65 protein-coding genes and 1 pseudogene (1 of these 66 cut by a window edge) are annotated in these 50294 nt (G+C 67.1%); 54 read left to right on the top strand and 12 right to left on the bottom strand.

Features of this window, described 5'->3' with window-relative positions; genetic code table 11:
- Nucleotides 1-213: 213 nt before the first annotated feature.
- Nucleotides 214-378 (bottom strand): hypothetical protein, encoded by a 165-nt coding sequence (locus BJP32_RS17520; protein ID WP_198935284.1) that lies wholly within the window; start codon nucleotides 376-378, stop codon nucleotides 214-216.
- 149 nt (nucleotides 379-527) lie between these two features.
- On the opposite strand from BJP32_RS17520, the gene BJP32_RS11175 reads away from it, so the two are divergent.
- The 3 genes from BJP32_RS11175 (at nucleotide 528) to BJP32_RS11165 (ending at nucleotide 3625) form a co-directional block, all read left to right on the top strand.
- Complete coding sequence (locus BJP32_RS11175; protein WP_046653764.1) at nucleotides 528-1685, top strand: GNAT family N-acetyltransferase; 1158 nt, start codon at nucleotides 528-530, stop codon at nucleotides 1683-1685.
- 13 nt (nucleotides 1686-1698) lie between these two features.
- Nucleotides 1699-2628 (top strand): cupin-like domain-containing protein, encoded by a 930-nt coding sequence (locus BJP32_RS11170; protein ID WP_046653763.1) that lies wholly within the window; start codon nucleotides 1699-1701, stop codon nucleotides 2626-2628.
- A gap of 100 nt (nucleotides 2629-2728) precedes the next feature.
- The gene (locus BJP32_RS11165; RefSeq protein ID WP_046653761.1) at nucleotides 2729-3625 is read left to right on the top strand and encodes a GIN domain-containing protein; all 897 of its coding nucleotides are present in this window, start codon (nucleotides 2729-2731) and stop codon (nucleotides 3623-3625) included.
- A gap of 155 nt (nucleotides 3626-3780) precedes the next feature.
- On the opposite strand, the gene BJP32_RS11160 is transcribed toward BJP32_RS11165, so the two are convergent.
- Nucleotides 3781-4539 (bottom strand): outer membrane protein, encoded by a 759-nt coding sequence (locus BJP32_RS11160; RefSeq protein WP_076224067.1) that lies wholly within the window; start codon nucleotides 4537-4539, stop codon nucleotides 3781-3783.
- A 584-nt stretch (nucleotides 4540-5123) separates the two neighbouring features.
- On the opposite strand from BJP32_RS11160, the gene rpsJ reads away from it, so the two are divergent.
- From rpsJ to BJP32_RS11015, 29 genes and pseudogenes are all read left to right on the top strand, one after another.
- On the top strand, nucleotides 5124-5429 hold the full coding sequence (gene rpsJ, locus BJP32_RS11155; protein WP_003164367.1) for a 30S ribosomal protein S10: 306 nt from the start codon (nucleotides 5124-5126) through the stop codon (nucleotides 5427-5429).
- Nucleotides 5430-5452: 23 nt separating this feature from the next.
- Complete coding sequence (rplC, locus tag BJP32_RS11150; RefSeq protein WP_003164368.1) at nucleotides 5453-6196, top strand: 50S ribosomal protein L3; 744 nt, start codon at nucleotides 5453-5455, stop codon at nucleotides 6194-6196.
- Complete coding sequence (gene rplD / locus BJP32_RS11145) at nucleotides 6196-6834, top strand: 50S ribosomal protein L4 (protein ID WP_003164369.1); 639 nt, start codon at nucleotides 6196-6198, stop codon at nucleotides 6832-6834. The genes rplC and rplD overlap by 1 nt, the downstream gene beginning before the upstream one ends.
- Nucleotides 6834-7139, top strand: coding sequence for a 50S ribosomal protein L23 (locus tag BJP32_RS11140; RefSeq protein ID WP_003164370.1), 306 nt, complete (start codon nucleotides 6834-6836; stop codon nucleotides 7137-7139). The genes rplD and BJP32_RS11140 overlap by 1 nt, the downstream gene beginning before the upstream one ends.
- 4 nt (nucleotides 7140-7143) lie before the next feature.
- The gene (rplB, locus tag BJP32_RS11135) at nucleotides 7144-7980 is read left to right on the top strand and encodes a 50S ribosomal protein L2 (protein WP_003164371.1); all 837 of its coding nucleotides are present in this window, start codon (nucleotides 7144-7146) and stop codon (nucleotides 7978-7980) included.
- Between the two features lie 2 nt (nucleotides 7981-7982).
- On the top strand, nucleotides 7983-8261 hold the full coding sequence (rpsS, locus tag BJP32_RS11130; protein WP_003164372.1) for a 30S ribosomal protein S19: 279 nt from the start codon (nucleotides 7983-7985) through the stop codon (nucleotides 8259-8261).
- Between the two features lie 3 nt (nucleotides 8262-8264).
- Entirely contained in the window at nucleotides 8265-8645 is a 381-nt protein-coding gene (rplV, locus tag BJP32_RS11125) for a 50S ribosomal protein L22 (RefSeq protein WP_003164373.1), read from the top strand.
- Nucleotides 8645-9391: a 30S ribosomal protein S3 gene (gene rpsC / locus BJP32_RS11120; protein WP_003164374.1), complete on the top strand. Its 747-nt coding sequence runs from the start codon at nucleotides 8645-8647 to the stop codon at nucleotides 9389-9391. Before rplV ends, rpsC begins: the two co-directional genes overlap by 1 nt.
- 6 nt (nucleotides 9392-9397) lie before the next feature.
- A complete protein-coding gene (gene rplP, locus BJP32_RS11115; RefSeq protein ID WP_003164375.1) occupies nucleotides 9398-9835 on the top strand; it encodes a 50S ribosomal protein L16 in 438 nt (145 codons plus the stop codon).
- Nucleotides 9835-10032, top strand: coding sequence for a 50S ribosomal protein L29 (gene rpmC / locus BJP32_RS11110; protein ID WP_003164376.1), 198 nt, complete (start codon nucleotides 9835-9837; stop codon nucleotides 10030-10032). Before rplP ends, rpmC begins: the two co-directional genes overlap by 1 nt.
- Before the next feature lie 10 nt (nucleotides 10033-10042).
- Nucleotides 10043-10285 (top strand): 30S ribosomal protein S17, encoded by a 243-nt coding sequence (gene rpsQ, locus BJP32_RS11105; RefSeq protein WP_003164377.1) that lies wholly within the window; start codon nucleotides 10043-10045, stop codon nucleotides 10283-10285.
- A gap of 18 nt (nucleotides 10286-10303) precedes the next feature.
- Entirely contained in the window at nucleotides 10304-10672 is a 369-nt protein-coding gene (gene rplN, locus BJP32_RS11100; protein WP_003164378.1) for a 50S ribosomal protein L14, read from the top strand.
- A 2-nt stretch (nucleotides 10673-10674) separates the two neighbouring features.
- Nucleotides 10675-10983: a 50S ribosomal protein L24 gene (rplX, locus tag BJP32_RS11095; RefSeq protein WP_003164379.1), complete on the top strand. Its 309-nt coding sequence runs from the start codon at nucleotides 10675-10677 to the stop codon at nucleotides 10981-10983.
- Nucleotides 10983-11540 (top strand): 50S ribosomal protein L5, encoded by a 558-nt coding sequence (gene rplE / locus BJP32_RS11090; protein ID WP_003164380.1) that lies wholly within the window; start codon nucleotides 10983-10985, stop codon nucleotides 11538-11540. Before rplX ends, rplE begins: the two co-directional genes overlap by 1 nt.
- A 19-nt stretch (nucleotides 11541-11559) precedes the next feature.
- Entirely contained in the window at nucleotides 11560-11865 is a 306-nt protein-coding gene (gene rpsN, locus BJP32_RS11085) for a 30S ribosomal protein S14 (protein WP_003164381.1), read from the top strand.
- A gap of 15 nt (nucleotides 11866-11880) precedes the next feature.
- A complete protein-coding gene (gene rpsH / locus BJP32_RS11080; protein ID WP_003170021.1) occupies nucleotides 11881-12279 on the top strand; it encodes a 30S ribosomal protein S8 in 399 nt (132 codons plus the stop codon).
- A gap of 1 nt (nucleotide 12280) precedes the next feature.
- Complete coding sequence (gene rplF / locus BJP32_RS11075) at nucleotides 12281-12814, top strand: 50S ribosomal protein L6 (protein ID WP_040345018.1); 534 nt, start codon at nucleotides 12281-12283, stop codon at nucleotides 12812-12814.
- A 3-nt stretch (nucleotides 12815-12817) separates the two neighbouring features.
- Entirely contained in the window at nucleotides 12818-13174 is a 357-nt protein-coding gene (gene rplR, locus BJP32_RS11070) for a 50S ribosomal protein L18 (protein WP_003164382.1), read from the top strand.
- A gap of 13 nt (nucleotides 13175-13187) precedes the next feature.
- Complete coding sequence (rpsE, locus tag BJP32_RS11065) at nucleotides 13188-13787, top strand: 30S ribosomal protein S5 (RefSeq protein WP_003164383.1); 600 nt, start codon at nucleotides 13188-13190, stop codon at nucleotides 13785-13787.
- A gap of 3 nt (nucleotides 13788-13790) precedes the next feature.
- Nucleotides 13791-13985 (top strand): 50S ribosomal protein L30, encoded by a 195-nt coding sequence (rpmD, locus tag BJP32_RS11060; protein ID WP_003164384.1) that lies wholly within the window; start codon nucleotides 13791-13793, stop codon nucleotides 13983-13985.
- 163 nt (nucleotides 13986-14148) lie between these two features.
- Nucleotides 14149-14604: pseudogene (gene rplO, locus BJP32_RS11055) on the top strand (50S ribosomal protein L15); the annotation flags it as partial.
- 286 nt (nucleotides 14605-14890) lie between these two features.
- On the top strand, nucleotides 14891-16267 hold the full coding sequence (secY, locus tag BJP32_RS11050; protein ID WP_003164387.1) for a preprotein translocase subunit SecY: 1377 nt from the start codon (nucleotides 14891-14893) through the stop codon (nucleotides 16265-16267).
- Between the two features lie 26 nt (nucleotides 16268-16293).
- Nucleotides 16294-16857, top strand: a complete 564-nt coding sequence (locus tag BJP32_RS11045; RefSeq protein ID WP_003164388.1) for an adenylate kinase — start codon at nucleotides 16294-16296, stop codon at nucleotides 16855-16857.
- A gap of 387 nt (nucleotides 16858-17244) precedes the next feature.
- Nucleotides 17245-17637 carry a TonB family protein gene (locus BJP32_RS17515; protein WP_052748071.1) on the top strand — a complete coding sequence of 131 codons (393 nt, stop codon included), beginning with the start codon at nucleotides 17245-17247 and terminating at the stop codon, nucleotides 17635-17637.
- Between the two features lie 141 nt (nucleotides 17638-17778).
- Nucleotides 17779-18147, top strand: a complete 369-nt coding sequence (gene rpsM / locus BJP32_RS11035) for a 30S ribosomal protein S13 (RefSeq protein WP_003164389.1) — start codon at nucleotides 17779-17781, stop codon at nucleotides 18145-18147.
- A 16-nt stretch (nucleotides 18148-18163) separates the two neighbouring features.
- Nucleotides 18164-18553 carry a 30S ribosomal protein S11 gene (gene rpsK / locus BJP32_RS11030; protein WP_003164390.1) on the top strand — a complete coding sequence of 130 codons (390 nt, stop codon included), beginning with the start codon at nucleotides 18164-18166 and terminating at the stop codon, nucleotides 18551-18553.
- An 88-nt stretch (nucleotides 18554-18641) separates the two neighbouring features.
- A complete protein-coding gene (locus BJP32_RS11025) occupies nucleotides 18642-19661 on the top strand; it encodes a DNA-directed RNA polymerase subunit alpha (RefSeq protein ID WP_076224062.1) in 1020 nt (339 codons plus the stop codon).
- Between the two features lie 114 nt (nucleotides 19662-19775).
- Nucleotides 19776-20195, top strand: a complete 420-nt coding sequence (gene rplQ, locus BJP32_RS11020) for a 50S ribosomal protein L17 (RefSeq protein WP_003164392.1) — start codon at nucleotides 19776-19778, stop codon at nucleotides 20193-20195.
- A gap of 110 nt (nucleotides 20196-20305) precedes the next feature.
- On the top strand, nucleotides 20306-20767 hold the full coding sequence (locus BJP32_RS11015) for a GNAT family N-acetyltransferase (RefSeq protein ID WP_233126813.1): 462 nt from the start codon (nucleotides 20306-20308) through the stop codon (nucleotides 20765-20767).
- A 7-nt stretch (nucleotides 20768-20774) separates the two neighbouring features.
- Here the strand turns inward: BJP32_RS11015 and BJP32_RS11010 are convergent, their stop codons facing one another.
- Both BJP32_RS11010 and BJP32_RS11005 read right to left on the bottom strand, forming a co-directional pair.
- Nucleotides 20775-21638 (bottom strand): hypothetical protein, encoded by an 864-nt coding sequence (locus tag BJP32_RS11010; protein ID WP_076224058.1) that lies wholly within the window; start codon nucleotides 21636-21638, stop codon nucleotides 20775-20777.
- Nucleotides 21635-22534, bottom strand: a complete 900-nt coding sequence (locus BJP32_RS11005; protein ID WP_076224081.1) for an ABC transporter ATP-binding protein — start codon at nucleotides 22532-22534, stop codon at nucleotides 21635-21637. Before BJP32_RS11005 ends, BJP32_RS11010 begins: the two co-directional genes overlap by 4 nt.
- Before the next feature lie 103 nt (nucleotides 22535-22637).
- Here BJP32_RS11005 and BJP32_RS11000 point away from each other — a divergent pair, with 103 nt between their 5' ends.
- From BJP32_RS11000 to BJP32_RS10990, 3 genes are all read left to right on the top strand, one after another.
- Complete coding sequence (locus BJP32_RS11000) at nucleotides 22638-23873, top strand: ectonucleotide pyrophosphatase/phosphodiesterase (RefSeq protein ID WP_076224056.1); 1236 nt, start codon at nucleotides 22638-22640, stop codon at nucleotides 23871-23873.
- 115 nt (nucleotides 23874-23988) lie between these two features.
- The gene (locus BJP32_RS10995; protein ID WP_076224055.1) at nucleotides 23989-25293 is read left to right on the top strand and encodes a TCR/Tet family MFS transporter; all 1305 of its coding nucleotides are present in this window, start codon (nucleotides 23989-23991) and stop codon (nucleotides 25291-25293) included.
- Between the two features lie 95 nt (nucleotides 25294-25388).
- Nucleotides 25389-26777, top strand: a complete 1389-nt coding sequence (locus tag BJP32_RS10990) for a Do family serine endopeptidase (protein ID WP_076224053.1) — start codon at nucleotides 25389-25391, stop codon at nucleotides 26775-26777.
- A 27-nt stretch (nucleotides 26778-26804) separates the two neighbouring features.
- Here the strand turns inward: BJP32_RS10990 and BJP32_RS10985 are convergent, their stop codons facing one another.
- Nucleotides 26805-27224, bottom strand: coding sequence for a VOC family protein (locus BJP32_RS10985; RefSeq protein WP_003164400.1), 420 nt, complete (start codon nucleotides 27222-27224; stop codon nucleotides 26805-26807).
- Nucleotides 27225-27293: 69 nt separating this feature from the next.
- Between BJP32_RS10985 and BJP32_RS10980 the strand changes: the two genes are divergently transcribed.
- The 5 genes from BJP32_RS10980 (at nucleotide 27294) to BJP32_RS10960 (ending at nucleotide 31041) form a co-directional block, all read left to right on the top strand.
- Nucleotides 27294-28598 carry a replication-associated recombination protein A gene (locus tag BJP32_RS10980; RefSeq protein WP_076224051.1) on the top strand — a complete coding sequence of 435 codons (1305 nt, stop codon included), beginning with the start codon at nucleotides 27294-27296 and terminating at the stop codon, nucleotides 28596-28598.
- 128 nt (nucleotides 28599-28726) lie between these two features.
- Nucleotides 28727-29167 carry a hypothetical protein gene (locus BJP32_RS10975; RefSeq protein ID WP_046653743.1) on the top strand — a complete coding sequence of 147 codons (441 nt, stop codon included), beginning with the start codon at nucleotides 28727-28729 and terminating at the stop codon, nucleotides 29165-29167.
- A gap of 77 nt (nucleotides 29168-29244) precedes the next feature.
- Nucleotides 29245-29685 carry a hypothetical protein gene (locus BJP32_RS10970; protein WP_233126812.1) on the top strand — a complete coding sequence of 147 codons (441 nt, stop codon included), beginning with the start codon at nucleotides 29245-29247 and terminating at the stop codon, nucleotides 29683-29685.
- Between the two features lie 57 nt (nucleotides 29686-29742).
- A complete protein-coding gene (locus BJP32_RS10965; RefSeq protein ID WP_046653740.1) occupies nucleotides 29743-30468 on the top strand; it encodes an RluA family pseudouridine synthase in 726 nt (241 codons plus the stop codon).
- Nucleotides 30469-30546: 78 nt separating this feature from the next.
- Entirely contained in the window at nucleotides 30547-31041 is a 495-nt protein-coding gene (locus BJP32_RS10960; RefSeq protein ID WP_046653739.1) for a hypothetical protein, read from the top strand.
- A 3-nt stretch (nucleotides 31042-31044) separates the two neighbouring features.
- Here BJP32_RS10960 and BJP32_RS10955 read toward each other — a convergent pair whose 3' ends face one another.
- Nucleotides 31045-31482, bottom strand: coding sequence for a DUF2214 family protein (locus BJP32_RS10955; protein WP_233126811.1), 438 nt, complete (start codon nucleotides 31480-31482; stop codon nucleotides 31045-31047).
- Nucleotides 31483-31525: 43 nt separating this feature from the next.
- On the opposite strand from BJP32_RS10955, the gene crcB reads away from it, so the two are divergent.
- From crcB to BJP32_RS10930, 5 genes are read left to right on the top strand one after another with little or no spacing between them, the layout of a single operon-like run.
- Entirely contained in the window at nucleotides 31526-31924 is a 399-nt protein-coding gene (crcB, locus tag BJP32_RS10950; RefSeq protein WP_046653736.1) for a fluoride efflux transporter CrcB, read from the top strand.
- The gene (locus BJP32_RS10945; protein ID WP_003164408.1) at nucleotides 31921-32916 is read left to right on the top strand and encodes an RluA family pseudouridine synthase; all 996 of its coding nucleotides are present in this window, start codon (nucleotides 31921-31923) and stop codon (nucleotides 32914-32916) included. The genes crcB and BJP32_RS10945 overlap by 4 nt, the downstream gene beginning before the upstream one ends.
- Nucleotides 32913-34418 carry a putative 2OG-Fe(II) oxygenase gene (locus tag BJP32_RS10940; RefSeq protein ID WP_076224049.1) on the top strand — a complete coding sequence of 502 codons (1506 nt, stop codon included), beginning with the start codon at nucleotides 32913-32915 and terminating at the stop codon, nucleotides 34416-34418. Before BJP32_RS10945 ends, BJP32_RS10940 begins: the two co-directional genes overlap by 4 nt.
- 1 nt (nucleotide 34419) lies before the next feature.
- Entirely contained in the window at nucleotides 34420-35106 is a 687-nt protein-coding gene (locus tag BJP32_RS10935; protein WP_046653735.1) for an HAD-IA family hydrolase, read from the top strand.
- Nucleotides 35107-35115: 9 nt separating this feature from the next.
- Nucleotides 35116-35877 carry an ATP12 family chaperone protein gene (locus BJP32_RS10930; protein WP_046653734.1) on the top strand — a complete coding sequence of 254 codons (762 nt, stop codon included), beginning with the start codon at nucleotides 35116-35118 and terminating at the stop codon, nucleotides 35875-35877.
- 6 nt (nucleotides 35878-35883) lie between these two features.
- Here the strand turns inward: BJP32_RS10930 and BJP32_RS10925 are convergent, their stop codons facing one another.
- Nucleotides 35884-36642 carry a pseudouridine synthase gene (locus BJP32_RS10925; protein WP_046653732.1) on the bottom strand — a complete coding sequence of 253 codons (759 nt, stop codon included), beginning with the start codon at nucleotides 36640-36642 and terminating at the stop codon, nucleotides 35884-35886.
- A 309-nt stretch (nucleotides 36643-36951) separates the two neighbouring features.
- Between BJP32_RS10925 and BJP32_RS10920 the strand changes: the two genes are divergently transcribed.
- Complete coding sequence (locus tag BJP32_RS10920) at nucleotides 36952-37443, top strand: hypothetical protein (RefSeq protein ID WP_233126810.1); 492 nt, start codon at nucleotides 36952-36954, stop codon at nucleotides 37441-37443.
- Here the strand turns inward: BJP32_RS10920 and BJP32_RS10915 are convergent.
- The gene (locus tag BJP32_RS10915; protein ID WP_046653731.1) at nucleotides 37440-38075 is read right to left on the bottom strand and encodes a DUF938 domain-containing protein; all 636 of its coding nucleotides are present in this window, start codon (nucleotides 38073-38075) and stop codon (nucleotides 37440-37442) included. The genes BJP32_RS10920 and BJP32_RS10915 overlap by 4 nt on opposite strands.
- Before the next feature lie 210 nt (nucleotides 38076-38285).
- On the opposite strand from BJP32_RS10915, the gene BJP32_RS10910 reads away from it, so the two are divergent.
- Both BJP32_RS10910 and BJP32_RS10905 read left to right on the top strand, forming a co-directional pair.
- Complete coding sequence (locus BJP32_RS10910; protein ID WP_046653730.1) at nucleotides 38286-40130, top strand: phosphoenolpyruvate carboxykinase (GTP); 1845 nt, start codon at nucleotides 38286-38288, stop codon at nucleotides 40128-40130.
- A gap of 52 nt (nucleotides 40131-40182) precedes the next feature.
- A complete protein-coding gene (locus BJP32_RS10905) occupies nucleotides 40183-41205 on the top strand; it encodes an FAD-binding oxidoreductase (protein WP_233126809.1) in 1023 nt (340 codons plus the stop codon).
- On the opposite strand, the gene BJP32_RS10900 is transcribed toward BJP32_RS10905, so the two are convergent.
- Nucleotides 41202-41933, bottom strand: coding sequence for an energy transducer TonB (locus BJP32_RS10900; RefSeq protein ID WP_046653729.1), 732 nt, complete (start codon nucleotides 41931-41933; stop codon nucleotides 41202-41204). The two genes, BJP32_RS10905 and BJP32_RS10900, sit on opposite strands and share 4 nt — an antisense overlap.
- A gap of 149 nt (nucleotides 41934-42082) precedes the next feature.
- Between BJP32_RS10900 and BJP32_RS10895 the strand changes: the two genes are divergently transcribed.
- Together BJP32_RS10895 and BJP32_RS10890 are read left to right on the top strand one after the other, a co-directional pair.
- A complete protein-coding gene (locus BJP32_RS10895; RefSeq protein WP_046653728.1) occupies nucleotides 42083-42889 on the top strand; it encodes a transglycosylase SLT domain-containing protein in 807 nt (268 codons plus the stop codon).
- An 89-nt stretch (nucleotides 42890-42978) separates the two neighbouring features.
- Nucleotides 42979-44121 (top strand): DUF2336 domain-containing protein, encoded by a 1143-nt coding sequence (locus BJP32_RS10890; RefSeq protein ID WP_046653727.1) that lies wholly within the window; start codon nucleotides 42979-42981, stop codon nucleotides 44119-44121.
- A gap of 25 nt (nucleotides 44122-44146) precedes the next feature.
- On the opposite strand, the gene BJP32_RS10885 is transcribed toward BJP32_RS10890, so the two are convergent.
- From BJP32_RS10885 to BJP32_RS10875, 3 genes are read right to left on the bottom strand one after another with little or no spacing between them, the layout of a single operon-like run.
- Nucleotides 44147-44644 carry a hypothetical protein gene (locus BJP32_RS10885; RefSeq protein WP_003164422.1) on the bottom strand — a complete coding sequence of 166 codons (498 nt, stop codon included), beginning with the start codon at nucleotides 44642-44644 and terminating at the stop codon, nucleotides 44147-44149.
- A 53-nt stretch (nucleotides 44645-44697) separates the two neighbouring features.
- Complete coding sequence (locus BJP32_RS10880) at nucleotides 44698-45477, bottom strand: NAD kinase (RefSeq protein WP_003164423.1); 780 nt, start codon at nucleotides 45475-45477, stop codon at nucleotides 44698-44700.
- Between the two features lie 31 nt (nucleotides 45478-45508).
- A complete protein-coding gene (locus BJP32_RS10875) occupies nucleotides 45509-46615 on the bottom strand; it encodes a DUF2336 domain-containing protein (protein ID WP_076224048.1) in 1107 nt (368 codons plus the stop codon).
- Nucleotides 46616-46785: 170 nt separating this feature from the next.
- Between BJP32_RS10875 and BJP32_RS10870 the strand changes: the two genes are divergently transcribed.
- The 4 genes from BJP32_RS10870 to BJP32_RS10855 form a co-directional block, all read left to right on the top strand.
- Nucleotides 46786-47547 (top strand): class II aldolase/adducin family protein, encoded by a 762-nt coding sequence (locus BJP32_RS10870; protein ID WP_076224046.1) that lies wholly within the window; start codon nucleotides 46786-46788, stop codon nucleotides 47545-47547.
- 50 nt (nucleotides 47548-47597) lie between these two features.
- The gene (locus BJP32_RS10865; protein ID WP_076224044.1) at nucleotides 47598-48323 is read left to right on the top strand and encodes a hypothetical protein; all 726 of its coding nucleotides are present in this window, start codon (nucleotides 47598-47600) and stop codon (nucleotides 48321-48323) included.
- A 110-nt stretch (nucleotides 48324-48433) separates the two neighbouring features.
- Nucleotides 48434-49582 (top strand): efflux RND transporter periplasmic adaptor subunit, encoded by a 1149-nt coding sequence (locus BJP32_RS10860; protein WP_076224042.1) that lies wholly within the window; start codon nucleotides 48434-48436, stop codon nucleotides 49580-49582.
- Nucleotides 49582-50294, top strand: the 5' end (the start) of a protein-coding gene (locus BJP32_RS10855; RefSeq protein WP_076224078.1) for an efflux RND transporter permease subunit. Its footprint extends 2524 nt past the window's final position; the window shows 713 of its 3237 coding nt (coding positions 1-713); the start codon lies at nucleotides 49582-49584; its stop codon lies beyond the right edge, outside the window. The genes BJP32_RS10860 and BJP32_RS10855 overlap by 1 nt, the downstream gene beginning before the upstream one ends.

Genomic DNA, 50294 nt, shown 5'->3' with positions numbered 1-50294 from the left:
AGTAATCGACGATCCTCGCCACGCGAGACTAAAGCCTAGGCGGGAGCTCGCTCCCGCCGGGGCCAAGATCGTCGAGTAATATCGACGGGCGGCTTTCGAGCCGCACAGTAAGAGTAGCGTAAGCGTACCGGCCTCAAGCAGCCCGCAAGGGCGGTAGGCCGCAGTAAAGCGTAACAGAGCGGCCCCCGGAGAAATCCGGGGGCCGTTTTGCTTTCAGTGGTTCGGCGCGCCGGTCGCGGGATCGGTTTCCGTGCGGCCGGAGTTGCTGCTGCCCTCGGCGCCCTTGGGCTCCGTAGCTGGGCGAGGCGGACTGCCCTCCTTGTCGGGACGCTGGTTCTCGTTCTCGGTTTCGCGGCTCTTGGGGCGTGGTTTCGTCATATGGACCTCCTGAAGGAGTTCAATGCGGTGTGGGCGGCGAAGCTCCGATCTTTTGTGCAAGGCGCCGAACGCTAACCCGGCCTCAAGGGCTTGGCCGTATGAGCGGGCGTTGGAACGGGACTTGCTGGGAACGTTCCGAAGGGAGCGTCATGTCGGGACCACTATCAGTAGAAATCCGCAACCTCGCCGAGCTGTCGGCCGAGGAGGGCGTCCAATGGAACAGGTGGGCGCGTGCGGACCCGGATCTGAGCAGCCCGTACTTCCGTTGGGAGTTCGCACGGACGGCCGGGCCGATCTGTCCCGGTTCGGCTGTCGCCGTCTTCAAACGGGACGGCCGCGTCGTCGGCTATTATCCGCATCAGCGCCGAGGCGGGACGGTTCAGCCCCTGGCCGCGCCCATGAACGACTATCATGGCGTCATCGGTCCGCGTGACGACAAGCCTTCGATGCAGGAGGCGGCGGCCCTGATCGGCGCGCCGCGCTTCGCCGCCGCCGCCTGGATCGGCGAGGCGCCGCAGACGATGCGGCGCAATCACAGCGTGGTCTCGGTGGTGCCCGAGGAGGGCGGATTCGACGCCTGGTACGCCCGGCGTCGGAAGGCCTTCCCGAAATACTTTAAGGACAAGGAGCGCTCTCGTCGTGGTCTGGACGGTGCGTTCAGAGCGGTCGAGATCGAGATCGGGCTGCATGACCACGCCCTGCTCAAACGCCTGATCATCGAGAAGAGCGAACAGTACCGGCGCACGGGACATCACGACATCTTCGCCTGCGGGTGGACGGAACAGGTGCTTCACGCCCTGATGGACTGTCAGGGCGAGGACGGCTTCGGCGCCTCCATGGCTGTGCTGCGCGTGGACGGGCGGGTTGTCGCCATGGAGTATTCCATGCACGCTGGGCGTCATTTCCACCTGTGGTTCCCGGTCTATGAGCAGGAGGTGGCGCGCTGGTCGCCCGGCATCGTGCTGACGCAGGAGACGATCCGGCTGGGCTCGGAACGCGGCTATCGCATCTTCGATTACGGCGTCGGCGTCGGCGGCAACTACAAGAAGTACTACGACGACGGGGGCCTTGTGACCGCCGAAGGCGTTGTGGCTCGACCAGGCGTCGGCAACGCGATGTGCGCGACGGCCAGCGCGGCCTTGGGCGTGCTCGGTCACGCGCGGGCGGGCCGGCTGCGTCTCAGCACGCGGCGGCGTTGGTCCGTGATCGAGGCGTGTGAGACAAGTCTGGCCGGTCAGGCAGCGGGCGCGCTGCGCGCCGCCGCCGACATGGTCCGGAAACAAAAAGCGGCCGGCTCGGCCGATTGATGAGGAGAGCGGTATGACGGCTTCCATGACGCGCTACGCGGGCCCGATCACCCAGGCCGAGGTCCACCCTCATGCCCTGGTCGCCGACGGATTCGCCGAGGATCAGGCCCTGGCCGAGGTGCTGGACCGCTATCCGGCCGACCTGTTCGACATCAACCTGTATGACTACGACGACGAGGGGCAGGTCAGCCTGCGGACCGGCGCGCGCGGACGCCTGAACGGCGCCGAACTGCTGGAGGCGATCCAGCAGGGCCGTCTGTGGGTCAATATGCGCAAGGTCGAGCAAGGCTGGCCCGAGCTGTGGCGCGCGGCCATGATCGATTTCGAGCGCATTCTGGGCGGTTATGGTCTGAAGGCGGCCAGCGCCAGCGGGCAACTGATCCTGTCGTCGCCCAAGGCGCGCGTGCCCTATCATTTCGACGCCGGCGGGGTGGTGCTGTTCCACATGCGCGGGCGCAAACGCCTGTTCGTCTATCCAGGCGACGAAGCCCATCTGCCGGAACGCAGCATGGAGCAGGTCGTCACCCGTCAAACGACCGAAGAGATTCCCTATCGCCGCGCCTTCGAGGACGACGCCCGCATCGTCGACCTTGAGCCGGGACAGGCGCTGACCTGGCCCTTCTATGCGCCGCATCGGGTCGAGAACCTGGATCGGTTCTGCATCTCCCTGTCGGTGGAGTTCCAGAGCTGGCCGTCGCGCATTCGCAACGGCGCCCTCTACACCAACGCCTTCCTGCGTAGCCGGGGAGGGGAGCCGCGCGCCACGGACCGCATGAGCAAGCCCGAGCTGGCCGCACGGTGGGCCGCGTCGGTGGCGCTGAAGCGCACAGGCCTGATGAAGAGCCGCATCGCCACGTTCGAGCGGGATTTCGAACCTGCTGTCGGCGCGACGGATGGCGCCGCGGCCTTGGCTCCCGATCGTGCAGACGGTTCCGCCGCCTGAGGGGCCTTAGGTTAAAAGGGGTTCATGACCTCGATTTAAACTGACTTTGCGGGGCGCGGCCCTCAGTTTCTCCTGGACACAGAGACAGGGAGACCCGCTGATGAAACCCGCTGCAATCGCCGCCGCCATGGGAAGCGCGTTGGCTGCATCCGCCGTTCTGGCGGCGCCGGCCATGGCTGAGGACGTGACGATCCGCAACGCGGTGGCGCGCGTCATCGTCATCCCGGAAGACCGTTCCGACGTCGGCGTCGAGATCACGCAAGGCTCGGCCGGCCTACCAGCGCTTCGCATCGAACGCCGAGGCGCGCAGGTCCGCATCGACGGCGGTCTGGGGCGTGGGCGCGGCATGAGCTTCAACGGCGGTCAGATCGGCTCCTGCAACAACGGCCCCGCAGATGCGCGCCAGCCGGGCGAAGGCGCGACGGTCGAGGTGCGGGGCAAGGGCCGAATCCGCATGGAGGACGCTCCTCTGATCGTCCTGCGCACGCCGCGCGACGTCGAGGTCAGCGGCGGCGGCGCCATCTTCGGTTCGGTCGGCCGCGGCGCCCGGTCCGTCGAGCTGGGCAATGGAGGCTGCGGTTCCTGGACGGTGGCCAATGTCGACGGCGACGTGGATCTGTCGGTCGGCGGTTCGGGCTCGATCAGGGCCGGCACGTCGCGCAATCTGGAGGCCGCTGTGGGCGGGTCCGGCTCGGTCTTCGCCGGCGCCACGGGCAAGCTGGACGCCAGCGTAGGCGGTTCGGGCAGCATTGATGTGGCGCGCGTGGACGGCGAGACCCGCATCGCCATCGGCGGATCCGGCGACGTGCGGGTGCGTGGCGGCCGCGCCTCGAGCCTGGAGGTCTCGATCGGCGGCTCCGGCGACGTAAACTTCGGCGGAACGGCGGGCGACGTCTCGGCGGCCATCGCCGGATCGGGCGACGTGCGTGTGGCCCAGGCCACGGGCACGGTTTCGCGCTCGATCGTGGGATCAGGGGATCTGCGCATCGGCCGCTGACGCCGACAAGCCCCTGAAGGAGAAGGCCCGGGAGCGTGGAACCCCTCGGGCCTTTTTCGTGCCTGGAGGCATGAGGTGCGGGCAAACAAAAACCCCGGCGGATCGCTCCGCCGGGGTTTCGTTGATCCGTGCGGTCCGAAGACCGCGAAGATCGATTAGTTGCCGAACAGGGCGGCCACGCCGTTGTGCGTGCGGCTTAGGTTGGCGCCGGCTTGGTCGCGGGCTTGCAGACCGCCGCCGAAGCTGTAGCGCATGCCGATCTTGAAGACGTTGGCGTCGACGTCCAGGTCCGAGGACTTGACGTAGTCGTAGCCGCCGAAGACCGAGTACGGGGTGTCGGCGAACTGGTACTCAGCAGCCACGCCGGCCGACCAGGCGTCCACGTCGCCGGCGCCGATGAAGATGTTGTCGGCGTCGACGTTGGTGTAGGCGGCGCCGCCGCTCAGGCGCAGTTGCGGCGTGGCGTAGAAGGCGGCGTCGCCGGCCACGGTCCAGATGTCGGCGTCAGCCGCGGTGCCGTACGAGACGACGCCCGTCAGGGTGGCGCGGTCCAGGTACTTCTGGCCTTCCAGACCGAAGGTGTTCAGCGTGGTGTTGCCGAATTCCGAAGCGCCGTAGAAGCCGCCGAAGCGCATGTCGTCGATCTTCTTCGACAGGTGCACGGCGCCGGCCAGGGTGGTTTCGTCGCCGGCGTGCTTGACGTCGGTGTAGGCGGCTTCAGCGTTGAAGGTGACGGTCCAGTCGCCGAACACCGACGAAGCGACCGTGCCGTCGATGACGCCGCGGTTGACGTCCGTGCCTTCGACGTCGGCGTAGTTGTAGGCGATGCCGACCGAGCCGATGGCGTCTTGAGCGAAGGCGGGAGCGGCGATCAGGGTCGCGGCGGCGACCGAAGCGAGAAAGACGGTTTTCATTTTTTGTCCTTATATACTGCCGCCGGGACAGCTTGGCCGCTCCGGCGATGGGCAACACATAGGTCGCCCTTTTGCCTTTTACCGTTACAAACGTGTCATGAACTCGTCGTCATTGGCTGATGTTGCCCAAAAGAGACGCATTAAGGCATAACTGCGTCAGTATACGGAGCGCATTGCGGCGGCGCCTTTCTGCGGCGTTCATCTGGCCGTTTTCCCGCCTCAGACCCTAACGGTCGGCCCGTGTTATGTTGCATTGCAGCGGGCGAAGAGGGGTGTGGGCGGCGTGAGTCGCAAACCCTGACGGGGCGGGGATTTCCGCGCTTGACGGAAACGGAATCGGAAGGCATAAGCACCCCTCTTGTTGGACCGGCTGTGCACTTTCGGGTGCAGACGCGGTCCGCAGGGACGACCTAAGTTACTGTTCTTTGCAGCTTCTTGGGAACTTACGGCCTTCGCGGGGGACTGCGTGGGCCGCTCGTTTTTGCGGATTTGCGTTTCCTGGGGGCGAGTTATCGCTCTGAGGCTTCGGTCTTTGAAATGGTTCACAGGGACGCGGCTCCGGCCGCATGGGAATAACAACCGATATGGATCAAAGCATCCGCATCAGGCTCAAGGCCTTCGATCATCGCGTCCTCGACTTTTCGACGCGCGAAATCGTCAACACCGCCAAGCGCACGGGCGCGACCGTTCGCGGTCCGATCCCGCTGCCGACCCTGATCGAAAAGTTCACCGTGAACCGCTCGCCGCACGTCGACAAGAAGTCGCGCGAGCAGTTTGAAATCCGCACGCACAAGCGCGTGCTCGACATCGTCGACCCCACCCCGCAGACCGTGGACGCGCTCATGAAGCTCGACCTGTCCGCCGGCGTGGACGTCGAGATCAAGATCTAAGAAAGAAAGAGGCGGGATCCGACATGCGCACGGGCGTGATCGCCAAGAAGCTGGGGATGACCCGCGTGTTCGCCGATGACGGCGCACACGTTCCGGTCACTGTGCTCCAGCTCGACGGCTGCCAAGTCGTCGGCCAACGTACCAAGGAGCGCGACGGCTACGTCGCCCTTCAGCTGGGCGCTGGCGTTAAGAAGGCCAAGAACACGGCCAAGGCTCAACGCGAAGTCTTCGCGAAGGCCGAGGTCGAGCCTAAGGCCTATGTAACCGAGTTCCGCGTGGGTGAAGACGCCCTGCTGGACGTGGGCGCCGAACTGTCGGCCGACCATTTCCTCGCGGGCCAGAAGGTCGACATCCAGGGCCATACCATTGGTAAGGGCTTTGCCGGCGCCATGAAGCGCTGGAACTTCGGTGGTCTGCGCGCCTCGCACGGCGTGTCGATTTCGCACCGTTCGCATGGTTCGACCGGCCAGCGTCAGGATCCGGGCAAGGTCTTCAAGGGCAAGAAGATGGCTGGCCATCTCGGCCAGGAAGTCGTCACGACCCAGAACCTGACCGTCGTCCGCGTCGATGCTGAACGTGGCCTGATCCTGATCAAGGGCGCTGTCCCGGGTCACGACGGTGCCTACGTCAAGATCAGCGACGCCATCAAGAAGGCCCGTCCTGCGGACGCCCCGTTCCCGGGCGCCGTGAAGTCGGCCGCTGCTCAACCCGCTTCGACCCCGGCTGAAGCGCCGGCCGTGGAAGCGACCGAAGGCGGTGAAGCGTAATGAAACTCTCGGTCATCAAACTCGACGGCAAGGCTGCTGGCGACGTTGAGCTGTCGGACGCCGTTTTCGGCATCTCCGACATCCGCGGCGACCTGCTGGCCCGTTACGTCAACTGGCAGCTGGCCAAGCGCCGCGCCGGTACGCACAAGGTTCAAACCCGCAACGAGAACTCTCGTACGGGCAAGAAGATGTACAAGCAGAAGGGCACCGGCGGCGCTCGTCACGGTTCGCGCCGTGCGCCGCAGTTCGTCGGCGGTTCGCGCGCCTTCGGTCCGGTTGTCCGCGACCACGGCTACTCGCTGCCGAAGAAGGTCCGCGCCCTGGCTCTGCGTCACGCCCTGTCGTCCAAGGCCAAGGCCGGCGACCTGGTCGTCGTCGACAGCGTCTCGGTCAAGGAAGCCAAGACGGCCTCGCTGCGCGAGACCTTCGGCAAGCTGGGCTGGACCAAGGCTCTGATCATCGCGGGTCCGGAAGTTGAAACCAACTTCGGCCTGGCCGCGCGCAACATCCCGCACATCGACGTGCTGCCGAACGCCGGCCTGAACGTCTATGACATCCTGCGGGCCGACAAACTGGTGCTGACCAAGGCGGCTGTTGAAGCCATCGAGGCGCGCTTCGCTGAGAAGGAAGCCGCATAATGGCCGCCGCTCAACCCACCGCCAAGCACTACGACACCATCCTGGCTCCGGTGATCACCGAGAAGGCCACGATCCTGTCGGAGCAGAACAAGGTCGTCTTCCGCGTCGCCGGCACGGCGACCAAGGACGAGATCGCTGCTGCGGTCGAAAGCCTGTTCAAAGTCAACGTCCTCAAGGTCAACACCCTGGTTCAAAAGGGCAAGACCAAGCGCTTCCGGGGCATCCTGGGCCGTCGCGTGGACATCAAGAAAGCGATCGTGACGCTGGCCGAAGGCCAGTCGATCGACGTCACGACGGGGCTCTAAGAAGATGGCTCTGAAACATTACAATCCGACGTCGCCGGGCCGCCGCGCCCTGGTGCTGGTCGACCGTTCCGAGCTGCACAAAGGCCGCCCGGAGAAGTCGCTGACCGAAGGCCTGACCAAGTCGGGCGGTCGTGGTCAGGGCGGCCGCATCGCTGTCCGCTTCCGCGGCGGCGGCGCCAAGAAGCTGTACCGCAAGATCGACTTCAAGCGTCGCAAGTTCGACGTGGTCGGCACGGTCGAGCGTCTGGAATACGACCCCAACCGCACCGCCTTCATCGCCCTGGTTGTCTACCCGGACGGCGAGAAGACCTACATCATCGCGCCTCAGCGCCTTCACGCCGGCGACACCATCGTCGCGGGTGAGAAGGTCGACGTGAAGCCGGGCAACGCCATGCCGCTGCGCTCGATCCCCGTCGGCACCATCATCCACAACGTGGAGATGAAGCCGGGCAAGGGCGCTCAGCTGGCCCGTTCGGCCGGCGCCTACGCTCAACTGGTCGGTCGCGACCAGGGCTACGCTCAGATCCGTCTGGGCTCGGGCGAGCTTCGCATGGTTCTGGACGGCTGCATGGCCGTTGTCGGCGCCGTGTCGAACCCCGAGCACATGAACCAGAACCTGGGCAAGGCGGGCCGCAAGCGTCACATGGGCTGGCGTCCGCACGTCCGCGGCGTCGCCATGAACCCGATCGACCACCCGCATGGTGGTGGTGAAGGCCGGACCTCTGGTGGTCGCACCCCGGTTACGCCGTGGGGCAAGGACACCAAGGGCACCCGTACCCGCAAGAACAAGGCCACGGATAAGTTCATCATCCGTAGCCGTCACGTGAAGAAGGCTCGCTAAGAATGGCCCGCTCCTCCTGGAAAGGCCCGTTTGTCGACGGGTATCTGCTCAAGAAGGCCGACGCCGCTCAATCGTCGGGCCGCAAGGACGTGATCAAGACGTGGTCGCGCCGCTCCACCATCCTGCCGCAGTTCGTCGGTCTGACGTTCGGCGTCCACAACGGCCAGAAGCATGTGCCGGTGTCGGTCTCCGAAGAAATGGTCGGCATGAAGTTCGGCGAGTTCGCCCCGACCCGGAACTTCCCGGGCCACGCGGCGGACAAGAAGGCCAAGAGGAAGTAATCCATGGCCCAGACCAAGAACCCCCGTCGCGTTGAAGCGACCGAGGCCCGCGCCAAGCTGGTCAACGTCCGCATCAGCCCGCAGAAGCTGAACCTGGTGGCCGCGTCGATCCGCGGTCTGCCGGTCCAGAAGGCGCTGAACGAGCTGGAATTCAGCCACAAGCGCATCGCTGGCGATGTCCGCAAGGTTCTGTACTCGGCGATCTCGAACGCCGAGAACAACCACAACCTCGACATCGACAACCTGGTTGTCGCCGAGGCCTTCGTGGGCAAGAACCTGGTGATGAAGCGTTTCGCGAGCCGCGCTCGCGGTCGCTCCTCGCGCATCCTGAAACCCTTTAGCGAGATCACGATCGTGGTCCGTGAAGCCGGCGAGGCTGCCTGATGGGACAGAAAATCAATCCGATCGGTCTGCGCCTCGGCGTGAACCGCACGTGGGACAGCCGCTGGTTCGCCGGCGGCGCTGACTACGCCAAATTGCTCCACCAGGATCTGAAGCTGCGCACGTGGCTGAAGGAACGCCTGTCGGCCGCCGGCGTGTCGCGCATCATCATCGAGCGCCCCCACAAGAAGTGCCGCGTGACGATCTACGCCGCCCGTCCGGGCGTCGTGATCGGCAAGAAGGGCGCTGACATCGAGAAGCTCCGCAAGGACATCTCGGCCCGCACCGAAGGCGAAGTTCACCTGAACATCGTCGAAGTCCGCAAGCCGGAGACCGACGCTCAGCTGATCGCCGAGAACATCGCTCAGCAGCTGGAACGCCGTATCGCGTTCCGCCGCGCCATGAAGCGTTCGATGCAGTCGGCCATGCGCCTGGGCGCCAAGGGCGTCCGCATCAACGTCTCGGGCCGTCTGGGCGGCGCCGAAATCGCTCGTATGGAATGGTACCGCGAAGGTCGCGTGCCGCTTCACACGCTGCGCGCCGACATCGACTACGGCTTCTATGAAGCCAAGACGACCTACGGCATCATCGGCGTGAAGGTCTGGGTGTTTAAGGGTGAAGTGCTCGAGCACGACCCGATGGCCCAGGACAAGCGTTGGGCCCAGGAAGCCTCGGGTCCGTCGTCCAACGAAGGCCGTGAGCGCGGCCCCCGCGGTGATCGCGGTCCGCGCCGTGGTCGTGAGGGCTGATAGGCCATGTTGCAACCGAAAAAGACCAAGTACCGCAAGGCCTTCAAAGGCCGCATCCACGGCTCGTCCAAGGGTGGTTTCTCGCTGAACTTCGGCTCCTACGGTCTGAAGGCCGTCGAGCCGGAGCGCATCACGGCGCGTCAGATCGAAGCGGCTCGCCGCGCGATCACCCGTCAGATGAAGCGTCAGGGCCGCGTCTGGATCCGCATCTTCCCGGACGTGCCGGTTTCCGGCAAGCCGGCTGAAGTGCGGATGGGTAAGGGCAAGGGCGCGGTGGACCACTGGGCCGCTCGCGTGGCCCCGGGCCGCATCATGTTCGAAATCGACGGCGTGCCGGACGACGTGGCTCGTGAAGCGCTGCGCCTCGGCGCCGCCAAGCTGCCGATCCGCACCAAGGTGGTCACTCGCCTGGACGCCGGCATCGTTACGGAGCAAGCCGCCTAATGACCAAGATCGCCGATCTCCGGTCGCAAACCGTCGACCAACTGTCCGACGAGCTGCTGAAGCTCAAGAAGGAACAGTTCAACCTGCGCTTCCAGGCCGCCACCGGCCAGATGGAAAAGACCCACCGGGTCTCGGAAGTGCGCAAGGACATCGCTCGCATCTCGACGCTTCTGCGCGAGAAGCGTGCGGCCTCGTAAGGAAACACCGATGCCCAAACGCATTCTTGAAGGCGTGGTCGTCTCCGACAAGGGCGACAAGACCGTCGTCGTGAAGGTCGAGCGCACCCTGCTGCACCCGCTGCTCCGCAAGACGGTCCGCAAGTCCAAGAACTACCACGCCCACGATGAAGCTAACGCTCTCAAAGTCGGCGATATCGCGCGCATCATCGAATGCGCCCCCAAGTCCAAGCTGAAGCGCTGGGAAATCATTTCCCCGTCTTCGGCTTCGTAAGAAGAAGGATCGGATCCCATGATCCAGATGCAAACTAACCTGGAGGTCGCCGATAACTCGGGCGCCCGCCGGGTCATGTGCATCAAGGTGTTGGGCGGCTCCAAGCGCCGCTACGCCTCGATCGGCGACACCATCGTCGCCTCGGTGAAGGAAGCGATTCCGCGCGGCCGCGTGAAGAAGGGCGACGTCGTTCGCGCCATCGTCGTGCGCACCGCCAAGGACATCCAGCGCAAGGACGGCTCTGTCATCCGTTTCGACAAGTCGGCCGCCGTCATCGTCAACAAGCAGAACGAGCCTGTCGGCACCCGTATCTTCGGCCCGGTTCCGCGCGAGCTGCGCGCCAAGAACCACATGAAGATCATCTCGCTGGCTCCGGAGGTTCTGTAACCATGGCCGCCAAGATCAAGAAGGGCGACAACGTCGTCGTCCTGACCGGCAAGGACAAGGGCCGCACCGGCAAGGTGATGCAGGTTCTGCCGACGGAAAACCGCGTCGTCGTGCAAGGCGTCAACATGGTTCAGCGCCACACGCGCCCGACCCAGGCTGACCCGCAAGGCGGCATCAAGCACAAGGAAGCCTCGCTTCACCTGTCGAACGTCGCGATCGTCGACGCCAACGGCAAGGCGACCCGCGTGGGCTTCAAGGTCGAAGGGGACAAGAAGGTCCGCTTCGCCAAGTCGACGGGAGACGTCATCTGATGGCCGACACCAAGTACACGCCGCGTCTCAAGACCGACTATCAGGACCGCATCCGCGGCGTCCTGAAGGAAAAGTTCGGCTACACCAACGAGATGCAGATCCCCAAGCTGGACAAGATCGTCCTGAACATGGGTATCGGTGAAGCTGTCGCCGACTCCAAGAAGGCCAACGCGGCCCTCAAGGATCTGACCGCCATCGCCGGTCAGAAGGCTGTGCCGACCAAGGCTCGTAACTCCATCGCCGGCTTCAAGCTGCGCGAAGGTATGGTCATCGGCGGCAAGGTCACGCTGCGCGGCGCCCAGATGTACGAGTTCCTGGACCGCTTCATCACGATCGCCCTGCCGCGCGTGAAGGACTTCCGGGGCCTGAAGGGCACTTCGTTCGACGGTCGCGGCAACTACGCCACGGGTCTGAAGGAGCACATCGTGTTCCCGGAGATCAACTACGACCAGATCGACCAGATGTGGGGCATGGACATCATTGTCTGCACCACGGCCAAGACCGATGAGGAAGCCAAGGCTCTCCTCACCGAGTTCAAGTTCCCGTTCGTGAACTGATCGGGAAGGGAAGAGAACAATGGCTAAGAAAAGCGCCGTAAACCGCAACGAAGCCGTCAAGGCCCTGGTTGCGAAGTATGCCGCGAAGCGGGAAGCCCTGAAGGCCACCGCCAACGACGAGAGCCTGCCGCTGGAGGAGCGCTTCGACGCGCGCCTGAAGCTGGCAGCCCTGCCGCGTAACTCCGCGCCGACCCGCATTCGCAACCGTTGCGAAGTCACGGGCCGTCCGCGGGCTTACTACCGCAAGCTCAAGATGAGCCGTGTCGCCCTGCGTGAGCTGGGCAACATGGGTCAGATCCCCGGCCTGACGAAGTCGAGCTGGTAAGGGGAGCGAACAGACATGATGATCAACGATCCCCTGAGCGACATGATCGCTCGCATCAAGAACGCGGCCACCCGCAAGCGTTCGTCGGTGCTCACCCCGGCTTCCCGTCTACGTCAGCGCGTCCTCGACGTGCTGCAGGACGAAGGCTACATTCGCGGCTACTCGCTGGTTCAAAACCCCGGTGAGTTTCCGCAGTTCGAGATCGAGCTGAAGTATTTCGACGGCCAGCCGGTGATCGCCGAGATCGCCCGCGTGTCGAAGCCCGGCCGTCGCGTCTATTCGGCCATCGGCGATCTTAAGCCGGTCAAGAACGGCCTCGGCATCTCGATCCTTTCGACTTCGAAGGGCGTCATGTCCGACGCCGCCGCTCGCGACGCCAACGTCGGCGGCGAAGTCCTCTGCAGGGTCTACTGATATGTCTCGTATCGGCAAGAAAACCATCGCTGTGCCGAAGGGCGTGACCGTCACGCTCAACGGTCAGGACATCACCGTGAAGGGTCCGAAGGGCGAACGCTCCTGGACCGTCGCCGAAGAGATCGAAGTCAAGCAGGAAGGCGACGAACTGTCGCTGACCCCGCGTTCGGACACCCAGCGCGCTCGCGCCATGTGGGGTCTGTCGCGCACCCTGGTCGCCAACATGGTGACCGGCGTGACCGACGGCTTCGAGAAGACCCTGGAACTGGTCGGCGTCGGTTACCGCGCCGCCCTGAAGGGCAAGGATCTCTCGCTGCAGCTCGGCTTCTCGCACGACGTGGACATCGTTCCGCCGGAAGGCATCACCTTCGCCGTGCCGAAGCAGACCGAGATCAAGATCTCGGGCAACGACAAGCAGGCTGTGGGCGAAATCGCCGCCGTCATCCGCAAGATGCGTCCGCCGGAACCCTATAAGGGCAAGGGCGTGCGCTACCAGGGCGAGTTCGTCCGGCGCAAGGAAGGCAAGAAGAAGTAAGTCATGGCTCTCTCTCTTCAACAACAAGCCAAGCGCCGCGCCGAGCGCACCCGTCGTCGCCTCAAGGCGGTGGCCAATGGTCGTCTGCGTCTGTCGGTCTTCCGTTCGGACAAGAACATCTCGGCTCAGATCATCGACGATGCCCAGGGCATCACGGTGGCTTCCGCCTCGTCGCTGGAAGGCGGCAAGGGTTCCAAGGGTTCGGACGTCGCAGCCGCCGCCAAGATTGGCAAGCTGATCGCCGAGCGCGCCATCGAGAAGGGCGTCACGGACGTCGTCTTCGACCGTGGCGGCTACATCTATCACGGCCGGGTCAAGGCGCTGGCGGAAGCCGCGCGCGAAGCCGGTCTGAACTTCTAAGGGAACGGCAAGCATGGCTCGTGAACCCCAACGCGGCGGCGGCGATCGCAACCGTCGCGACAACCGCAACGCTCCCGTTGAAGGTCCGGATTCGGACATCATCGAGAAGCTGGTGCACATCAACCGCGTCGCCGCCACCGTCAAAGGCGGCCGCCGGTTCTCGTTCGCGGCCCTGATGGTCGTCGGCGACGGCAAAGGCCGCGTCGGCTTCGGTCACGGCAAGGCGCGCGAAGTGCCGGAAGCCATCCGTAAGGCGACCGAAGAAGCCAAGAAGACCATGATCAAGGTTCCGCTGCGCGAGAACCGCACCCTGCACCACGACGGCTCGGGCCGTTGGGGCGCCGGCAAGATCATGATGCGCGCTGCCCCTCCGGGCACGGGCGTCATCGCGGGCGGTCCGATGCGTGCGGTCCTCGAAACCCTCGGCGTCCAGGACGTCGTGGGCAAGTCGACCGGCTCGTCGAACCCCTACAACATGATCCGCGCCACCTTCGAAGCTCTGAAGGTTCAGTCGTCGCCGCGCCAGATCGCCTCCAAGCGGGGCAAGAAGGTGTCCGACCTGATGGGCCGCCGCAATGACGGCGCCTCGGCGCCGGAAGCCGTGGAGGGCTGATAGATGGCCAAGACCGAAAACAAGACTGTGACCGTCCGTCAGACGGCGAGCCCGATCCGCCGCAAGTCGGATCAGCGCGCCACCCTGGTGGGCCTGGGTCTCAACCAGATCGGCCGTGAGTCGACCCTGGAAGACACCCCCTCCGTCCGTGGGATGATCGCCAAGGTCGCCCACATGGTGGAAGTGGTCGAGAAGTAAAACGGTTCGCCCTCTCCCGTTCGCGGGGGAGGGCGTTTCGCTTTATGAAGGAAGCATCTTGCGATGCTGACGCGGGTCGCTTAATCAGCGGCCCTTCAATTTATCCAACGCCGAGTCAGGACCGCCTGGCGGACCTGGCGCTAGAACCCGAAAGGATCAGGCAATGAAGCTGAACGAAATCCGTGACAACGAAGGCGCCGCCAAGAAGCGCATGCGCGTCGGCCGCGGCCCGGGCTCGGGCAAGGGCAAGACCGCCGGTCGCGGCGTCAAGGGTCAGAAGTCGCGTTCGGGCGTCGCCATCGGCGGCTTCGAAGGCGGCCAGATGCCGCTGTACATGCGTATGCCGAAGCGCGGCTTCAACGTGCCGAACGCGCCGAAGCTGGCTGAAGTCAACCTGTGGCGCCTGCAAGAGGCCGTCGACGCCGGCAAGCTGGACGCCAAGGCCGAGATCAACGGCGCGGCCCTGGTCGCCGCCGGCGTGATCCGTCGCGTCAAGGACGGCGTGCGCGTCCTGGGCGAAGGCGAACTGAAGGCCAAGCTGAACCTGGTCGTGTGGTCGGCCTCGTCGGGCGCCGTCAAGGCGATCGAAGCCGCCGGCGGCTCGGTCACCCAGCAGCGCATCGAAGCCGAAGCCAAGGCTGCGGCTCGCCTCGAAAAGCGCAACGCCGCTCGCGGCAAGGCGCCGGAACCCAAGGCTCCGAAGGGCGACGCCAACAAGATCTCGGCTCGCGCCAAGCGCACCGCCGCCAAGGCCTAAAATCCGATATCGTCATCCCGTCGGGTGCGCGGCTTTCGCGCCTCCGCCGGGATCGTCCGGACCGGGATGACGATTTTCCGAAAGCGGCCCTCGCAAGAGCGCCGCTTTCCGCCTATCTGACGACGGGCATAGTCGTGGGGACCGCCTGATGGCTTCGGCCGCTGAACAACTTGCTGCCAATATGAACATGGGCTCGTTCGCGAAAGCGACCGAGCTGCACAAGCGCCTGCTGTTCACGCTGGGCGCGCTGCTGGTCTACCGGATCGGCACCTATGTTCCGATCCCTGGGATCAACGGCGAGGCCTTCCTGGCCTTCTTCCAGAACCCGGATGGCCAACGCGGCATCCTGGACATGTTCAACATGTTCTCGGGCGGCGCCGTCGAGCGCATGGCCGTGTTCGCGCTGAACGTCATGCCCTACATCTCGGCGTCGATCATCGTCCAGCTGATGGGCGCTGTGTATCCGCCGTGGGAGAAGCTGAAGAAGGAAGGCGGCGAGTCGGGCCGCAAGCAGCTGAACCAGTACACCCGCTATCTGACGGTGTTCCTGGCCCTGGCCCAGTCCTTCGGCATCGCGGTGGGCCTGAACGCCCAGCCGGGCCTGATCGACCAGCCGGGTCTGTTCTTCATCATTTCGACGGTCACCGTCCTGACCGGCGGCACCATGTTCCTGATGTGGCTGGGCGAGCAGGTGACGGCGCGCGGCGTCGGCAACGGCATCTCCCTGATCATCTTCGCGGGCATCGTGGCGGTTCTGCCGTCGACGGTGGCGCGGATGCTGGGCCTAGCCCAGCAGGGGCAGATGTCGGCCTTCACCCTGCTGTTCATCGCCATCATGGCGGTGGCGGTCATCGTCTTCATCGTCTTCATGGAACGCGCCCAGCGCCGCCTTCTGATCCAGTATCCGAAGCGCCAGGAAGGCAACCGCATGACGGGCGGCGAGCGCAGCTTCCTGCCGCTGAAGGTCAACACCGCGGGCGTGATCCCGGCCATCTTCGCCTCGTCGCTGCTGATGCTGCCGACGACGGTGGCCCAGTTCACGGCCAATGCGAACCTGCCGGACTGGATGAGCTGGCTGCCCCTGGTGACGGCTCAGCTGACGCACGGCCAGCCGGTGTTCATGATCCTGTACGCCGTCCTGATCGTCTTCTTCTGCTTCTTCTACACCTCGATCACCTTCAACCCCGAGGACACGGCCGAGAACCTGCGCAAGTACGGCGGCTTCCTGCCGGGCATCCGTCCGGGCAAGCGTACGGCCGAGTATCTGGACTATGTCCTGACGCGCCTGACGGTGATCGGCGCCGCCTACATCACCGCCGTCTGTCTTCTGCCGGAGTTCCTGGTCAGCAGCCTGGGCAACAGCCTGTACTTTGGCGGAACGTCTATCTTGATCGTGGTCTCGGTGACGATGGACACTGTCGCCCAGATCCAGTCGCACCTGCTGGCGCACCAGTACGAAGGGCTGATCAAGAAGGCCAAGTTGCGCGGCCGTGGCCGGGGCGGTTCCGCTCCTGTCCGTCGCTGATCGGGTAGGGGAGCCCGGAATATAAAATGAACCTGATCCTGTTCGGGCCGCCTGCGGCCGGCAAGGGCACCCAGGCCAAGCGGCTGGTCGAAGAGCGGGGCATGGTCCAGCTTTCGACCGGCGACATGCTGCGCGCGGCGATCGCTTCCGGCTCGGAGCTGGGGTTGAAGGTCAAGGACGTGCTGGCGCGCGGCGACCTCGTCACCGACGAGATCGTCATCGCCCTGATCGAAGCCCGTCTGCCGGAGGCCGAGGCCGCCGGCGGCGCCATCTTCGACGGCTTCCCCCGCACGGTGGCTCAGGCTGAAGCCCTGGACGCCATGCTGGCCAAGCGCGGCGCCCAGATCGACAGCGTCATCCGCCTGAAGGTTGACGACGCCGCCCTGACCGACCGTATCGGCAAGCGTTTCGCCGAGCAGGGCCGGGCGGACGACAACCCCGAGACCTTCAAGGACCGCCTGGCCGTGTACAACCGCCAGACCGCGCCGTTGCTTCCCTACTATACAGACCAGGGCAAGCTGACCGAGGTCGACGGCATGGGCGACATCGCCTCCGTGGCCGCCGCTATCGACGCGGCGCTGGACGCCTGAGCGGACACGCGGTCTGATCCCCTCGACTTCTGAAGCGTTAGCGTTCGGAAGCCTGCGTGGGAGAGACGGTTGCGGCCGAAACGAATGAAGCAATGGCGCTGGGGCGCGGCGGGGCTTGTGGCCCTTCTGCACCTCGGCGCCTTTGTGCTTTTGGGCGTAGGGCGGCCCGAGGCTCCTTTCATTGCGCTGCCGCCGCCCATTATTGTCGACTTGGTTCGGCCGGAGCCGATCTCACCTCCGCCGCCCCCGCCGCCTCCAGAACCTGCATCGTCTCAAGGGGGCGGCGCTCCAGCCGCGCCGTCGGTCGTGCGTCCGGCGCGTCCTCGTCCTGAACCGCCCAAGCCGGAAGTCACCCCGCCGCCACGTCCTGCCCCGGAGCAGCCGCTGGTGATCGGCGTTGCGCCTGAACCTGGCCCGACGCCTGGTCAGGGGCAGGGCGGGCAGGGGACCGGCAGCGGGGGCGGCAGCGGCTCGGGCGTCGGCCCTGGCGTGGGAGACGGCCCGCCGCGCATCATTCGCGGCCCCACGGTGGGCGAGCTGCGCACGCTGCATCCGCGCGAGGCCTTCCGCCAGCGGCGAGGCGGCCAGGCGACGCTGGCCTGCCGGGTTCGCCTCGACACCACGCTCAGTGATTGCCGCCTGGTCGACGAATCGCCGCCGGGGATGGGATTCGGTCAGGCGGCCCTTGCGGCCTCGCGTTATTTCCGCTTTCGTCCTGCGACGCAGAACGGAGCGCCGATTGATGGTCGAGAGGTCCGGGTGGGGGTCGAATGGCCCTGAGCCAGCCTGCTCACGGCGCTTGCCCGTTGACGCATCGGGAATCCCCTGTATAAGGGCGGCCTTCCGCGAAGGGCGTACACGCTCCTGGTCTGTTGACCGGAGCGGTTTCTGCGTCTGATTAACGCGTACTTGGAGAATTTCGTGGCCCGTATCGCAGGCGTCAACATTCCGACCAACAAGCGCGTTGAAATCGCGCTTCAGTACATCCACGGCATTGGCGCGCACAACGCCAAGGAAATCACGGCCAAGATCGGCATCGAGCCGGCTCGCCGCGTGAACCAGCTGACCGACGCGGAGATCCTGCAGATCCGCGAAACCATCGACCGCGACTACACCGTCGAAGGCGACCTGCGCCGCGAGACGTCGATGAACATCAAGCGTCTGATGGACCTGGCCTGCTATCGCGGCCTGCGTCACCGTAAGGGCCTGCCGGTCCGCGGCCAGCGCACCCACACCAACGCTCGCACCCGCAAGGGGCCGGCCAAGCCGATCGCCGGCAAGAAGAAGTAAGAGAGAGGCCTGACCGATGGCTAAGGAACCGGGTCGCGTTAAGCGCCGCGAACGCAAGAACATCACCTCGGGCGTGGCCCATGTGAACGCTTCGTTCAACAACACCATGGTGACCATCACCGACGCTCAAGGGAACGCGATTTCCTGGTCGTCGGCCGGCCACATGGGCTTCAAGGGCTCGCGCAAGTCGACGCCGTACGCCGCTCAGATGGCTGCGGAAGACGCTGGCAAGAAGGCCGCTGAGCACGGCGTCAAGACGCTGGAAGTGAACGTCTCGGGTCCGGGTTCGGGCCGCGAGTCGGCCCTGCGCGCCCTGCAGGCCGTCGGCATGACGATCACGACCATCCGCGACGTGACGCCGATGCCGCACAACGGCTGCCGTCCGCCGAAGCGCCGTCGCGTCTAAGGTTCACGCCGCCTACCCCTTCTCCCGGCGGCTCCTGTTGTTCTGAACGTGAGAACACGGAGCCGTCGAAACCCGTTCGAGGGACTTTATGATCGAAAGAAACTGGCAAGAGCTGATCCGTCCCGAGAAACCGCAAGTCGAGGGCGGGTCTGACCCGCAGCACAAGGCGCGTCTGATCGCCGAGCCTCTCGAGCGCGGTTTCGGTGTGACGCTCGGCAACGCGCTTCGTCGCGTTCTGCTGTCTTCGCTTCAAGGCGCGGCGGTCACGGCCATTCAGATCGACGGCGTTGTTCACGAGTTCTCGTCGCTGGAAGGCGTTCGCGAGGACGTGGTCGACATCGTTCTGAACATCAAGCAACTGGCCCTGCGCATGCACGCGGAAGGCCCGAAGCGGATGACGCTGCGCGCCACGGGCCCCGGCCCGGTGACTGCGGCTCAGATCGACCTGCCGGCCGACATCGAGGTGCTGAACCAGGATCACGTGATCTGCACCCTGGACGACGGCGCCTCGGTCCGCATGGAACTGACGGTCCAGAACGGCAAGGGCTACGTCGCCGCCGAACTGAACCGCCCGGAAGACGCCCCGATCGGTCTGATCGCCGTCGACGCCCTGTATTCGCCGGTGAAGCGCGTCGCCTATCGCGTCGAGCCGACCCGTCAGGGCCAGTCGCTGGACTACGACAAGCTGATCCTGGAAGTCGAAACCAACGGTGCCGTCTCGCCGGTTGACGCTGTGGCTTACGCTGCGCGCATCCTGCAAGACCAGCTGCAGATCTTCATCACCTTCGATGAGCCGACCAAGGCTGTCGAGCAGTCGGACGGCAAGCCCGAACTGCCCTTCAACCCGTCGCTGCTGAAGAAGGTGGACGAGCTGGAGCTGTCGGTCCGTTCGGCCAACTGCCTGAAGAACGACAACATCGTCTACATCGGCGACCTGATCCAGAAGACCGAGGGCGAAATGCTTCGCACCCCGAACTTCGGCCGCAAGTCGCTGAACGAAATCAAGGAAGTTCTGGCGTCCATGGGCCTGAGCCTCGGCATGGACGTGCCGAACTGGCCGCCGGAAAACATCGAAGATCTGGCCAAGAAGTTCGACGACCAGATCTGATCATCAACCCTCCGCCCAGGTCCGTTGGATCGGTTGGGGCGGTTAGAATGAGAGGCCCCAGGTCTCGTCCGGCAAATAGGGACGGGAAACCAGGGTTGAGTAGGAGAGACCCCGATGCGCCACGGCGCCGCCTATCGTAAGCTCGGCCGCACGGTCAGCCACCGCCAGGCCATGTTCGCCAACATGGCCGCCTCGCTGATCAAGCACGAGCAGATCACGACCACCCTGCCGAAGGCGAAGGAACTGCGTCCCTTCGTCGAGAAGCTGGTCACCCTCGCCAAGAAGGGCGACCTGCACGCTCGTCGTCAGGCCATCAGCGCCGTTCGCGACGTGCCGCAAGTCGGCAAGCTGTTCGACACGCTGGCGCCGCGTTACGCCGAGCGTAACGGCGGCTACATCCGCATCATGAAGGCGGGATTCCGTCACGGCGACAACGCCGCGATGGCCGTGATCGAGTTCGTCGATCGCGACGTGGCCGCCAAGGGCCAGGACTCCGGTCCGGTCTTCGCCATCGAGGGCGACGACGAAGCCTGATCGGACCTTTCGGTCTGACCAAGATTGAAGGGCGGCTGGAGCGATCAAGCCGCCCTTTGTCTTGCGCGACGTTCGGCAGCGGCGCCATACAACGGCGCATGAGTGAGCCAGTGTTCCGTATCGTTGAGTTTTCGCCCGCCTATGCCGAGGCCTGGCGCACCCTGAACGAGGCCTGGCTGGCCGAGGGCGGCTTCGCCATCGAGGCGAAGGACCGCAAGGTGCTGGACGACCCGCAGGGGCAGATCCTGACGCAGGGCGGCCGCATCTACTTCATCGAGCGGGCGGGCGAGGCTGTGGGCTGCTGCGCCCTGATGGCCATGGACGACGGCGGCTTCGAGGTCGCCAAAATGACGATTGCGCCTGTCGCGCGCGGGCAGGGTCTGTCGCGGCGCCTGCTGGAAGCGTGCGAGGCGGCGGCGCGTGAGGTGAACGCGACGCGCCTTTATCTGGAGACCAGCTCGACGCTGGGTCCGGCGCTGGCCCTCTATGACAGCTTCGGCTTTGTGCGCCTGCCGCCGCGCGAGACGCCCTATGTCCGCGCCGATGTCTTCATGGAGAAGACGCTGAGCTGATCTGACCCTATTCCTTCGACAGATCCTGCCGCTGGAACCACCACAGGGCCTGGCAGAAGGGCGCGAAGCTCCACAGCGCCAGTCCTGTGAGGGCGCGCCAGGCGGCGCCTGCTGGGACCAGCGCGGCCTCCATCCCGCCCTGGATGAGAACCTTCAGCAGCTCATAGCCCTCGCCGGGAAACAGCAGCATGGTCGCCCAGTCGCCCATCTGCCAGCCGAACAGAGGGCTCATCTTGGCCAAGAAGAACTGACCGACGCCGATGACCAGAGGCACGAACAGCGCCGCCAGCAGGGAGCGCGTCACCGTGGCCGCCAGCAGGCTGAGCAACAGGAACTGCACTGCCCGCACATAGGACAGCAGGGCCAGCAGGCCGAAGCTCTGCGCCTCGTCTCCGCCGAAACCGAAGGCGAAGCTGCGCCCGAAGATCAGCCCCTTGGCGACATCGGCGCCCATGCTGGCGACCAGCAGAAGCGCCAGCCCGGCGAGGGTCAGCAGTTTGACGGCGCCCGCCTTGCCCATAATCAGGTTGGGGCGGCTGTTGCGCGCGGTGATCAGGCGCCAGGTCTCCCAGCGATAGTCGCCCGCGAAAACGGTGGCGGCGCCGATCAGCAGGAAGGCCAGCACGGCTGGATGGGCCAAGGCGCCGGCCGCATCGACCAGCGACTGACCCAGGTCGACGGCGCGGGCGTTCAGCTTCAACTCGGGCGGCAGGGTTTGAAGCGCTCCGTCCATCTTGGACTGGAGGAACAGAAAGCCCCCGATCGCCAGCACGAGCGAGATCACGGGCACGAAGACGATGCTCCAGAACATGGCCGTGCGGTTCTGCAACAGGCGCCAGGTTTCGGAACGGATGGCGTCGGCCAGCATCATGCGCGGCCTCCTGCAGGCGAAGAGGTTTCGGTCATGAAGACGCTTTCCAGATCGGCGCCGACCCAGCGGGCCTCGTCGATGTCGACGCCCTGTTCGATCAGGGCGCGCAACAGGGCAGGGGCCTCGGCGCGCGGCACGGCGGCCAAGACGGCGTCGTCCTGAACGCTGCCGCGCTCGCCCAGAACGGCCATGACCTTGGCCAGGGGCGTGGCCGACAGGCGCAGGCGCTCGCCCGAGGCGGTCAGGTCGCTGACCTTGCCCTCGGCCGCCAGCTTGCCCCGATTGAGGATGGCGACGCGGTCGCAGACGCGCTGGACCTCAAGCAACTGGTGGCTGGCCAGGATGATGGTCACGCCGTCGTCGTCGGCCAGGCTGCGGATCAGGGCGCGCATCTCCTGGATGCCGGGCGGGTCCATGCCGCTGGTCGGTTCATCCAGGATGACCAGATCGGGCCGGGTCATCAGGGCGGCGGCGACGCCCAGCCTTTGCATCATGCCGACCGAGAAGCCGCGCACCTTGCGGTCCGCCGCCTCGGTCAGGCCGACGCGCGCCAGCCATCGGTCGGTCTCGGCCTCGGCGCCCATCCCATGCGCCAGCGCCAGCCAGCGCAACGCCTGACGCGCGGTCAGATAGGGCGGATAGCGCGGCGTCTCGATCATCGAGCCCATGCGTCGGGTGACGGCCGGATCACCGGTGTGCTGGCCCATGACCCGCACCTCGCCCGCGGTGGGCCGGATCAGGCCCAGCAGGATGCGGAACAGGGTCGACTTGCCTGCGCCGTTCGGCCCCAGCACGCCATAGATCCCGCCGCGCGGTATGCTGAGACTGAGGCCGTCCAGGGCGCGCACCGCGCCATAGGTCTTGGTCAGGCCGTTCGTTTCGATAACGCTGGTCATGAATCGCAGCGTGGCCCGACAGTGGAAAACCGGCAAGCCGTCTTCTGTCTGTCGCGGATTAAGCTTAGGCAACATTCCCGAAAGTCGATTTCGGGAGCCTCTCATGTTTGATCGTCTGTTCGGGCTGGCGCGCGTCGCCGTCCTGACGCTGGCCGTCGCCGCCTGCGCCACCACGCCGCCCGCGCCGCCGGTCGAAACGGTCCAGGCGCCGAACGTCATCCTGATCTCCATTGACGGTTTCCGCGCCGACTATCTGGAGCGCGGGGCGACGCCGGTGCTGGCGCAACTGGCGGCCGAGGGCGCATCGGGGCCGATGAAGCCGTCCTTCCCCAGCGTGACCTTCCCCAATCACTACACCCTGGTCACGGGTCTGCATCCCGATCACCACGGCATCGTCGGCAACAACATGGTCGACGCCGAACTGGGCCGCTTCTCGCTCGGCAACAAGCAGGCCGTCGCCGATCGCCGCTGGTGGGACCAGGGCGAGCCGATCTGGGTTTCGGCCGAGCGGCAGGGCGTGAAGACCGCCACCATGTTCTGGCCGGGGTCGGAGGCCGACATCCGCGGCGTGCGGCCCAGCTACTGGACGCCTTTCGACCAGTCGATGCCCGGCGACGCGCGCGTGGATCAGGTGCTGACGTGGCTGGACCTGCCCGCCGCCCAGCGCCCGGCGTTGACCACCCTCTATTTCGACATTGTGGACACCATGGGCCACCACCACGGCCCGGACGGCGCCGAGACGCTGGAGGCCATGCGCTCTGTCGACGCCTCCATCGGCCGCCTGGTCGATGCGCTGAAGGCGCGGGGGCTGTATGAGAACACCGTGCTGGTCGTGGTGTCGGATCACGGCATGGCGGCGACCTCGCCCGACCGCGTGACGGTGCTAGACGACATCGTCGATCCGGAGGCGGTGCAGATCATCTATTCGGGCGCCGTCACCTTCCTGAACCCTGTCGCCGGCCGCGAGGCCGAGGTGGAGCAGGCCCTGCTGGGCTCGCGCCCGCATCTGGACTGCTGGCGCAAGAGCGAGATCCCGGCGCGCCTTGTCCTGGGCTCCAACCCGCGCGTCTCGGCCATCGTCTGCGCCTCCGAGCCCGGCTGGCTGCTGGCGACCCGTGCGCGTCCGGTGACCAAGCCCGGGGGCGCCCACGGCTACGACAACGCCGCGCCCGAGATGCAGGCGATCTTCATCGCCCACGGCCCCGGCGTCATCGCCGGACGGCGGCTGCAGAACCTGGACAGCGTCGACGTCCAGCCCTTCCTGGCCCGCCTGCTGGGCGTGACGGCGCCGCGCGGCGACGGTGATCCGAACGACACGCTGCCGGTGACGCAGCGCTGAGCCGGTCACTAGCGCTGGTCACTCTCGGGCTGCTCCCGAGGGTGACGCGTTGAGGAAAATGATCGCGCGGCCACTCGGCGCCGTCTAGAACGTCGCTCCACCTCCGCGAGCCCTCATGTCCCTGCATCAGCCCAAGGTCCGCCGCGCGGCGATCGCCTTCATTCTCGTGACTGCAGTGCTGGACATCGTGGCCATGGGGATCGTCATTCCGGTCCTGCCGCATCTGATCGAGGAGTTCGTCGGGTCGAACGCGCGCGCGGGCCTGCTGAACGGGGTGTTCGTGGCTCTGTGGGCGGGGATGCAGTTCCTAGCCTCGCCGGTGATCGGCTCGCTGTCGGACCAGTACGGGCGCCGCCCGGTCATCCTGATCAGCTGCGCCGGGCTGGCGGCGGACTATGTGCTGATGGCGCTGGCGCCGAACCTGTGGTGGCTGGCGGTCGGGCGGTTAGTGGCGGGCGTCACCTCGTCCAGCTTCACAACAATCTACGCCTATATGGCCGACATCACCGAGCCCGAGAAACGCGCCCGCGCCTATGGCCTGATCGGAGCCGCCTTCTCGGGCGGATTCGTGCTGGGGCCGGTTCTGGGCGGGTTCCTGGGCGAGTTCGGGCCGCGCGTGCCCTTCTGGGTGGCGGGCGCCTTGTCGGGCGTGGCCTTCCTGTACGGCCTGTTCATCCTGCCGGAGAGCCTGCCGCTGGAGAAGCGGATGCCCTTCAGCTGGCGTCGCGCCAATCCGGTCGGGGCCATGATCCTGCTGAAGCGTCACGCCGAACTGGCGGGCCTCGCGGTCGTGAACTTCCTGCTCTACTTCGCCCACCACGTGTTTTCGGCGGTCTTCGTCCTTTACGCCGGGCTGCGCTACGGCTGGGGGCCGTGGCAGGTCGGGGCCTTGTTGGCCATGGTCGGGGTGCTGGACATGATCGTTCAGGGCGTGCTGGTCGGACCGGCGTCCAAGCGGTTCGGCGACCGGGCGACCATGATCTTCGGCTTGTGCGGCGGAGCGGCTGGCATCGCCTTGATGGGCTGGGCGCCGACGGGCGTCGCCTTTATCGTCGCCATGTTCCCCAACGCCCTGTGGGGCCTGGCCATGCCGACGCTTCAGTCCCTGATGACCCGCCGGGTGGGCGAGAGCGAGCAGGGCCAACTGCAGGGCGCGAACATGAGCGTCGCCTCCATCGCCGGCGTGGCCTCGCCCCTGTTCTTCGGCTGGATCTATTCGGTTTCGGTGGGCGAGGGCGGGGCTCAGGCCGCCGCCTGGCTGTCCGAGCGGGGGCTGCCCGCGGTGTCCGCTGCGGCGGACGCCCTCCTGTCGGAGCCGGGGCTGGCCTTCTACCTGGCCTCCGCCGTGCTGGCGCTGGGCGCCCTGATCGGCTTCTTGACCGCGCGTCGGGCGGAACGGGACGAGGTCACGTCCGTTTGATCGCCGCCGCGCCCCGGACTGAAAGACGGCCTTGATCCTGTCGAAAAGCCGAGGCGGAATGGATGCAACGCCCAAGCTTGTAGAACCGGGACGAGATGAAGACTTCCAGACTGGCCATCGCCGCCGCCCTGATCCTATCCGCCTGCAGCCAGCCGCAGCCCTCCAAGGCGCAGGAAGGCGTCTTCGCCGAACAGCCCCGCGTCGCCCCGCGCGACGCCGGTTCGCTGAAGACCAGCTTCGCCCCCGTGGTGCGCGAGGCCGCGCCCGCCGTGGTGAACATCTCGGCGCGGGGCGTCCAGCGCGTGCGCGATCCCTTCTTCGAACTGTTCGGCGGCGGGCCGCAGTCGCGCGTGACCGGCTCCATCGGTTCGGGCGTCATCGTGCGCCCGGACGGCATCGTGGTGACGAACAACCACGTTATCCAGAACATGCAGGAAATCCGCGTCACCCTGAACGACCGACGCGAATATCCGGCCAAGGTGCTTCTGGCCGACGAACGGTCCGACATCGCCGTGCTGCAGCTCGAAAACCTGGACGGCGACCTGCCGGTCCTGCGCATCGATGATCAGGAGCAGCAGCAGGTCGGCGATCTGGTTCTGGCCATCGGCAATCCGTTCGGCGTCGGCCAGACCGTGACCAACGGCATCATCTCGGCCCTGAACCGGACCGAGACGGGCATCAGCGATTCCGGTTCCTTCATCCAGACCGACGCGCCCATCAATCCGGGCAATTCGGGCGGCGCCCTGGTCGACATGGACGGCGACCTGATCGGCATCAACACAGCCATCTTCTCGCGCACCGGCTCTTCGACGGGCGTGGGGTTCGCGGTGCCGGCCACCATGGTCAAGCGGGTGGTGGATTCCGCCGTCGGCGGCGCCAAGTCGGTCGAGCGCGCCTGGCTGGGCGTCAAGGGCGACACGGTCAGCTCCGACATGGCCCGCAGCCTGGGTCTGGATCGGCCGCAGGGCCTGATGGTCACAGACGTCTACGCCGGCGGTCCCGCCGCCCGCGCAGGCATCGAACAGGGCGACGTCATCACCGCCATCGACGGCGCTGAGGTCAACGACCAGGGAGGCCTGAACTTCCGCGTCGGCACGCGCTCGCCGAACGACACCGTGGCCGTGACTGTCCTGCGCGACGGACGGGCGCGGACGCTGAACGCGCGCGTCTCGACCCTGCCGGGCGACGCCGATCCGGGGCAGGGCTCGGTCGTCGGGCAGGGCGCTTTGGCCGGGCTTCAAGGCGTGGCGCTGAACCCGGCGCTGGCCGATCGCCTGGGCGGAGATCCCTTCACCAGCGGCGTGGTGGTCACCGGCCTGCAACGCAACAGCATCCCGGCCCGCATCGGCCTGCGTCCCAATGATCTGGTGGTGCAGATCGACGGTCGCGCCGTCACCACGGTCGCCGCCCTGGGCCGCGCACAACGCGGCTCGGAACTGACCATCGTCCGCAACGGCCGCCGCCTGACGGGGCGCCTGCCCTAAGGCGCGGCGCCCGCTGCAGAGGGGCGATCAGCCCTTCTGCGGTCCGCCGATGCTCCACAGGTGGCCGAACGGGTCGCGGAGCTGGCCGTAGCGGTCCCCCCAGAACTGGTTCTCCAGCGGCATGACCGGAATGGCGCCGTTGACCAGGGCGCGGCCCCACCATTCGTCGGCGTCGTCGACCTGAAGATGCAGGCTGACGCCGACGGGCTTGATGTCGGCCTCGCCGGTCCATTCGGGGAATTCGTCGGCCAGCATGACGCTGCCGCCGTTGATGCGCAGATGGGCGTGCAACAGGCGCTCGCCGTCCTCGGCCGGCATCCGCATGACTTCCTCGGCCCCGAAGGCGCGGGCGTAGAATTCGATCGCTGCGGCGGCCCCGCGCGAGGGAATGGTCAGGTGGGGCGTCACCCCGCCGCGCGGTCCCTGGTCAGGCTTGGCTTCAGTCATGCGATTCCTCCTCAACGAGGCGTTGTAGCGGGTGCAGTCGCCCGAACGAACGCCTATCTAGAGCGTTCCATGACTGATTTGTTCGAAGCCTCCGGCATCCATCCTCCCGACGCGCCCCTGGCCGACCGTCTGCGCCCGCAGGCGCTGGATCAGGTGGTGGGCCAGGACCATCTGCTGGGCGAAGGCGGGCCGATCCGCCGGATGATCGAGGCCGGGCGTTTGGGCTCCATGATCCTGTGGGGGCCGCCGGGCACGGGCAAGACGACGATCGCCCGCCTGCTGGCCAAGGCGGCGGGCTATGAATACCAGTCGATCAGCGCCGTCTTCTCGGGCGTCGCCGACCTGAAGAAGGCGTTCGAGGCCGCACGGATGCGCCGGGCGGCGGGTCAGCAGACCCTGCTGTTCGTCGACGAGATCCACCGCTTCAACCGCGCCCAGCAGGACGGCTTCCTGCCCTTCGTGGAGGAGGGGATCGTCACCCTGGTCGGCGCCACGACGGAAAACCCCAGCTTCGAGCTGAACGGCGCCCTGCTGTCACGGTCGCAGGTCTATGTGCTGAAGCGGCTGGACGACGCCTCGTTGGACCTGTTGCTGGATCGGGCCGAGGCGCTGATGAGCAAGCCTCTGCCGCTGACGCCCGAGGCGCGGCAGGCCATGCTGGCCCTGGCGGACGGCGACGGCCGCTATCTGCTAACCATGTCCGAGGTGTTGTTCGACCTGCAGGACGTCGAACCGCTGGACGTGCAGGCGCTGGTGGGCGTGCTTCAGAAGCGCGCCCCCGCCTACGACAAGTCGCGGGAAGAGCACTACAACCTCATCTCGGCCCTGCATAAGTCGGTGCGCGGATCTGACCCGGATGCGGCGCTCTACTGGTTGGCGCGGATGCTGAACGGGGGCGAAGACCCGCTCTATCTGGCGCGCCGCATCGTGCGCATGGCGGTCGAGGACATCGGCCAGGCCGACCCCCTGTCCATTCTGGTCGCCAATGCGGCCAAGGACACCTACGACTTCCTCGGCTCGCCGGAGGGAGAGTTGGCGCTGGCTCAGGCCGTGGTCCATCTGGCTACCGCGCCCAAGTCGGTCGGGGTCTATGAAGCCTTCAAGGCGGCCAAGCGCGCGGCGCATGAGACCGGCTCTCTGATGCCGCCCGCCCATATTCGCAACGCCCCGACCAAGCTCATGAAGGAGCTCGGCTACGGCAAGGGCTATCAATACGACCCCGACACGCCCGAGGGTTTCTCCGGCGCGAACTTCTTCCCCGACGAGATGGAGCGCCGCACCTTCTACAAGCCGAAGGGCGAGGGGCATGAGGAGAAGGTCAAGGCGCGCCTGGAGCGCTGGGCGGCGATGCGGGCGCGGGTGAGCAAGGAATAAGGCGCTTACCGCCGCCATCCTCGGGCTTGACCCGAGGATGGCGGAGAGAGTGGAAGATCGGTGAACGACGTTCATTGTCGTGGCCGCTTGTCGGACGTAGGCTGAGCCTGCAAACTGCGGAGGCGGCGATGGTCGATGTTCTGCGGCGTATGTCGACGCCCTGGCACCTGTGGCTGGTCGGCGTGTTGTCCTTTCTGTGGAACGCCCTCTTCGTCTGGCAGTGGACGCTGCAGGTGACGGGCGATCCGGCCTATTGGAGCAGTCTGACCCCCGCCGAGGCGGCCTATCTGCGCGCCGTGCCCATATGGACCGATGTCGCGGTCGGCGTCGCCTTCTGGGGCGGGTTGCTGGCGGCGGTGCTGCTGCTGTTTCGGCGGCGTCAGGCGACGATGGTGTTCGCCGTCGCCCTGATCGCCATGTTGGCGGACACGGCCTACATCCACTTCATGAGCAATGGGCGCGAGATCATGGGGCCGGTCGGCGTGGCGTTCGGCCTGGTCATCATCGCCGTCCTGGTCGTTCAGACCGCCTATTGCGCCTGGATGGGCCGACGCGGCGTGATCGTCTGAGGCGCAGGCGGAAGCCCTTGTTGCATCGGTCTATTTCGGCGTAGTTTTCGACGCTCAAGGCCCTGGGGGGAAGAATGATGGTGGATATTTCGAAGCGTCCGGCGGCGCCGTGGCACCTGTGGGCCATCGCTGCAGCCTCGGTGGTCTGGAACGGCGTCGGCGTCTGGCAGTGGTATCAGAAGGTGACGGGAGCCGCCGCCTATTGGAGCGCGCTGACGATGGAGCAGGTGGCCTATTTGCGCGGCGCGCCGATGTGGACCGATGTGGCCTTCGGCGTGGCGGTGTGGTGCGGCCTGCTGGGCGCGCTGATGCTGCTGCTTCGGCGGAAGCTGGCGTTCAACGCTTTCGTCGCGGGTCTGATCGCCATGTTGGCGCACGCCGTCTATGTGCTGGCGCTCAGCAACGGGCGTGAAGTCATCGGCGCGGGCGGCGTGGCGTTCACCCTGGTCGTCACCCTGATCTTCGTCATCCAGATCGCCTATGCCCACTGGGCGCGCCGCAAGGGCCTGATCCGCTGATCGCCAAGGCCTGATGGGCATGGCGAAGCGGGGCGCGCTCGGCTAAAGGCTGGGCGGGTGAAAACCCGCCAGCCCGTATCCCTGACCGAAGATGAAATCGCCGCCGTCCGTTCCTGGGTGGTGCATGAAGACGCGCATCTGATCGCCTTCAACAAGCCGTCGGGCCTGTCCAGCCAGGGCGGCCGCATCCAGGCCAACACTCTGGACGACCTGCTGTGGGCCTTCGCCCGCTCGAACGGCAAGCGCCCGGAACTGGTGCACCGGCTCGACCGCGACACCTCGGGCGTCATCCTGGCCGCCAAGACCAAGCCCGCCGCCGGCTTCTTCGGCAAGGCGATGCAGATGCGCAAGTTCCAGAAGACCTATCTGGCGCTGGTCGCGGCCGCGCCGGAGCCCAGGTCCGGCCGGATCACCTCGGCCCTGCGGCGCGAAGAGATCGGCCGCGAAAGCTATATGCGCGTCGTGGATTTCGATGCGCCGGGCGCGCAAGGCGCCGCCAGCGGCTATCGCACCCTGGCTTCTAGTGAAGACGGGGCGGTGGTCGAGCTGTCGCCCGAGACGGGGCGGATGCACCAGCTCCGGGTCCATATGGCCTCCATTGGTCGCTCGCTGGTCGGCGATGTCCGCTATGGCGGCGCCCTGACCTTCGCCGGACGGGCGGCGCCGCGCCTAATGCTGCACGCGGCGAAACTCTGCTTTCCTCATCCCGACGGCGGCCGCGTGACGGTCGAAGCGCCGGAGCCGGAGGATTTCGCGGCCCTGCGTGCGGCGGCGGGGCTGTAGGGGCTTCATCCCCTGTTCAGCTTCACCGCGGAACAATCCGGCTCGCCCGTGCGCTGTTCGGGCGTGGGAGACACGCGCATGAAACGCCTCGCCATCGTCACGATCGCCGTCTCGGCCCTGGCCCTTACGGCCTGCGCCAGCCTGGCGCCCTACGGCCGTCAGATGGGCCCGAATGGGCAGGGCTACTCCGAACAGCAGATCGAGCGCGACCGTTTCCGTGTCAGCTACAACGGCGTCGGCGCCCCCGGTCCGGTGGCGGACATGGCCCTGTTCCGTGCGGCTCAACTGACGACCGAGCAGGGCTATGACTGGTTCGAGGTGACGCAGCGCTGGATCGACGGCCGCCCTGACAGCGCGGGCGGCATGCGGCCCAGCGTCTCCATCGGAGCCGGCACGGGCCGCTACGGCGGCTGGTCGACGTCGGGCGTCGGCGTCGGCCTGGGCTTCGACCTCAGCGGGCCGCAGCCGACCTCGACCACGCTGGAGATCGTCATGGGGCGCGGCCAGCGCCCGGATCGCCCTGGGGCCTATGACGCGCGCGGGGTTCAGGACGCCATCCGCCCGCGTCTGTAGGGCCTAGAACGGCCAACGCGCCATCGCCGCCGCGAAGGCCAGCAGCGGAACCAGCAGCAGAATCTCAAGCCCGACCGCGCGACGCGCCGCGGTCAGCTCGGCCTGAGGCGGAACATAGCCGGGCGCGGCCCGCTCCGCCTTGCGCCACTTCAGGATCGCCAGCGTCGGCTGGATCGAGATCAGGCCGATCAGGGCGAAGGTCGCGATCTTGGCCCAGAAGAAGGGGTTGGCTTCATAGAAGGCCCAGCCCTTGCCGCCCATCACCCGTCCGACACCGACCAGAACGATGAGCATTGCCGTGACGCCATAGCCCGCGTCCAGTCCGGCCAGTCGCTTCACCGGCGGTTCCGCCGTGCGCAGCAGCGCCAGCTCCGACGCCAGCATGACGATCAGGCCCAGGAACAGCAGGTGATGCAGGATGGCGAGGACAAGGTCGTGCATGGCGGCCTTCGCAAATGAGGTCGGAACAGTATATGCCGCCAGCATGACACGTTTCTTGCTGGTTGCGATCGGCGGCGGCCTGGGGGCGATGGCGCGCTATGGGCTGGGACTGGCCGTGGGCCGCCTGGCGCCGGGCGCGGCCTGGCCGTGGGCGACCCTGACCGCCAATGTCGCGGGCGGCCTTCTGATGGGCCTGCTGGTCGGCTGGCTGGCGTTGAGGGCGGGCGCGGGGCAGGAGAGCATCCGCCTGTTCGCCGCCGTCGGCGTCCTGGGCGGCTTCACGACCTTTTCGGCCTTTTCACTGGAAGCGGCCCTGATGATCGAACGCCGTGAAATCGTCTCGGCTTTCGTTTATGCGGCGAGTTCGGTGGTTCTCGCCATCGCCGCTCTGTTCGTCGGCCTGATGATCGCGCGCAAACTGTTTACCGGAGTGGGCGCATGAGCCGCGAAGTCCAGACCCTCTATGTCGCCGAGGATGAAGACGACATCCGCCTGGATCGCTGGTTCAAGCGCCGCTGGCCGCACCTGACCCACATCCAGGTCGAGAAGATGGCTCGCAGCGGCCAGATCCGCGTCGACGGCTCGCGCGTCAAGCCGCAGGACCGCCTGACCGCGGGCGCCGCCGTGCGCGTGCCGCCGCTGCCGGACGCCAATCCGCGCAAGCCCGGCGACCTGCACGAACTGAGCGAGCGCGACATCGCCTACGCCAAGTCGCTGGTGCTGTACGAAGACCACATGGTCATCGCCCTGAACAAGCCGCACGGCCTGGCCGTGCAGGGCGGGACCAAGACGACCAAGCACATCGACCGCCTGTTGTCGGCCTGGGGCGAGGGGATGGACCGGCCGCGTCTGGTTCACCGTCTGGACCGCGACACCTCAGGCGTGCTGCTGCTGGGCAAGGGGCCGGAGGCGGCCAAGCGTCTGGCCGGCGCCTTCGCCCGGCGTCAGGCCAAGAAGACCTATTGGGCCATCGTCATCGGCAACCCCAAGCCTTCGGCGGGTCAGATCGACATGGCGCTGAAGAAGACCGGCATCAACGACTTCGAGATGATGCGCCCGGCCGAGCCCAAAGATCCCAAGGGCGAGCCGGCCGAGACCGCCTTCGCCACCATCAGCCGCGCCGCCCACCGCGCGGCGTGGATGGCGTTGCGCCCCTTCACCGGCCGGACGCACCAGTTGCGCGCCCACATGGCCGCCATCGGCCATCCGATCCTGGGCGATCCCAAATACGGCGACGACAAATCGCGCGAACTGTCCGGCCCGCTGAAGCTGCAGCTTCACGCCCGCCGCATCGAACTGGACCATCCTGGCGGCGGCAAGCTGATCGTCGAGGCTCCGCTCAGCCCTGAGATGAAGGCCGGTTTCAACCATTTCGGCTTCTCCGAGGACGAGGCCGACGAAGATCCCTTTGAGGGCGTGCGGCGGATGCGATGAACACAGGCGCGGCGGTCCAGATGCGGCTTCAGCGCGCCCAGGCGCTGGCCCAGCAGGGCGACCTGCCGGGCGCTTTGGCCGTGCTGGAGCAGGCGACGCCGGGCGAGCGGGCCGGGGTTCAGTCGTTTCAGGTCGATCTTCTGAAGGCGTTGGACCGCAAGGAGGAGGCCCTGGTCATCCGCCGCGCCCAGGCGGCCGCCACGCCCGGCAGCGTCGTCGCGCAGCATAATTTGGCCAGTTCTCTGGGCGACACAGGCCGCAACCTCGAGGCTGTCGAGGCGGCGCGGCGGGCCTTCGCCAATGGCGGAGATGCGCCTGAGACCTGGTTGGTGTTGGCCCGCGCCCTGTCTGGCTGCGGCCGTCATGACGAGGCGGATGACGCCTATCGCCAGGCCTTGAAGCGTCGGCCCGTTTATGGCGACGCCGTGCGGGAGCTGGCGCAACGGATCTGGATGCGCGGCGGAGGTCGTGAGGCTGCGGCGGCGCCGGTGCTGGATGCGCTCAAGCTCGCCCCAAACGACGCCGAACTGCTGACCTGTCTGGCGGTGGTCCTGATGTATGGGGGCGCCGATCCGCGCGAGGCCTGGGGCGAGTTGACCCGTCGCGTGCGCGACGGCGGCGTACGGGCCGCCATGGTCGAGATGGCGGCGGGCCAGTTGGCGTTGAAGTTCGATCCGGCGCTGGCTGTGGATCATGCGCGCGCGGCGACGCAGGCGGCGCCGAACACGCTCGAGCCTTGGACCAGTCTGGCCGAGGCCATGATCGCCTCTGGCGACCTGGATGGGGCGCTGGAGATCCTGCGCCAATTATTGGCTGCACCCATCCCGGATCAGAAGGTTCTGGCCCTGCACGCCACGGCCAGCCGCTTGAAGGGGCAGGCCGACGCCCTGGGGTTGGATGACCTGGAGGGTCTGGTCGGCGCCCTAAGCATTGATACGCCGCCCGGCTGGAGCGACTTGGCGGCCTATCTGGTCGACCTCAAGGCGGCGCTGCTGGCGCAACACGCCTATCAGAACCACCCGCTGGGCCAGAGCCTGCGGCACGGGACGCAGACGCCGGTGGACCTGACGCTGGTCGAAGATCCGGCCATTCGCGCCTTCTTCGCCGCCATCGACGGGCCGATCCGCCGTCATCTGGCGCGGCTGGGGCAGGGCGAGGATCCTGTTCGCGCCCGAAACTCTGGAAACTACCGGTTGAAGGGCTGCTGGTCGGTGCGGTTGGCGCCGGGCGGTTTCCACGAACACCATATTCATCCGAAGGGCTGGTATTCTTCGGCCTGCTACATCGACGTGCCGCCGGTGGTCGAGGCGGGCGGGCGCGAAGGCTGGCTGGCCCTGGCCCAGCCGCCGTTCCCGACCTCGCCGCCGCTGGAGCCGCTGCGGTACGAGAAGCCGGAGCCGGGCAAGCTGGTGCTTTTCCCGTCCTGCCTGTGGCACGGCACCGTGCCTTTCAGCGGCGACCAGCCGCGCCTGTCCGTCGCCTTTGACATCGTGCCAGCCTGACATGACCGCTTCCGACGCTCCGCTCGCCGTCTTCGACATCGACGGCACCCTGGTCGACAGCCGGGCCTCCATCCATCGCGCGGCCTGCGAGGCGGCGCAGGCTCTGGGCCTGCCCGAGCCGGAATATGATCGAGTGCGTCAGATCGTAGGCCTGAGCCTGCATCACGCCCTGCACGTGCTGGAGCCGTCGCTGACCGACGCCGAACTGGCCGACTTCGTCGCCGCGTTTCAGGCCAGTTTCCGCGCCATGTATGAGGCGGGCCATGAGGAGCCGCTCTATCCCGGCGTGATGCAGACCCTGCGGCGGCTGAAGCGCGACGGCTGGCGGCTGTCGCTGGCGACCGGCCAGAACCGGCGCGGCGTGGCCCGCAATCTGGCGCGGCCCGAATGGAGCGATCTGTTCCTGTCCAGCCACTGCGCCGAGGACGGGCCGGGCAAGCCGGACCCAGCCATGCTGCGCGCCGCCATGACGGCCTGCGGGGCCGACATCGCCTCGACCGTCATGATCGGCGACACCAGCCACGACATCGCCATGGCCGTTGCGGCGGGGGTGCATCCGCTGGGCGTAGGCTGGGGCTTCCATACGGTGGAGGAGCAGGCGGCCGCAGGCGCGCTGCACATCGCCGACGATTTTCCTGACCTTGAGGCGGCGCTCGATCGTTTCGCCTCGACCAAGCTTTTCGCCTAGAAGTTCAGCATGTCCCATATTCCTTCGCTTGATCCCAATGTCGCCGCCCAGAAGGGTTTTCGCGAGTCCGAGGAGCGCATCAAACGCTTCTGGAAGACCGCCGGGGTCGAGGCGCGCGATGGCGGCTGGATCGTCCTGCTGGACGGCCGCGCGCCCAAGACGCCCGCCGGAAACGCCATCGTCCTGCCGACCGAGGCGGCGGCTCGCCTCGTGGCCGACGAGTGGAACGCCCAGGGCGAGCATCTGACGCCCGCGACCATGCCCGCGACCCGTCTGGCCTCGACCGCCATCGACCGGGTCAGCCAGACGCGCGGGCCTGTGGCCGAAGAGATCGCCCGCTACGCCGGGTCGGACGTGCTCTGCTATCTGGCCGAGACGCCGTCGGGCCTGATCGCGCGCCAGCAGGCGGAATGGGGGCCGTGGCGCGACTGGGCGGCGCGCGAACTGGGCGTCGAACTGCACACGGTCGAGGGGATCATCCATCGGCCGCAGGCGCCGGAAGCTCTGGCGCGGGTCGAGGTGCTGGCGCTGGAGATGGACGACTTCGCCCTGACCGGGCTGGCGACGGCGGTGCCGCTGTTCGGCTCGGCGGTGCTGGGGCTGGCGGTGCAGCGCGGAGCGCTGGCGGGCGAGGCGGCGCTGGACCTGTCGCGTCTGGACGAAGCCTTCACCGAAGAGCGTTGGGGCGTGGACGAGGAGGCGGCTGTCCGCACGGCCGCTCACCGCGCTGAAGCGTTCCTGCTGCAACGGTGGTTTGAGGCGTTGCGCTGAGGCGGCTCAGCCCTTGATCAGCGCCGCGCGCTCGTCCGCCGTCAGCATCCGCCAACGGCCTTCCGGCAGGTCGCCCAGCTTCACCGGGCCGATGCGGATGCGATAGAGGTCGACGACCTCCAGTCCGACCAGCTCGCACATGCGGCGGATCTGGCGGTTGCGGCCTTCGCGCAGGATGAAACGCAGGCGCTGCGGCTCCATCTGGGTGACGCGGGCGGGCTTCAACTGGCGGCCGTCCAGTTCCAGACCGTGGCGCAGTTTGGTTAGCTTGGCCTCGGTCACAGCGCCGGCGACGCGGACCAGATATTCCTTGTCCAGGTCCGATTGCGGGCCGATCACCGCCTTGGCCACCACGCCGTCTGACGACAGCATCAGCAGACCGCGCGAATCCTCGTCCAGTCGCCCGACGGGGGGCAGGGAGGCGTCGCGCGCGGGCGTCTCGCCGTCGCCGACCCGGTTGGCCGTGGTCAGCAGGCGCACGGCCGGAATCTTGCCCGGCTCAGGCTGGCCCGAGACATAGCCGACCGGCTTGTGCAGCAGGATGGCGACGCCCGCCGCCAGCGCCGCCTCGCCTGTGTCGTTCAGCGTCAGGGTCTGGCCCGGTTCGATCTTGCGGCCCGCGTCGCGCACGACCTCGCCGTCGATGCTGACCAGCCCCTCGGCGATCAGGCCCTCGGCCTCGCGGCGCGAGCAGACGCCGCTCTGACCCAGCCACTTGTTGATGCGGACGGGCTCTGGGCCGTCATAGGTGCGGGTGAAGGCCATGGCCTGACTTGAGATCTCCAGCGGTGCGACCGGCTGTGTAGGGCCCGCTCGCGCATGGAGGCAAGGGCGCCGCTGTGGCTGGGCGGTTCAGGTGTTCTTAGGTCCGGTTGAGTTCACTTTTGCGTCGTCAAGTTGACCTTGAGCATCATAAGCCTATATCAGCAGTCACCCTGATGTTTTTGCCGCATTTGCTTCCGATTGATTCGGATTGCGACGTTTGCCGTGTTTGATCCGGTTGCGGCGTACAGGGCGGGACGGTTTCTTGTAATCGTCCACGAATATTGATCGATAACCTTCGAAGGAGACGTTTTGTACGCTCAACGCAAGACCACGACCGCCACTCGTTCCCGCCAATACGGCAATCGCCCCGCGCCCGCCCGCCTGCGCTTCGGCCTGATCATGCGCAAAGGCATGGATTTCGGCGAACTGGGCGACATGGAGACCGCCCTGCGCTTTGAGGGCGTGTCGCTGGCCCCGATCTCGACCGGCGAGGGCAGTCTGGTTTCGGGCGGGCTGACCGTTCTGGCCACGGCGACGGCCGACGACATCAGCGGCGGCCGTGTTCAGGGCGTGGTGGTTCCGGGCGGCATGGCGGATGAAGCCGGTCTGGTTCAGGTCAAGGCGCTGGTGAACCTGGCCAAGGCGCAGGGCCTGCCGGTTCTGGCCTTCGCTGACGGCGTGGCTGTGGCGGCTGAAAGCTTTGGCCAACCGGCCGATGCGCCGGGCGCCGCCTTCCGCGACGGCAAGGTGGCCTTGCTGAACGACCGCGCCGAACTGACAGCGGTGGTCGCCGCCATCTAAACTCGGCGGAAGATCAGGCTCAGATTGTTGGCGGGCATGGCCCGTCGCAGCGTCGGGGCCAGGCCATGCGACCGGGCGAGCGTTTCGACCTCGCCCCGGTCGCGCAGGCCCCATGCGGGATCGCGCGCCTTCAGGCTGTCGTCGAAGGCGGCGTTGGACGAGGCCAGCGGAACCTCGGCCTCGCGATAGGGGCCGTAGAGGTACAGCAGACCGCCGGGGCGGATCAGAGACCGTTCCGCCAGCTGCATCAGGCCCTGGGCCGCCGACCACGGGCTGATGTGGATCATGTTGATACAGATGATGGCGTCCAGCGGCTCCGACGGCCAGCTGGCGTCATCCAGCATGTCGACCGCCTGGGCGGGGCGCAGGTTCGCCGCGCCCGCCTTCATCCGCCACGCCTCGATGCTGGCCCGCGCCTCCACGCTGGGGTCGCTGGGTGTCCAGTCCAGGCCGGGGAGGGCGGTTGCGAAGCGGGCGGCGTGCTGACCCGATCCGGCGGCGATCTCAAGCACCCGGCCCTGAACGGGCAGATGGGCGCGCAGCACCTCCAGTATGGCCGCGCTGTTGCGCTCGGCGGCGGGCGAGATCAGGGCGCTCGATAAGGCGTCCGGCGTCGACTTTACAGAATCCATCGTCTTCACGCCGAAGGAGATAGCCCTTGAGACGCCCTCTGACGATTTAAATATGCGTGTGGATGGAGCGAGCCGGATAACGGGGGAATGAAACGTGCAGCGGTTGACCTAACGTCCCTCGGGGTTCATTGGCCCCCGTTACACAGCGTGATCAGCTTATTGCGTGACGGCGACGACAGATCGCTGCGCGCAGCTTCAGGAGAGCAAGACGTGACGCAATCGATTCCCGGACTCCATCCGGCGCCGACTGAACACAAGGGCCTCGTCGCCTGGGTGGAGCAGATCGCCGCCCTGACCAAGCCTGACCGTGTTCACTGGTGCGACGGCTCGGCCGCCGAGAAGTCCGCCATCGTCGCCGATCTGATCGGTAAGGGCACGCTGAAGGAGCTGGATCAAGCCAAGCGCCCCGGCTGCTACTACGCCGCCTCGGACCCCAAGGACGTGGCCCGCGTCGAGAGCCGCACCTTCATCTGCTCGGAAGATGAGGCCGACGCCGGTCCGACCAACAACTGGTCCGACCCGGTTGAAATGCGGGCCCGTCTGGACGGCCTGTTCGACGGCTGCATGAAGGGCCGGACGATGTACGTCGTTCCGTTCTGCATGGGCCCGCTGGGCTCCAAGATCTCCGCCCTGGGCGTTGAGATCACCGACAGCGGCTATGTCGCCGTGTCGATGGGCGTCATGACCCGCATGGGCAAGGGCGCGCTGGACATGCTGGGCGCCGACGGCGTCTTCGTTCCCGCCGTTCACACCCTGGGCGCGCCGCTGGCCGAAGGTCAGGCCGACGTGGCATGGCCTTGCAACGACGACAAGTGGATCGTCCACTTCCCTGAAACGCGGGAAATCTGGTCCTACGGCTCGGGCTACGGCGGCAACGCCCTGCTGGGCAAGAAGTGCTACGCCCTGCGCATCGCCTCGATCATGGCCCGCGACGAGGGGTGGCTGGCCGAGCACATGCTGATCCTCAAGCTGACCAGCCCCGAGGGCGTGTCCAAATATGTGGCCGCCGCCTTCCCGTCGGCCTGCGGCAAGACCAACCTGGCCATGCTGCAACCGGCGTTGGACGGCTGGAAGGCCGAGACGGTCGGCGACGACATCGCCTGGATGCGCTTCGGCGACGACGGCCGTCTGTACGCCGTGAACCCGGAAGCGGGCTTCTTCGGCGTGGCGCCGGGCACCAGCCGCAACACCAACAAGAACGCGCTCGAAACCCTGACGCGCGACACCATCTTCACCAACGTCGCCCTGACCGCTGACGGCGACGTCTGGTGGGAAGGCCTGTCGAAGGACGCGCCGGAAGGCCTGACCAACTGGAAGGGCCAGCCGCACGATCCGGCCTCGGGCGAGCCTGCGGCCCACCCGAACTCGCGTTTCGCCGTCTGGGCCGGTCAGTGCCCGTCCATCGCGCCGGAGTGGGAAGACCCCGCAGGCGTGCCGATCGACGCCATCCTGTTCGGCGGCCGCCGCGCCTCGGCCGTGCCGCTGGTGACGGAAGCCTATGACTGGGAGCACGGCGTCTTCATGGGCTCGACCGTGGCCTCCGAAGGCACCGCCGCCGCCGAGAACAAGGTCGGCGAACTGCGCCGCGACCCCTTCGCCATGCTGCCGTTCTGCGGCTACAACATGGGCGACTACTTCGGCCACTGGCTGAAGATGGGCGAAAAGGCCGATGCGTCGAAGCTGCCGCGCCTGTTCTTCGTCAACTGGTTCCGCAAGAACGAGGACGGCCAGTTCGTCTGGCCGGGCTTCGGCGACAACGCCCGCGTGCTGAAGTGGATCGTCGAGCGTCTGGAAGGCCAGGCCGAAGCCGTGGACACGCCGGTCGGCCGCGTGCCGTCCAAGGCCGCGCTGGACCTGTCGGGTCTGACGCTGACCGACGCCGATCTGCAGATCCTGCTGGACGTCGACGCCGACGTCTGGACCGAGGAAGCCGCCCTGATCCCCGCCTTCTACGAGAAGTTCGGCGATCGCCTGCCCAAGGCCCTGTGGGGCCAGCACGCCGCCCTGACCAAGCGTCTGGAAGAGGCGCGCGCGGCCAAGCTGGCGGCTGAATAAAAGACCGTCCTCAACGGTTGAAATCGGGGCGCGGGAGGTCGAAGGACTTTCCGTGCCCCTTTTTAATTCTCCCGAACCTTCCTTCGACGTCGTGGTCATCGGCGCGGGCGTGCTGGGCCTGTGCGCGGCGGCGGAGTTGAGACGACGCGGACGTCGCGTAGCGGTGGTAGACCTCGGCGGCGTCAACGCTTCGGCGGTAGCGGCAGGCATGATCGCGCCGGCCATGGAATGCGCCATAGACGATCTGTCGCCCGAGGCGGCGCAAGTGCTGCGCAGGGCGCGCGACCTGTGGCCCGCCTTCGCAGAGGCGACGGGCGTGCGGCTGTATGGCGATCTGGCGGAATGGCGCGGCGGCGACGTCGCCGAACTGGCGGCGCGGATGAAGGCGTTGAGCTTCCAGCATGAGTATGACGCCGCTTCGGCCCGCCTGACGACGCATGAGGACGCCAAGGTTGATCCGCCTCAGGCGCTGAAGGCGCTGGCGCAGGGACTGACCGTGATCGAGGCGCGGGCGCTGCGCATGGCCCCGGACGCGCTCGGCTGGCGGGTCGAGACGACGGCGGGCGCCGTGCGCGCGGAGCATCTGATCCTGGCCACGGGCGCCGACCCGGCTCTGGAGGGCCTGCCGCCCGAAGCGCGCACGGCCGTCGCCTGCATCATCCCCATTCGCGGCCAGATCGGTCTGGTGAAGGAGAAGCTGGTCGACCATGTCGTGCGCGGGCCGGGCGCCTATGTCGCGCCGATGGGCGAGGGTAGCGTGATCGGAGCGACGATGGAGCCGGGAGAGCGCTCGGTGACGCCCGACGCCACGCGCTGCGAGGCCATGCTGGCCGCTGCATGGAAGGTGCTGGATCAGGCGTCGCGCCCGCTGAGCATCGACTGGCGTGCGGGGGTGCGCGGCACGACGCCGGACGGCCTGCCGATGGCCGGACAGGTCGCGCCGGGTCTTCATGTCGCGCTGGGGCCGCGTCGCAACGGCTGGCTGTTGGGGCCGCTGGTCGGCGCGGTCGTCGCGGATGCGACAGAGGGCCGACCCGTCGCCGAGCCGGCCCTCCATCCCTCGCGGTTCCTTTAGTCCTTGGGCAGGTCGAAGCGGATCGCCATGGTGACGCGCGCGCCGTCGACGGCCTGTCCGTCCACCGTGCGCGGGCTGAGGCGGAAGTAGCGGCTCAGGCTCACCGCCGCCCGGCCGAAGCCCTGATTGCCCGGCGTTTCCGAGGTGACGGAACAGCCGGTCAGGCTGCCGTCCACCCGCACCAGGCAGGACAGTTCGGCCACCCCGCCGATCCCACGCGCCTCGGCAGCGGACGGATAGGCCCGCATCAACTGATCCGCCGTCGGCTTCCGCACCCAGTCGGGCTGGGTGATGACGGGAACCGGCTTGGGCGGTTCGGGCGTGACCGTCGTTCCGGCCGAGGGCTCGGTCGCAGGTTCGGTCAGGTTGATGACCGGCCCGGCGTCATGGCTGACGACGGGGGCGACCGGAACCTCCAACGGGGCGACGTCGCTGGGCATGACCTGCGTCGGCCGATGGATCGGCGGGGTCGGCGCGGGCGAGGCCGTCTTTGGCTCGGGCGGCTTGACCCTGGGCGTCAGCTCCACGATCGTCGTGGGCAGGTCTTCCAAGGACGCGGGGGCGTCGGCCAGTTCGAAGCGTTGCTGATACAGCCAGACGCCGGCGCCGACATGCACCAGAGCCGAGGCGGTGATCATCGCCCACACCCATCGGGGCAGGGGCTTCTTGCGTTGCTGGAAGTCGAGGGGGCTGACCACGCCGTGGCCCCCGGCGATACGCATCATCATGACTTACGCGCCTCCTGTCGCAGGCCCTCCCCAGCACCCACGGAACAGAGTTCGCGCTTCGCTTGCGGCCTTATTGTGGCGCTTGGAATTGTTAACGGCAGGGGTGTTGCGTTAAGCTTTCGTTTACCGAGGTTAGCGACCGTTCACATATGACCGTGAAAGCGATTCCATCATCCGGCGGCGTGGAGGCGGCGATCCGGCGCGCCTCGACCTCGACTGGCGTGGATTTCGATTTCCTGATGAAGACCGCGCGTCGCGAAAGCGCGATGAACCCCAATGCGCGGGCGCCCACGTCCTCGGCCTCGGGCCTGTTCCAGTTCATCGAGCAGACCTGGCTGGGCACGGTGAAGCGGCACGGCGCCAAGCACGGCTACGGCCAGTACGCTGACCTGATCTATCAGGGCGGTGACGGGCGCTGGCAGGTGCGCGGCTCGGCTCGCAATGTCGTGTTGGACCTTCGCTTCGATCCTCAGGCCGCCTCGACCATGGCGGGGGAGCTGACGGCCTCCAACGCGGCCTATCTGCGCGGCCGCACGGGGCGCGAGCCGGGGGCGGGCGACCTGTACGCAGCGCACTTCCTGGGTCCGGCGGGCGCGGCCAAGCTGCTGGAGGCGGTGCAGTCGCGGCCGCAGACCAGCGCGGCGGCCCTGTTCCCCGAAGCGGCCTCGGCCAACCGTTCGATCTTCTATCGCAATGGCCGAGCGGCGACGGCGGCCGAGGTGCACGCCAATCTGCAGCGCACCGCGGGCGAGGCCTTCCCGGCGGTCGGCGTCGGCAGCGGCGGGGCGGCCAAGGCGGCGCCGGAGCTGAGCGAAAAGGACCGGATGCTGGCCGCGCGCATGGACCGCTTGAAGCAGGATCAGAGCCTTCTGGCGCTGTTGCTGGGCCAGGACGGGCAGGGATCAGGCGGCGGTTTCGGAGGCGCATTCGCTCCGCCGCCGGATAAGGTGGCGTGACCACGCTTCCGCCTTATTCCTAAGAGGGTGTTAACTATGTAACGCTAGGGGTGACGATTGATTCCTCGCCAACCCTGAGCCTTCGAGCCATGACCGCCTACCGCGCCAGACTGACGGAAAGCGACATACGGCGCCTGATCAAGTCTGATCTGGAGGACGAGCGCGCGGCCGCCGCTCATAAATTGTGCCGCAGCATCGACCGCATGGCGCTGGATGATGTGGAGCGCGAGGCGGCGCAAAAGATTCTGAGCGTGCTGGCGGCCGATGCGGCGGAACTGGTGCGACGGGCCGTGGCGGTGACGCTGAAGGCTTCGGACATCATGCCGCGCGAGGCGGCGCGCAGGCTGGCCGGCGACGTGGACAGCGTGGCCCTGCCTATCATCAACAGCTGTCCGGCCTTCACGGACGACGACCTGATCGAGATCGTGCGCGCCGGGACGGCGCTGCGCCAAGTGGCGGTGGCGTCCCGCCCGCGCGTGCCGCGCGATGTGGCGTCGGTTTTGGTCGCCGAAGGCAAGCAGGAGGCGGTGGCCGCCCTGGCCGCAAACGACAACGCCGATCTGTCCGAGGCTGCGCTGGGCGTCGCCCTGGATCGATTCAGCGATGCGCCGGAGGTGATTTCGGCCCTGGCCTATCGTCAGGTTCTGCCGCTGTCCGTGACCGAGCGGCTGGTGGTTCTGGCCAGCGAGGCTGTGCGCGAACACCTGATCACCCGCCACGCCCTGACGCCTGAGACCGCTATCCAGTTCGCCGACTTCGCGCGGGAGCGGGCCACGATCGACCTGGTGGACCAGGCCCGTGTGACGGATGATCTGCCGACCTTTGTGGCCGGGCTGAACAGCCGCCGGGTGCTGACGCCGTCTCTGTTGCTGCGGTCCTTGGCGCGGGGGCAGATCGGCCTGTTCGAGCACGCCCTGGCCGAGTTGGCGGGTACGCCGCATCATCGCGCCTGGCTGATGGTGCATGACGCCGGGCCTTTGGGACTCAAGGCCATCTACGACCGTGCGGGCATGCCGCCACGGCTGTTTCAGGCCTTCCGCGCCGGGGTCGACACCTGGCGGGCGCTCCAGGCCGAAGGCGGGGACACCGGCAGCGCCGTCTTCCGTCAACGGATGCTGGAGCGGTTCCTGAGTCAGCGTCCCGACGCCGCCCGTGAGGATCTGGCCTATCTGCTGGAGCGGTTGGATCGTCCGGCTGACGACGGCTGGCGCGGCGCCGTCAGCGCGGCCTGAGCCGCGCCTGATCCATCAGTCGGTTTTAGCCCAGGTGCTCCGCTGCACGGGCTTCCAGGGTTTCAACCAGATCGCGTCCGACGGGATGGTCGTCGGTCTGGATCTTGTCGCGGACCACGGCCTTGATGGCGTCAATGTGGGCGTCGACCACGGCCAGGGGAGCCTGCATCCGCTTGTCGGCGTCGTCCAGCATCCGGCAGAGCGAGGCGGCGATGCGCGTGACCAGCGGGTATTCGTATGTGGTCCCCAGTCCCTTGAGGTCGTGGGCGCGGAAATAGAGGGCCTCAGCCGTTTCGGGCGTGTAGCCCTGGCTGCGGATGTCGGACTGAGCCTTGTCCAGCCTGACCACCTCGTCGTTCAACCACTGGCCGAACTGAGCCGACATGGCCTTCAGCGCCTCCTCGGCCCTGGCGATGGCGTTGGCGTCAATGCCGCCGAAGCCGCCGCCGACCTTGGCGCGCAGGGGATTGGGCGGGCGGATGACTTGGTTGGTCACGGGCGGCTCCTCAACAACAGCGGCCATTTTGTCGCGCAGAGGCTTAAAATCCGGTGACGGCGCCTCGACTATTTTACAGTTCAGGCCGCGAATTGTTCGGCCATGACGCGCTCTTCATATGAGCGGCCTGAATCGAACAGCATGGTCAGGGTGATGTCGCGACGCTCCCGCACCTCGACGCGCGAGACGCGGCGCACCTCGAAATTGTCGGCGGTGGCGCTGACCGGCCGCTTGTCCGGCTCCAGTACGTCGAAGCGCACGCGCGCGGTGTGCGACAGCAGGGCGCCGCGCCAGCGCCGGGGGCGGAAGGCGCTGATCGGCGTCAGCGCCAGGCTGGGCGCGTCCAGGGGGATAATTGGCCCATGCGCCGACAGATTATAGGCGGTCGACCCGGCTGGCGTCGCCACCAGGCAGCCGTCGCAGGTCAGCTCCTCCAGCCGCACCTTATCGTTGATGCTGATGCGCAGCTTGGCGCTCTGGCGCGTCTGGCGCAGCAGGGAGACTTCATTGATGGCCAGGCCGCTGTGGACCTGGCCGCTTTCGACCCAGGCGTCCATCTGCAACGGATGCAGCACCGTGCGGTCAGCCTGGGCCAGACGATCCAGCAGGTCGTCTTCCTCATAGTCGTTCATCAGGAATCCGACGGAGCCGCGGTTCATCCCATAGACGGGCGTGCGCAGCTGCAGATTGTTGTGCAGGGTCTCCAGCATGAAGCCGTCGCCGCCCAGGGCGACGATGACCTCGGCCTCGGCGGCGGGAACCGAGCCATAGCGTTCGCTCAACCGCTGGCGGGCGGCTTCGGCTTCGGGCCGGTCGCTGGCGACGAAGGTGATGGCGGTGGGATGGAACGACTGAGTCACGGCGCTACGCAAGCGGAGCGGAGGCGCGCTGTCAAACGGTCGACCCGCCTTCAGTCGCCATCAGCAGACGAAATTCATAGGCCGCCTGCGTGGTCGACCGCTGCGCCGGGCGCCAGGCCTCGCCGTCAGGATCATGCGGCAGGCCGTGGTTCAACCGACGAACCTCGCGCAGCAGGGCGGGGAAGGCGGCGCGATCCAGCCCTGCGGCGGTGCAGGCCAGAAAAAGCGGTCGGGCGGTGTCGCCGCGCAGGGCGCGCCGTAGCGCTTCGGTCTCCAGACCGCTCAGCATGGTCAGGGCGTGGACGAAGAGGTCGAGTTTCTCTTCCCGCAGCGCCCGCATCAGGGTGGCGGGGCGCAGTTGTCCCGCCGCATGCAGCTTGGCGGCCAACTGGGCGGCGGCGTGATCGGGCGTGGTCTCGGCCACTTGCTGGGCCGCTGCGGCGACCGCCGTCGCCAGGGCGGCGGCGTCCAGGCTGAAGCGCTGGGAGATGGCCTGCTTCAGGGCCTCGCCGACCCACTGATAGAGACGCAGGGCCAGATCCTCGTTCAACCGGGGATGTCGCGTCAGCGGCGCGCGCAGGGCGGCGATGGACCGCGCCTGCTCCACCAATCGAGCCATGTCGGCGGCTTCCAGCCGCGCCGTCCCGTTGACGGCCAGGGCGGTCAGGACGGCCGGCTCGCCGCGATCGAGGATGGCGCGGGCGGGCAGGGGGCCGAGATCGGGGCGCAGGGCCACCTGGACCTGATGGTCCAGCGAGGCTTCCTCCAGCAGGGTCAGCAGGTCGGCGTCGAGCAGCAGGGGGCTGGCGGCGATCACCGGGCGGGCGATCTCTATGGCGTCGGCGGCCAGCAGGCGCACCAGGTCCGCCGGCGCCCAGGCGGCGTCCGCCAGACGTTCGGCCAGGGCGCGGCGGATATCCTGCTCGGCGGCGCGGACCATGGCGACGAAGACCTCGGTCAGGGCAGGCGGCGCGCCAGCCTGGCCGCCGACCGAGCAGTAGAGGTCCGCCACGCCCAGCAACAGGCGCTGCTGTTCTTCCGGCGGCCGTCCGGCGGCCAAATCGATCAGTTGGTGAAGGCTGGCCAGCGGCAGGGGCTCGCTACGCGGGGAGGGCGCGAACGCCTCGATTGAGTCCACGAAACATCCCCCTGACGATGCGGCCGCGCCGCCGGCGGACAGTGTTCGCTCGTGTCGATGAAAACAGGGTTAATGAAGTCTTCCGTTTCGGTTCTTCGGCGGCGGTCGGCGACTTGACGCCGGGCCGGAGCGGAGAGAGGCTCATCTGAACGCTGATAAGGGGAAGGCCAATGACGGACGCGGCGCGGTCGCTCAAATCCCAGGTTTCCGAGGCGGAGTGGAAGGTGCGGGTCGAACTGGCCGCGCTGTACCGCCTGGTGGCGCTGAACGGGTGGGACGACATGATCTTCACCCATATCTCGGCCCGCGTGCCGGGACCGGAGCATCACTTCCTCATCAATCCATACGGCTGGTATTTCGATGAAATTACAGCCTCTTCCCTGGTGAAGGTCGATCTGGACGGCAATGTCGTTCAGGACACGACCAGCTTCATCAACCCGGCGGGCTTCACCATCCATTCGGCGGTCCATGCGGCGCGCGAAGAGGCGCATTTCGTCATTCATCTGCACACCGTGAACGGCGTGGGCGTCGCGGCGCAGAAGGACGGCCTGCTGCCGATCAGCCAGAACGCCTGCCTGCTGCAGCATCAGGTCGCCTATCACGGCTATGAAGGCCTGGCCCTGAACCACGACGAGCGCGAGCGGCTGGTGGCGGACCTGGGCGACAAGCCGCTGATGCTGCTGCGCAATCACGGCACCCTGGCGGTCGGGAACACGGCGGCGGAGGCCTGGGTTGGGATATTCTTCCTGGAACGCGCCTGCGCCCAGCAGGTCGCGGCTCTGTCGGCGGGACGCGACAACGTTCTGATCGCGCCTGACGCCGCCCAGGCCGAAACCAAGGAGCAGGGCCGGGGGATCGGCTTTGTCTCCTCCCTGGCCTGGCCTGGCGCCCTGCGCCAGCTGCAGCGAAAATCGCCCGGTTACGACATCTAGCAAAGGGTGGGGCCGTGCGAGGGAGGGGAGGCGTCGGCCTTTGGGTCGGATTGGTTGCGCTGTCCGGCGCTGAGGCGGCCCACGCCGGCGCCTGGAATCTGCCGAAGGGGCAGGGCGAGATCATCGTCAAATACGAGAATATCCGCGCCGAGGACTATTTCACCTCCGACGGCGGGCGGGCCGACTTGCCGGGCGGGCGGCGCGACATCGCGGCCAGCGTGTTCGTCGAATATGGCTTGAGCGACCGCTTCACTCTTCAAGCCAAGGGCGAATGGCAGGACGGGCGCGACGAGTTCCTCGACTATCAGGGGCTGGGGCCGATCGAGATGGGCGTGCGCTGGCAGGCCTATCGCGACGATCGCAACGTCGCGGCCGTCTATGTCGGCTACGCCGAGGGCGGGGCGGGACGCAACGCCGGCTACGCTCCGCCGGGCGCGGGAGACAGCGACGTCGAGGTGCGGCTTCTGGCGGGCCGGTCCTTTGATCGCGGATTTATTGATCTCCAAGCGGCGCGGCGCTGGCGGTCGGGTTTGCCCGACGAGACGCGCGCGGATGCGACGGCCGGGGCGCACCTCAACCAGGACTGGATGGTGATGGCGCAGGCCTTCGGCGGGGCGGCGGATGGCGACGGCGCGGCGCGCTGGCTGTCGCTGGAGGCCTCGGTGGTGCGTCGGTTCGGAGACTGGCGGCTGCAGGCTGGCTGGCGACAGGCCGTTTCGGGTCGTGAAATTCCTGCGGGCAGAGGGCCTGTCATCGGAATCTGGCGTCGATTTTAGTCCCGATTTCCGCGACGGAATCCGAGGTTCGCCACGTTACAGATACGTTATTTGCGTAACGGCGGTGACCCGTTAAGCGGGGGCGCTTGTTGTCGGGGAGACTGCGTCGCGTGTTCAAACGCCATTTTTTCATTATCGGCGCAGCCTGCGTATTGGGGCTGATGGTCGTGGCGGCGATCATCAAGATCGCGGCCGGCGGCGGTGACGCAGGCCAGCAGCGCGGTCCGGGGGGACCGGGCGCCGGCCGTGGCCAGATCGTCGCCGAGGTTGTGGCGGGGCGTCGCGAATTCGCTGACCAGATCCGCGTGCTGGGCGTGGCCCGCAGCCGCCGCTCGGTCAACATCACCTCGAACACGACCGAACTGGTGACCCGGGTTATGTTCACCGACGGCCAGGCCGTGGCGGCGGGGGCGCCCCTGGTCGAGTTGCAGGCGCGCGAGGAAGACGCGGATCTGATCCGCGCGCGCGCCCAGCTGGAGAACGCCCAGCGCGAGTACGATCGCTATCGCATCCTGGCTGAACGCGGCGTGGCGCCGCGCGTCATGGCCGAAACGGCTGAAACGGCGCTGAAGACGGCCCAGGCGGCCATGGCGGCGTCGGAAGCGCGTCGCGGAGACCGTATCCTGCGCGCGCCCTTCGCCGGCGTGCTGGGCCTGACGTCGGTCACGCCGGGCACCCTGATCTCGCCGGGCGCGGTCATCACCACCCTGGACGACACCAGCGGCGTTCGCGTCGACTTCCCCATGCCGGAACGCTATCTGGGCGTCCTGCCCGTGGGCGCGCCGATCACGGCGACCACGGACGCCTTCCCCGGCGAAGAGTTCAACGGCCGCATCGCCTTGCTGGATACGCGGGTCAATGAACAAACCCGCGCCGTCATCGCCCGCGCCGAATTCCCCAACCCTGGAAACCGCATCCGCCCGGGCATGATGATGCGCGTCGCCGTTCACCAGGGGCGCCGACAGAGCCTGGCCGTGCCTGAGGCGGCTGTTCAGTATGAGGGCCAGGGCGCCTTCGTCTATCGCATCGCGCGCGGCGAAACGGGCACGACCGCCCAGCGCGTCGAGGTCCAGACCGGCGCCGTCGAGAGCGGCTTTGTCGAGATCGTCTCGGGCCTGGGCAATAACGACCGCATCGTCGCGTCCGGCTTGAACCGCATCCAACCGGGCGCCCCCGTCACCGTCGAAGGCGCCGAAGGTCAGCAGCGCGGCGCTCCAGCCAAGGGCGGCGCACGCGCGTCGCAGGCGGCCCGCCCATGATGCTGTCCGATGTTTCGGTCCGGCGCCCCGTCTTTGCGGCGGTGGCGGCCATCGTCCTGTGCGTCATCGGCGCCGCGGCCTTCTTCTTCCTGCCCGTGCGCGAACTGCCGGACGTGGACCCGCCGGTCGTGTCGGTCAGCACCAACTACGCCGGCGCCTCGGCCGAGGTGATCGAGAGCCGGATCACCGAGCCGATCGAGCAGCAGATCGCCGGCATCCAGGGCGTCGAGCGCATCAACTCGACCAGCCGCGACGGCCGCTCCAACGTGAACATCGAGTTCTCGCTGGACCGCAATATCGACGATGCGGCCAATGACGTGCGCGATCGCATCTCGCGCGTGCTGGGCCGCTTGCCGGATCAGGCCGACCCGCCGGAAGTGGCCAAGGCCGATTCCGACAGCCAGCCGATCATGATCATGTTCCTGCGCTCCACGACAATGGACCGAATGGAGCTGACCGACTACGCCCGCCGCTATCTGGTGGATCGCTTCGCCACCGTGCCGGGTGTGGCTCAGGTCAACATCTTCGGCGAGCAACGCTACGCCATGCGCATCTGGCTGGACGCCGGGGCCATGGCGGCGCGGGGGCTCACCGTTACAGATGTCGAGAATGCGCTGAACAGCCAGAACGTCGAACTGCCCGCAGGCGCGCTGGAGTCGGCGCAGAAGGACTACACCGTCCGCGTGGCGCGCAACTACGCCGACCCGGCCGA

It is taken from the genome of Brevundimonas sp. ZS04 (assembly GCF_001956865.1).
Lineage (GTDB): Bacteria > Pseudomonadota > Alphaproteobacteria > Caulobacterales > Caulobacteraceae > Brevundimonas > Brevundimonas diminuta.
This window is presented reverse-complemented; position numbering and strand designations above follow the sequence as displayed.

Bases quoted from the DNA above. Each gene is read 5' to 3' on its own strand.
- BJP32_RS17520 (WP_198935284.1), bottom strand. From the start codon at position 378: ATGACGAAACCACGCCCCAAGAGCCGCGAAACCGAGAACGAGAACCAG.
- BJP32_RS11175 (WP_046653764.1), top strand. From the start codon at position 528: ATGTCGGGACCACTATCAGTAGAAATCCGCAACCTCGCCGAGCTGTCG.
- BJP32_RS11170 (WP_046653763.1), top strand. From the start codon at position 1,699: ATGACGGCTTCCATGACGCGCTACGCGGGCCCGATCACCCAGGCCGAG.
- BJP32_RS11165 (WP_046653761.1), top strand. From the start codon at position 2,729: ATGAAACCCGCTGCAATCGCCGCCGCCATGGGAAGCGCGTTGGCTGCA.
- BJP32_RS11160 (WP_076224067.1), bottom strand. From the start codon at position 4,539: ATGAAAACCGTCTTTCTCGCTTCGGTCGCCGCCGCGACCCTGATCGCC.
- rpsJ (WP_003164367.1), top strand. From the start codon at position 5,124: ATGGATCAAAGCATCCGCATCAGGCTCAAGGCCTTCGATCATCGCGTC.
- rplC (WP_003164368.1), top strand. From the start codon at position 5,453: ATGCGCACGGGCGTGATCGCCAAGAAGCTGGGGATGACCCGCGTGTTC.
- rplD (WP_003164369.1), top strand. From the start codon at position 6,196: ATGAAACTCTCGGTCATCAAACTCGACGGCAAGGCTGCTGGCGACGTT.
- BJP32_RS11140 (WP_003164370.1), top strand. From the start codon at position 6,834: ATGGCCGCCGCTCAACCCACCGCCAAGCACTACGACACCATCCTGGCT.
- rplB (WP_003164371.1), top strand. From the start codon at position 7,144: ATGGCTCTGAAACATTACAATCCGACGTCGCCGGGCCGCCGCGCCCTG.
- rpsS (WP_003164372.1), top strand. From the start codon at position 7,983: ATGGCCCGCTCCTCCTGGAAAGGCCCGTTTGTCGACGGGTATCTGCTC.
- rplV (WP_003164373.1), top strand. From the start codon at position 8,265: ATGGCCCAGACCAAGAACCCCCGTCGCGTTGAAGCGACCGAGGCCCGC.
- rpsC (WP_003164374.1), top strand. From the start codon at position 8,645: ATGGGACAGAAAATCAATCCGATCGGTCTGCGCCTCGGCGTGAACCGC.
- rplP (WP_003164375.1), top strand. From the start codon at position 9,398: ATGTTGCAACCGAAAAAGACCAAGTACCGCAAGGCCTTCAAAGGCCGC.
- rpmC (WP_003164376.1), top strand. From the start codon at position 9,835: ATGACCAAGATCGCCGATCTCCGGTCGCAAACCGTCGACCAACTGTCC.
- rpsQ (WP_003164377.1), top strand. From the start codon at position 10,043: ATGCCCAAACGCATTCTTGAAGGCGTGGTCGTCTCCGACAAGGGCGAC.
- rplN (WP_003164378.1), top strand. From the start codon at position 10,304: ATGATCCAGATGCAAACTAACCTGGAGGTCGCCGATAACTCGGGCGCC.
- rplX (WP_003164379.1), top strand. From the start codon at position 10,675: ATGGCCGCCAAGATCAAGAAGGGCGACAACGTCGTCGTCCTGACCGGC.
- rplE (WP_003164380.1), top strand. From the start codon at position 10,983: ATGGCCGACACCAAGTACACGCCGCGTCTCAAGACCGACTATCAGGAC.
- rpsN (WP_003164381.1), top strand. From the start codon at position 11,560: ATGGCTAAGAAAAGCGCCGTAAACCGCAACGAAGCCGTCAAGGCCCTG.
- rpsH (WP_003170021.1), top strand. From the start codon at position 11,881: ATGATGATCAACGATCCCCTGAGCGACATGATCGCTCGCATCAAGAAC.
- rplF (WP_040345018.1), top strand. From the start codon at position 12,281: ATGTCTCGTATCGGCAAGAAAACCATCGCTGTGCCGAAGGGCGTGACC.
- rplR (WP_003164382.1), top strand. From the start codon at position 12,818: ATGGCTCTCTCTCTTCAACAACAAGCCAAGCGCCGCGCCGAGCGCACC.
- rpsE (WP_003164383.1), top strand. From the start codon at position 13,188: ATGGCTCGTGAACCCCAACGCGGCGGCGGCGATCGCAACCGTCGCGAC.
- rpmD (WP_003164384.1), top strand. From the start codon at position 13,791: ATGGCCAAGACCGAAAACAAGACTGTGACCGTCCGTCAGACGGCGAGC.
- secY (WP_003164387.1), top strand. From the start codon at position 14,891: ATGGCTTCGGCCGCTGAACAACTTGCTGCCAATATGAACATGGGCTCG.
- BJP32_RS11045 (WP_003164388.1), top strand. From the start codon at position 16,294: ATGAACCTGATCCTGTTCGGGCCGCCTGCGGCCGGCAAGGGCACCCAG.
- rpsK (WP_003164390.1), top strand. From the start codon at position 18,164: ATGGCTAAGGAACCGGGTCGCGTTAAGCGCCGCGAACGCAAGAACATC.
- BJP32_RS11025 (WP_076224062.1), top strand. From the start codon at position 18,642: ATGATCGAAAGAAACTGGCAAGAGCTGATCCGTCCCGAGAAACCGCAA.
- rplQ (WP_003164392.1), top strand. From the start codon at position 19,776: ATGCGCCACGGCGCCGCCTATCGTAAGCTCGGCCGCACGGTCAGCCAC.
- BJP32_RS11010 (WP_076224058.1), bottom strand. From the start codon at position 21,638: ATGATGCTGGCCGACGCCATCCGTTCCGAAACCTGGCGCCTGTTGCAG.
- BJP32_RS11005 (WP_076224081.1), bottom strand. From the start codon at position 22,534: ATGACCAGCGTTATCGAAACGAACGGCCTGACCAAGACCTATGGCGCG.
- BJP32_RS11000 (WP_076224056.1), top strand. From the start codon at position 22,638: ATGTTTGATCGTCTGTTCGGGCTGGCGCGCGTCGCCGTCCTGACGCTG.
- BJP32_RS10995 (WP_076224055.1), top strand. From the start codon at position 23,989: ATGTCCCTGCATCAGCCCAAGGTCCGCCGCGCGGCGATCGCCTTCATT.
- BJP32_RS10990 (WP_076224053.1), top strand. From the start codon at position 25,389: ATGAAGACTTCCAGACTGGCCATCGCCGCCGCCCTGATCCTATCCGCC.
- BJP32_RS10985 (WP_003164400.1), bottom strand. From the start codon at position 27,224: ATGACTGAAGCCAAGCCTGACCAGGGACCGCGCGGCGGGGTGACGCCC.
- BJP32_RS10980 (WP_076224051.1), top strand. From the start codon at position 27,294: ATGACTGATTTGTTCGAAGCCTCCGGCATCCATCCTCCCGACGCGCCC.
- BJP32_RS10975 (WP_046653743.1), top strand. From the start codon at position 28,727: ATGGTCGATGTTCTGCGGCGTATGTCGACGCCCTGGCACCTGTGGCTG.
- BJP32_RS10970 (WP_233126812.1), top strand. From the start codon at position 29,245: ATGGTGGATATTTCGAAGCGTCCGGCGGCGCCGTGGCACCTGTGGGCC.
- BJP32_RS10960 (WP_046653739.1), top strand. From the start codon at position 30,547: ATGAAACGCCTCGCCATCGTCACGATCGCCGTCTCGGCCCTGGCCCTT.
- BJP32_RS10955 (WP_233126811.1), bottom strand. From the start codon at position 31,482: ATGCACGACCTTGTCCTCGCCATCCTGCATCACCTGCTGTTCCTGGGC.
- crcB (WP_046653736.1), top strand. From the start codon at position 31,526: ATGACACGTTTCTTGCTGGTTGCGATCGGCGGCGGCCTGGGGGCGATG.
- BJP32_RS10945 (WP_003164408.1), top strand. From the start codon at position 31,921: ATGAGCCGCGAAGTCCAGACCCTCTATGTCGCCGAGGATGAAGACGAC.
- BJP32_RS10940 (WP_076224049.1), top strand. From the start codon at position 32,913: ATGAACACAGGCGCGGCGGTCCAGATGCGGCTTCAGCGCGCCCAGGCG.
- BJP32_RS10935 (WP_046653735.1), top strand. From the start codon at position 34,420: ATGACCGCTTCCGACGCTCCGCTCGCCGTCTTCGACATCGACGGCACC.
- BJP32_RS10930 (WP_046653734.1), top strand. From the start codon at position 35,116: ATGTCCCATATTCCTTCGCTTGATCCCAATGTCGCCGCCCAGAAGGGT.
- BJP32_RS10925 (WP_046653732.1), bottom strand. From the start codon at position 36,642: ATGGCCTTCACCCGCACCTATGACGGCCCAGAGCCCGTCCGCATCAAC.
- BJP32_RS10915 (WP_046653731.1), bottom strand. From the start codon at position 38,075: ATGGATTCTGTAAAGTCGACGCCGGACGCCTTATCGAGCGCCCTGATC.
- BJP32_RS10900 (WP_046653729.1), bottom strand. From the start codon at position 41,933: ATGATGATGCGTATCGCCGGGGGCCACGGCGTGGTCAGCCCCCTCGAC.
- BJP32_RS10895 (WP_046653728.1), top strand. From the start codon at position 42,083: ATGACCGTGAAAGCGATTCCATCATCCGGCGGCGTGGAGGCGGCGATC.
- BJP32_RS10890 (WP_046653727.1), top strand. From the start codon at position 42,979: ATGACCGCCTACCGCGCCAGACTGACGGAAAGCGACATACGGCGCCTG.
- BJP32_RS10885 (WP_003164422.1), bottom strand. From the start codon at position 44,644: ATGGCCGCTGTTGTTGAGGAGCCGCCCGTGACCAACCAAGTCATCCGC.
- BJP32_RS10870 (WP_076224046.1), top strand. From the start codon at position 46,786: ATGACGGACGCGGCGCGGTCGCTCAAATCCCAGGTTTCCGAGGCGGAG.